52 protein-coding genes and 1 tRNA gene (1 of these 53 running past the window's edge) are annotated in these 56,837 nt (G+C 64.8%); 21 read left to right on the plus strand and 32 right to left on the minus strand.

The window, feature by feature from the left end:
- The 7 genes from nrdE to IWX77_RS09100 form a co-directional block, all read right to left on the minus strand.
- Positions 1-1,463, minus strand: partial view of a class 1b ribonucleoside-diphosphate reductase subunit alpha gene (gene nrdE, locus IWX77_RS09070; protein ID WP_297414593.1) — the 5' portion only. 667 nt of this gene lie to the left of the window's left edge; 1,463 of the gene's 2,130 nt are visible here — the first part of the coding sequence; it begins with the start codon at positions 1,461-1,463; its stop codon lies beyond the left edge, outside the window.
- Positions 1,464-1,468: 5 nt separating this feature from the next.
- A complete protein-coding gene (nrdI, locus tag IWX77_RS09075; RefSeq protein WP_196844190.1) occupies positions 1,469-1,873 on the minus strand; it encodes a class Ib ribonucleoside-diphosphate reductase assembly flavoprotein NrdI in 405 nt (134 codons plus the stop codon).
- Positions 1,874-1,937: 64 nt separating this feature from the next.
- Positions 1,938-2,171, minus strand: a complete 234-nt coding sequence (gene nrdH / locus IWX77_RS09080; protein WP_196844269.1) for a glutaredoxin-like protein NrdH — start codon at positions 2,169-2,171, stop codon at positions 1,938-1,940.
- A 477-nt stretch (positions 2,172-2,648) separates the two neighbouring features.
- A complete protein-coding gene (locus IWX77_RS09085) occupies positions 2,649-3,737 on the minus strand; it encodes a substrate-binding domain-containing protein (protein ID WP_196844191.1) in 1,089 nt (362 codons plus the stop codon).
- 82 nt (positions 3,738-3,819) lie between these two features.
- Positions 3,820-5,157, minus strand: coding sequence for a multiple monosaccharide ABC transporter permease (mmsB, locus tag IWX77_RS09090; protein ID WP_196844192.1), 1,338 nt, complete (start codon positions 5,155-5,157; stop codon positions 3,820-3,822).
- The gene (gene mmsA / locus IWX77_RS09095) at positions 5,154-6,704 is read right to left on the minus strand and encodes a multiple monosaccharide ABC transporter ATP-binding protein (protein ID WP_196844193.1); all 1,551 of its coding nucleotides are present in this window, start codon (positions 6,702-6,704) and stop codon (positions 5,154-5,156) included. Before mmsA ends, mmsB begins: the two co-directional genes overlap by 4 nt.
- Positions 6,705-6,788: 84 nt before the next feature.
- Entirely contained in the window at positions 6,789-7,835 is a 1,047-nt protein-coding gene (locus tag IWX77_RS09100; RefSeq protein ID WP_196844194.1) for a LacI family DNA-binding transcriptional regulator, read from the minus strand.
- A gap of 158 nt (positions 7,836-7,993) precedes the next feature.
- On the opposite strand from IWX77_RS09100, the gene IWX77_RS09105 reads away from it, so the two are divergent.
- Positions 7,994-8,812, plus strand: coding sequence for a shikimate 5-dehydrogenase (locus tag IWX77_RS09105; RefSeq protein WP_196844195.1), 819 nt, complete (start codon positions 7,994-7,996; stop codon positions 8,810-8,812).
- A gap of 98 nt (positions 8,813-8,910) precedes the next feature.
- Here IWX77_RS09105 and IWX77_RS09110 read toward each other — a convergent pair whose 3' ends face one another.
- Both IWX77_RS09110 and IWX77_RS09115 read right to left on the minus strand, forming a co-directional pair.
- Positions 8,911-10,062 carry a cystathionine gamma-synthase gene (locus tag IWX77_RS09110; protein WP_196844196.1) on the minus strand — a complete coding sequence of 384 codons (1,152 nt, stop codon included), beginning with the start codon at positions 10,060-10,062 and terminating at the stop codon, positions 8,911-8,913.
- Positions 10,063-10,118: 56 nt separating this feature from the next.
- The gene (locus IWX77_RS09115) at positions 10,119-11,483 is read right to left on the minus strand and encodes a cystathionine beta-synthase (RefSeq protein ID WP_196844197.1); all 1,365 of its coding nucleotides are present in this window, start codon (positions 11,481-11,483) and stop codon (positions 10,119-10,121) included.
- 275 nt (positions 11,484-11,758) lie between these two features.
- Between IWX77_RS09115 and IWX77_RS09120 the strand changes: the two genes are divergently transcribed.
- Positions 11,759-12,439, plus strand: a complete 681-nt coding sequence (locus IWX77_RS09120; RefSeq protein ID WP_196844198.1) for a DUF3105 domain-containing protein — start codon at positions 11,759-11,761, stop codon at positions 12,437-12,439.
- Positions 12,440-12,460: 21 nt separating this feature from the next.
- Positions 12,461-13,198 carry a DUF305 domain-containing protein gene (locus IWX77_RS09125; protein WP_196844199.1) on the plus strand — a complete coding sequence of 246 codons (738 nt, stop codon included), beginning with the start codon at positions 12,461-12,463 and terminating at the stop codon, positions 13,196-13,198.
- A 118-nt stretch (positions 13,199-13,316) separates the two neighbouring features.
- Here IWX77_RS09125 and IWX77_RS09130 read toward each other — a convergent pair whose 3' ends face one another.
- The 4 genes from IWX77_RS09130 to IWX77_RS09145 form a co-directional block, all read right to left on the minus strand.
- Entirely contained in the window at positions 13,317-15,254 is a 1,938-nt protein-coding gene (locus IWX77_RS09130) for an ABC transporter ATP-binding protein (protein WP_442784454.1), read from the minus strand.
- A gap of 91 nt (positions 15,255-15,345) precedes the next feature.
- The gene (locus IWX77_RS09135) at positions 15,346-16,320 is read right to left on the minus strand and encodes a carbohydrate ABC transporter permease (RefSeq protein ID WP_196844200.1); all 975 of its coding nucleotides are present in this window, start codon (positions 16,318-16,320) and stop codon (positions 15,346-15,348) included.
- Complete coding sequence (locus tag IWX77_RS09140; RefSeq protein WP_196844201.1) at positions 16,317-17,450, minus strand: carbohydrate ABC transporter permease; 1,134 nt, start codon at positions 17,448-17,450, stop codon at positions 16,317-16,319. Before IWX77_RS09140 ends, IWX77_RS09135 begins: the two co-directional genes overlap by 4 nt.
- 143 nt (positions 17,451-17,593) lie before the next feature.
- Positions 17,594-18,913 carry an ABC transporter substrate-binding protein gene (locus IWX77_RS09145; RefSeq protein WP_196844202.1) on the minus strand — a complete coding sequence of 440 codons (1,320 nt, stop codon included), beginning with the start codon at positions 18,911-18,913 and terminating at the stop codon, positions 17,594-17,596.
- A gap of 321 nt (positions 18,914-19,234) precedes the next feature.
- Between IWX77_RS09145 and IWX77_RS09150 the strand changes: the two genes are divergently transcribed.
- Complete coding sequence (locus IWX77_RS09150; protein WP_196844203.1) at positions 19,235-20,299, plus strand: LacI family DNA-binding transcriptional regulator; 1,065 nt, start codon at positions 19,235-19,237, stop codon at positions 20,297-20,299.
- A 115-nt stretch (positions 20,300-20,414) separates the two neighbouring features.
- Here the strand turns inward: IWX77_RS09150 and rplL are convergent, their stop codons facing one another.
- Together rplL and rplJ are read right to left on the minus strand one after the other, a co-directional pair.
- A complete protein-coding gene (gene rplL / locus IWX77_RS09155; protein ID WP_104083139.1) occupies positions 20,415-20,798 on the minus strand; it encodes a 50S ribosomal protein L7/L12 in 384 nt (127 codons plus the stop codon).
- A gap of 56 nt (positions 20,799-20,854) precedes the next feature.
- Complete coding sequence (gene rplJ / locus IWX77_RS09160; RefSeq protein ID WP_196844204.1) at positions 20,855-21,370, minus strand: 50S ribosomal protein L10; 516 nt, start codon at positions 21,368-21,370, stop codon at positions 20,855-20,857.
- A 337-nt stretch (positions 21,371-21,707) separates the two neighbouring features.
- On the opposite strand from rplJ, the gene IWX77_RS09165 reads away from it, so the two are divergent.
- Together IWX77_RS09165 and IWX77_RS09170 are read left to right on the plus strand one after the other, a co-directional pair.
- Positions 21,708-23,471, plus strand: coding sequence for an MDR family MFS transporter (locus IWX77_RS09165; protein ID WP_327012154.1), 1,764 nt, complete (start codon positions 21,708-21,710; stop codon positions 23,469-23,471).
- Positions 23,464-23,925, plus strand: a complete 462-nt coding sequence (locus IWX77_RS09170; protein ID WP_196844205.1) for a MarR family winged helix-turn-helix transcriptional regulator — start codon at positions 23,464-23,466, stop codon at positions 23,923-23,925. The genes IWX77_RS09165 and IWX77_RS09170 overlap by 8 nt, the downstream gene beginning before the upstream one ends.
- 9 nt (positions 23,926-23,934) lie before the next feature.
- Here the strand turns inward: IWX77_RS09170 and IWX77_RS09175 are convergent, their stop codons facing one another.
- The 3 genes from IWX77_RS09175 to IWX77_RS09185 all read right to left on the minus strand — a co-directional run bounded on the left by IWX77_RS09175 (position 23,935) and on the right by IWX77_RS09185 (position 26,495).
- Complete coding sequence (locus tag IWX77_RS09175; protein ID WP_297412673.1) at positions 23,935-25,467, minus strand: sensor histidine kinase; 1,533 nt, start codon at positions 25,465-25,467, stop codon at positions 23,935-23,937.
- Positions 25,467-26,213 (minus strand): response regulator transcription factor, encoded by a 747-nt coding sequence (locus IWX77_RS09180; RefSeq protein WP_196844206.1) that lies wholly within the window; start codon positions 26,211-26,213, stop codon positions 25,467-25,469. Before IWX77_RS09180 ends, IWX77_RS09175 begins: the two co-directional genes overlap by 1 nt.
- 72 nt (positions 26,214-26,285) lie before the next feature.
- Positions 26,286-26,495 carry a hypothetical protein gene (locus IWX77_RS09185; RefSeq protein ID WP_196844207.1) on the minus strand — a complete coding sequence of 70 codons (210 nt, stop codon included), beginning with the start codon at positions 26,493-26,495 and terminating at the stop codon, positions 26,286-26,288.
- A gap of 170 nt (positions 26,496-26,665) precedes the next feature.
- Here IWX77_RS09185 and IWX77_RS09190 point away from each other — a divergent pair, with 170 nt between their 5' ends.
- The 3 genes from IWX77_RS09190 to IWX77_RS09200 all read left to right on the plus strand — a co-directional run bounded on the left by IWX77_RS09190 (position 26,666) and on the right by IWX77_RS09200 (position 31,587).
- Positions 26,666-27,325, plus strand: coding sequence for a YqaJ viral recombinase family protein (locus IWX77_RS09190; RefSeq protein ID WP_196844208.1), 660 nt, complete (start codon positions 26,666-26,668; stop codon positions 27,323-27,325).
- A gap of 250 nt (positions 27,326-27,575) precedes the next feature.
- Positions 27,576-28,550 carry an NADP-dependent oxidoreductase gene (locus IWX77_RS09195; RefSeq protein ID WP_327012155.1) on the plus strand — a complete coding sequence of 325 codons (975 nt, stop codon included), beginning with the start codon at positions 27,576-27,578 and terminating at the stop codon, positions 28,548-28,550.
- A 1,642-nt stretch (positions 28,551-30,192) separates the two neighbouring features.
- Positions 30,193-31,587 (plus strand): cryptochrome/photolyase family protein, encoded by a 1,395-nt coding sequence (locus IWX77_RS09200; RefSeq protein WP_196844209.1) that lies wholly within the window; start codon positions 30,193-30,195, stop codon positions 31,585-31,587.
- A gap of 120 nt (positions 31,588-31,707) precedes the next feature.
- Here IWX77_RS09200 and aceB read toward each other — a convergent pair whose 3' ends face one another.
- The gene (aceB, locus tag IWX77_RS09205) at positions 31,708-33,396 is read right to left on the minus strand and encodes a malate synthase A (RefSeq protein ID WP_196844210.1); all 1,689 of its coding nucleotides are present in this window, start codon (positions 33,394-33,396) and stop codon (positions 31,708-31,710) included.
- Positions 33,397-33,659: 263 nt separating this feature from the next.
- Between aceB and IWX77_RS09210 the strand changes: the two genes are divergently transcribed.
- From IWX77_RS09210 to IWX77_RS09230, 5 genes are all read left to right on the plus strand, one after another.
- Positions 33,660-35,141, plus strand: a complete 1,482-nt coding sequence (locus IWX77_RS09210; protein WP_196844211.1) for a helix-turn-helix transcriptional regulator — start codon at positions 33,660-33,662, stop codon at positions 35,139-35,141.
- 289 nt (positions 35,142-35,430) lie between these two features.
- A complete protein-coding gene (locus tag IWX77_RS09215; RefSeq protein WP_196844212.1) occupies positions 35,431-36,351 on the plus strand; it encodes an ATP-binding cassette domain-containing protein in 921 nt (306 codons plus the stop codon).
- A gap of 34 nt (positions 36,352-36,385) precedes the next feature.
- On the plus strand, positions 36,386-37,144 hold the full coding sequence (locus tag IWX77_RS09220) for a FadR/GntR family transcriptional regulator (protein WP_196844213.1): 759 nt from the start codon (positions 36,386-36,388) through the stop codon (positions 37,142-37,144).
- A complete protein-coding gene (locus IWX77_RS09225; RefSeq protein ID WP_196844214.1) occupies positions 37,137-37,871 on the plus strand; it encodes a hypothetical protein in 735 nt (244 codons plus the stop codon). The genes IWX77_RS09220 and IWX77_RS09225 overlap by 8 nt, the downstream gene beginning before the upstream one ends.
- Before the next feature lie 270 nt (positions 37,872-38,141).
- Positions 38,142-39,644 (plus strand): APC family permease, encoded by a 1,503-nt coding sequence (locus IWX77_RS09230; protein ID WP_196844215.1) that lies wholly within the window; start codon positions 38,142-38,144, stop codon positions 39,642-39,644.
- Between the two features lie 64 nt (positions 39,645-39,708).
- Here the strand turns inward: IWX77_RS09230 and rplA are convergent, their stop codons facing one another.
- The 7 genes from rplA to IWX77_RS09265 all read right to left on the minus strand — a co-directional run bounded on the left by rplA (position 39,709) and on the right by IWX77_RS09265 (position 45,141).
- Positions 39,709-40,398 (minus strand): 50S ribosomal protein L1, encoded by a 690-nt coding sequence (gene rplA / locus IWX77_RS09235; RefSeq protein WP_196844216.1) that lies wholly within the window; start codon positions 40,396-40,398, stop codon positions 39,709-39,711.
- 104 nt (positions 40,399-40,502) lie between these two features.
- Complete coding sequence (rplK, locus tag IWX77_RS09240; protein ID WP_196844217.1) at positions 40,503-40,934, minus strand: 50S ribosomal protein L11; 432 nt, start codon at positions 40,932-40,934, stop codon at positions 40,503-40,505.
- Positions 40,935-41,057: 123 nt separating this feature from the next.
- Complete coding sequence (nusG, locus tag IWX77_RS09245) at positions 41,058-42,023, minus strand: transcription termination/antitermination protein NusG (protein ID WP_196844218.1); 966 nt, start codon at positions 42,021-42,023, stop codon at positions 41,058-41,060.
- Between the two features lie 101 nt (positions 42,024-42,124).
- Entirely contained in the window at positions 42,125-42,397 is a 273-nt protein-coding gene (gene secE, locus IWX77_RS09250) for a preprotein translocase subunit SecE (RefSeq protein ID WP_196844219.1), read from the minus strand.
- Between the two features lie 40 nt (positions 42,398-42,437).
- Positions 42,438-42,510, minus strand: a tRNA-Trp gene (locus tag IWX77_RS09255).
- A 337-nt stretch (positions 42,511-42,847) separates the two neighbouring features.
- Positions 42,848-44,302 (minus strand): phytoene desaturase family protein, encoded by a 1,455-nt coding sequence (locus IWX77_RS09260; RefSeq protein WP_196844220.1) that lies wholly within the window; start codon positions 44,300-44,302, stop codon positions 42,848-42,850.
- Complete coding sequence (locus IWX77_RS09265; protein ID WP_196844221.1) at positions 44,299-45,141, minus strand: UbiA family prenyltransferase; 843 nt, start codon at positions 45,139-45,141, stop codon at positions 44,299-44,301. Before IWX77_RS09265 ends, IWX77_RS09260 begins: the two co-directional genes overlap by 4 nt.
- A 155-nt stretch (positions 45,142-45,296) precedes the next feature.
- Here IWX77_RS09265 and IWX77_RS09270 point away from each other — a divergent pair, with 155 nt between their 5' ends.
- The 3 genes from IWX77_RS09270 to IWX77_RS09280 all read left to right on the plus strand — a co-directional run bounded on the left by IWX77_RS09270 (position 45,297) and on the right by IWX77_RS09280 (position 48,398).
- Complete coding sequence (locus tag IWX77_RS09270) at positions 45,297-46,499, plus strand: pyridoxal phosphate-dependent aminotransferase (protein ID WP_196844222.1); 1,203 nt, start codon at positions 45,297-45,299, stop codon at positions 46,497-46,499.
- A 175-nt stretch (positions 46,500-46,674) separates the two neighbouring features.
- Positions 46,675-47,589 carry an ABC transporter ATP-binding protein gene (locus tag IWX77_RS09275; protein WP_196844223.1) on the plus strand — a complete coding sequence of 305 codons (915 nt, stop codon included), beginning with the start codon at positions 46,675-46,677 and terminating at the stop codon, positions 47,587-47,589.
- Entirely contained in the window at positions 47,586-48,398 is an 813-nt protein-coding gene (locus tag IWX77_RS09280) for an ABC transporter permease (RefSeq protein ID WP_196844224.1), read from the plus strand. The genes IWX77_RS09275 and IWX77_RS09280 overlap by 4 nt, the downstream gene beginning before the upstream one ends.
- 1 nt (position 48,399) lies before the next feature.
- Here the strand turns inward: IWX77_RS09280 and IWX77_RS09285 are convergent, their stop codons facing one another.
- Entirely contained in the window at positions 48,400-49,077 is a 678-nt protein-coding gene (locus IWX77_RS09285) for a LuxR C-terminal-related transcriptional regulator (protein ID WP_196844225.1), read from the minus strand.
- Positions 49,074-50,420 (minus strand): PspC domain-containing protein, encoded by a 1,347-nt coding sequence (locus tag IWX77_RS09290; RefSeq protein ID WP_196844226.1) that lies wholly within the window; start codon positions 50,418-50,420, stop codon positions 49,074-49,076. The genes IWX77_RS09285 and IWX77_RS09290 overlap by 4 nt, the downstream gene beginning before the upstream one ends.
- 112 nt (positions 50,421-50,532) lie before the next feature.
- Between IWX77_RS09290 and IWX77_RS09295 the strand changes: the two genes are divergently transcribed.
- Together IWX77_RS09295 and IWX77_RS09300 are read left to right on the plus strand one after the other, a co-directional pair.
- A complete protein-coding gene (locus tag IWX77_RS09295) occupies positions 50,533-52,098 on the plus strand; it encodes a PspC domain-containing protein (RefSeq protein ID WP_196844227.1) in 1,566 nt (521 codons plus the stop codon).
- A gap of 8 nt (positions 52,099-52,106) precedes the next feature.
- Positions 52,107-52,523, plus strand: coding sequence for a hypothetical protein (locus tag IWX77_RS09300; protein WP_196844228.1), 417 nt, complete (start codon positions 52,107-52,109; stop codon positions 52,521-52,523).
- A 14-nt stretch (positions 52,524-52,537) separates the two neighbouring features.
- On the opposite strand, the gene IWX77_RS09305 is transcribed toward IWX77_RS09300, so the two are convergent.
- Genes IWX77_RS09305 through IWX77_RS09315 form a run of 3 tightly spaced genes read right to left on the minus strand, consistent with a single transcriptional unit; the run spans position 52,538 to position 54,630 of the window.
- Positions 52,538-53,752, minus strand: a complete 1,215-nt coding sequence (locus tag IWX77_RS09305; protein WP_196844229.1) for a UDP-N-acetylmuramate dehydrogenase — start codon at positions 53,750-53,752, stop codon at positions 52,538-52,540.
- Positions 53,753-53,764: 12 nt separating this feature from the next.
- Complete coding sequence (locus IWX77_RS09310; protein ID WP_196844230.1) at positions 53,765-54,187, minus strand: MaoC family dehydratase; 423 nt, start codon at positions 54,185-54,187, stop codon at positions 53,765-53,767.
- Positions 54,184-54,630 (minus strand): FAS1-like dehydratase domain-containing protein, encoded by a 447-nt coding sequence (locus IWX77_RS09315; protein WP_196844231.1) that lies wholly within the window; start codon positions 54,628-54,630, stop codon positions 54,184-54,186. Before IWX77_RS09315 ends, IWX77_RS09310 begins: the two co-directional genes overlap by 4 nt.
- Before the next feature lie 72 nt (positions 54,631-54,702).
- Here IWX77_RS09315 and IWX77_RS09320 point away from each other — a divergent pair, with 72 nt between their 5' ends.
- Both IWX77_RS09320 and IWX77_RS09325 read left to right on the plus strand, forming a co-directional pair.
- Complete coding sequence (locus tag IWX77_RS09320; protein ID WP_196844232.1) at positions 54,703-55,149, plus strand: GNAT family N-acetyltransferase; 447 nt, start codon at positions 54,703-54,705, stop codon at positions 55,147-55,149.
- Positions 55,150-55,292: 143 nt separating this feature from the next.
- Positions 55,293-55,865, plus strand: a complete 573-nt coding sequence (locus tag IWX77_RS09325) for a HEAT repeat domain-containing protein (RefSeq protein ID WP_196844233.1) — start codon at positions 55,293-55,295, stop codon at positions 55,863-55,865.
- Positions 55,866-55,908: 43 nt separating this feature from the next.
- Here the strand turns inward: IWX77_RS09325 and IWX77_RS09330 are convergent, their stop codons facing one another.
- Positions 55,909-56,805 carry a carbohydrate kinase family protein gene (locus tag IWX77_RS09330; protein WP_196844234.1) on the minus strand — a complete coding sequence of 299 codons (897 nt, stop codon included), beginning with the start codon at positions 56,803-56,805 and terminating at the stop codon, positions 55,909-55,911.
- Positions 56,806-56,837: the final 32 nt, after the last annotated feature.

The following is a 56,837-nucleotide window of genomic DNA, read 5'->3' on the forward strand; positions in this document are numbered from 1 at the left end:
AAGTCGATGCTCTCATCACTGCCGTAGTAGACGCGCTCACGGGCGAGGTAGCCGTGCAGGTTCATCTGGCCAAGGCCGATGGCGTGCGAGCGGTCGTTGCCGTCTTCAATGGAACGAACAGAGCTGATGTGGCTCTGCTCGGATACCGCGTTGAGGCCGCGAATGGCGGCGTCGACGGTGCGGCCAAGGTCGCCGGAATCCATGGCGAGGGCGATGTTCATCGACCCGAGGTTGCAGGAGATGTCCTTGCCGATCTCGTTGTACGAGAGGTCCTCGTTGTAGGTCGTCGGGGTGTTCACCTGAAGAATCTCGGAGCACAGGTTCGACATGTTGATGCGGCCCTTGATCGGGTTCGTCTTGTTCACCGTGTCTTCGAACATGATGTACGGGTAGCCGGACTCGAACTGAATCTCGGCGAGTGTCTGAAAGAACTCGCGCGCCTTCATCTTCGACTTCTTGATGCGGGGGTTGTCGACCATCTCGTGGTACTTCTCGGTCACCGAGATGTCGGCGAACGGCACGCCGTAGACGCGCTCCACGTCGTAGGGCGAGAAGAGGTACATCCACTCGTCGTTCTTGGCCAGCTCGAAGGTGATATCGGGAATGACAACACCAAGCGAGAGAGTCTTGATTCGAATCTTCTCGTCGGCGTTCTCCCGCTTGGTGTCGAGAAAGCGCATGATGTCGGGGTGGTGCGCGTGCAGGTAGACAGCGCCGGCGCCCTGGCGGGCACCGAGCTGGTTGGCGTAGCTGAAAGAGTCCTCGAGCAGCTTCATAACGGGAATGATGCCGCTGGACTGGTTCTCGATCTGCTTGATCGGCGCGCCGGCCTCACGAATGTTGCTGAGCAGCAGCGCCACGCCGCCGCCGCGCTTGGAGAGTTGCAGCGAGGAGTTGATGCCGCGAGAGATCGACTCCATGTTGTCTTCGATGCGCAGCAGGAAGCACGAGACGAGCTCGCCGCGCTGGGCCTTGCCGGAGTTCAAGAAGGTAGGCGTCGCGGGCTGGAAGCGGCCGGCGATGATCTCTTCCACCAGGGCAACGGCGAGCTTCTCATCACCGGATGCGAGACCCAGCGCCGTCATGACGACGCGGTCTTCGAAACGCTCCAGGTATCGCTTGCCGTCAAAGGTTTTGAGCGTGTACGAGGTGTAGTACTTGAACGCACCGAGGAAGGACTGAAAACGGAACTTCTTGGAGTAGGCCAGATCGTTCAGGCTCGTGATGAATTCGAACGAGTACTGGTCGAGCACGGCCTGCTCGTAGTACTCCTTCTCGACCAGGTAGTCGAGGCGCTCGCGCAACGAATGAAAGAACACCGTGTTCTGGTTGACGTGCTGCAGAAAGAACTCGCGCGCCGCCTCGCGGTCCTTGTCGAACTGGATCTCCCCGTTCGAGCCATACAGGTTGAGCATCGCGTTGAGCGAGTGGTAATCCATGCCCGACGGTGCGTCAATGGGCATGATCTTCACGGCTGTCGTTTCCAAAATTCTTCCAATCCGTCGTGAACGATGCGCACATCATCCGGTGTTCCAAATACTTCGAAGCGGTAAAGGTGTGGCACCTTGCACTTGGCGGCGATGATGTCGCCGGCCAAGCAATAGGCCGTACCGAAATTCATGTTGCCGGCGCCGATGACGCCGCGAATCAAGGACCGGTTGGTCTCGTTGTTCAAAAATTTGATGACCTGCTTGGGTACCGCCCCGCCCGTACTGCCGCCGCCATAGGTAGGCACACAGAGCACGAACGGCTCCTTGGCGACGAGCGGTTCCTCGCGCGTATAAAGAGGTATACGCGAGGCAGGTCGGCCGAGCTTTTCAACGAACCGACGCGTGTTGCCCGAGACACTCGAGAAATACACCATGTCAGTCATCTACTGTGGCGATTCTGATCGGGCAAAACGTCTGGGCGATTGGGCATGCTGGGTGATTTTGCACCTACGCGAGGCGAGCGGCGAGTGCATTGATCTTGTCGGGACGAAAGCCCGACCAGTGCTCTTCGTCGGTGATCACGACGGGCGCCTGCAGGTAGCCCAAAGCCTTGACGGCCTCCAGAGCGTTTTCATCGATCGAGAGATCGAGCACCTCATACTCGATGCCCTTGTTGTCGAGGGCACGGTAGGTGGCCGCGCACTGCACGCAGGAGGGCTTCGTGTAAACGGTGATTGCCATGGTCATGGCCTCTCTTCTTGGCAGTTCAAGTCTAAATCTGTTCGACATGCTTCGCAAGTATGTTCGATATAACTTTTCGATCAGAGACGAGGATTCATCACAGATCGTGGTAGAAAATGAGCAAGTGTGCCGTCTGGCCGTAGCGCCTGACTAGAGTCTTAATACTACATCTAGTGATCCCTAAGCTCAATAGCCACTACATGCAGTAATTACAATTATGTAGTTATCCACCGACATTCCACATGTTGCACACAGTCCGGCACAGCAAAACCGCCCAGATTCCGCGGAACCGCACCCGGTTATCCACAGGCATAGTTCGCGACATTATTTCGTCTGTGGAATCTCAGTCGGCGTGTCGCGTGGTGGCCGGTCACTGAGCATCCTTCCACAACGCCAGACACGCACAAACGGGCCGGCCCCCACTGAAGTGGAGACCGGCCCGTCCAGCAGTGCTGGCTGCCAGCGGCTGCTGCTTTGCTACTTGGTCAGCGGCGACAGCTTCGGGTCGTTGGCGTACGCTTCGGCCGCATTGTCCTTGGTCACGATGACCGGCGGGAGCAGGAACGCTGGAACGATCTTGTTGCCGTTGTTGTAGGTGTCATCGTTGGTCTCGGGAGTACCGCCGGTCTGCAAAGTCTTGACCATGTCGATGGCCTGCTTCACGAGAACGCGGGTGTCCTTGTTAATGGTGGAGTACTGCTCGCCAGCCATGATCGATTTGACCGACTCCACTTCGGAGTCCTGACCGGTCACGACGGGGATGGGCTTGCCTGCGGCCTTCACCGAGGTGATGATCGCGCGGGCCAGGGTGTCGTTCGGCGACAGCACGCCGTCGATTTCCTGGCTTCCATAGGTGCTGGTGAGGAGCGAGTCCATGCGGCTCTGCGCGTTCTCCGGCTTCCAGTCCGCGGTTGCGGTCTGCTTGATGTCGGTCTGACCCGAGGCGACGACGAGGGTTCCGTCGTCGATCTTCGGCTGCAGCACGCTCATGGCGCCGTTGAAGAACACCGGCGCATTGGCGTCAGCGGAGTTACCGGAGAACAGTTCAATGTTGTACGGTCCCTCGGGCTTTTTGGCCGCGAGACCGTCAAGCAGCGCCTGGCCCTGCAGTTCACCCACCTTGAAGTTGTCGTAGGCCACGTAGTAATCAACGTTATCGGTGTTGAGAATGAGGCGGTCGTAGGCAATGACGATGGCACCGGCGTCACGAGCGTCCTTCACCTGGGTGCCGAGCTGGCCACCGTCCTGTGCACCGATGACGATGACCTTGGCACCGTTTGTGACCATGGCCGAGATCTGGTCCTGCTGGTCCTTCACCGTGGTCGAGGCTCCGGCGTACTGTACGTCACCCTTGAACCCGGCTGCCTTGAGTCCGTCTTCAAACAGACCACCGGCAAGTACCCAGTTCTCGCTCGTCTTGGAAGGGAGGGCAACGCCGATGACGGAGTCCGCCGGGAATCCAGCTGCGGCGCTGCCGCCGGCCGCCTCTGGCGCCCGGCTGGAGCAACCGGAGAGCGCCATGAGCGCCACCGCGGCGACCGCTGTGACCGTGAGAATTTTTCGCATGTGAATCACTTTCTGTTCGTTGGGTTGAAAGAGGTGGAGCAGGAAAATCGTCAGACCGATGGCGTTCGAGGAACGCTTTCGTTCAGTTGGTGGGGCGGTCTGCGGGCCGCGCCGAGGCCGGCGTACCGGAATCGGGGAGCACTGCGGGCGGCGGCGTGGGCGGGTCCGAAACCTTGCGGTTGCGGGTGAGCAAGCCGATAATTGACGGCCGGCCCTGGCTCTTGTTCCAGACGTCGACACCGACGGCGACCAGGAGTACGAGCCCCTTGATGATCTGCACCAGGTCGCTCCCCACGCCGAGCAGCTGCAGGCCATTGTTCAGCACGGCCATGACCAAACCACCGACAATGGAGCCGATCACCGTGCCGATGCCGCCCGACACCGCGGCGCCACCGATGAAGACCGCGGCGATCGCGTCAAGCTCCCAGCTGAGGCCGTCTTGTGGGCCGGATGCCCCGGCGCGAGCCACAAAGATCATGCCGGCCAGCGAGGCCAGGATCGACATGTTCATCATGACGAGAAAGTTCACCCGCCGCGAGTTGACGCCCGAGAGCTCGGCGGCGAGCTTGTTGCCGCCGACAGCGTAAACGTGGCGTCCGAGGATGGTGTTACGAGTGACGAAGCTGTAGAACAGCACGAGTACGCCGAGGATGATGCCCGAAACCGGGAAGCTCGTACCGACGCGGCCCCCGGCGAACAGGAAGGTTGCGTAGATGACGACGGCATCGAGGACGCCGATCTTGAGCACGCTGGCCCAGAGCGGGGTCATCTCGGAGTGCATCGTCTTCTGCACCCGCCGCGCTCGCCACTCCCGAACAGCGATAGCGATAGCGATCGCAAAGCCAAGAAGCAGGGTGAGGTTGTTGTACCCGGTTACTGGTCCCACCTCCGGCAGATAGCCGGCACCGATCACGGTGAAGCCTTCCGGCACTGGCACCGTGTTGGCGTTGCCGAAGAACTGGTTGCCACCGCGAAAGATCAGCATGCCGGCCAGGGTCACGATAAAGGCGGGCACCCCAATGTAGGCCACCCAGAACCCCTGCCAGGCTCCGATCACGGCACCGACCAGCAGGCCGAACAGTACGGCCAGTGGCCAGGGAAAATTCCACTCAGTCATCGAGGTCGCCACGACGATGCCGGAGAACGCCGCGACGGAGCCGACCGACAGATCGATGTGTCCGGCGATGATCACCATGACCATGCCGATAGCGAGAATGAGGATGTAGGAGTACTGGCTGACCAGGTTGATCAGGTTGCCCGGGGAGAGGGTGAGGCCATCGGTCAGAATCTCGAACAGAACGATGATGGCGATCAGGCTGAACAGGATTCCGAACTGGCGCAGGTTGTTCTTGCCGCTGCCGAAGATCGACCTTCGTCCTTCGACCTTTTTCGTGTCGATCGGGGCCGTGTTGCTGCTCATATGCTGCGCACCTTCTTCTTGGCAGAGGTCATGCTTTTCATCAGGGATTCCGGGTCGGCATCCACACCGTCAATGCAGTCGGTGATGGCGCCCTCGAAGATTGTGTAAATGCGGTCGGCCAGACCAAGCAGTTCCGGCAGCTCGGACGAGATCAGGATCACGCCCTTGCCTTGGGCGGCGAGCGCCTGGATGATTCCGTAAATCTCGTATTTTGCCCCGACATCGATGCCGCGGGTGGGTTCGTCCAGAATCAGGATGTCGGGGTCAGTGAACATCCACTTGGCCAGCACCACCTTTTGCTGGTTGCCGCCGGACAGCTTGCTCACACCCATGTCAACGTTGGGGGTCTTGATGCGCAGGTTCTTGCGATACTCCTCCGCGATCGAGTACTCCTTGGCATCGTTCACCACCGGGCCGGCCGAGATCTTCGAGAGTTTGGCCGAGACGATGGAGCGTTTGATGTCGTCGAGCAGGTTGAGCCCGAGTGCCTTGCGGTCCTCGCTCACGTAGGCGAGACCATGTTCGATCGCCTCGCCGACGTTGCGCAGCTCGATCTCCCTGCCGTCCTTGAAGATGCGGCCGGAGATGAAGTTGCCATAGGAGCGACCGAAGATGCTCATGGCGAGCTCGGTGCGTCCGGCGCCCATCAGCCCCGCGATGCCGACGATCTCACCGGTACGTACGGTCAGGTTCGACCCCTTCACGACCATCCGCTCGGACACCTGCGGGTGTTGCACGGTCCAATCGCGCACCTCGAAGAACACCTCGCCGATCTTCGGTGTGCGGTCGGGAAACCGGCTCTCCAGGCTGCGTCCGACCATGCCGCGAATGATGCGGTCTTCGTTGACCCCGTCCGCAGCGATATCGAGGGTCTCAATCGCCCGGCCGTCACGAATGATGGTGATCGAGTCGGCGATCTGCTCGATCTCGTTGAGCTTGTGCGAGATCATGATGGAGCTGATGCCCTTACCCTTGAGCCCCCGAATGAGATCGAGCAGATGCTGGGAATCGGCTTCGTTGAGGGCGGCGGTCGGCTCGTCGAGTATCAGCACCTTCACCGATTTGTTCAGCGCCTTGGCGATTTCGACCAGTTGTTGCTTGCCGACGCCGATGTTCTTGATCAGGGTGTCAGGGTCGTCGCGGAGGCCGACCCGCGCGAGCAGTTCGTAGGCGGTGCGTTTGGCTCCGACCCAGTCGATGGCGCCCCACCGGGTGGGTTCATTGCCGAGAAAGATGTTCTCGGTGATGGAGAGTTCGGGAATGAGGGCGAGTTCCTGGTGGATGATGGCGATTCCGGCGGCTTCGCTCGAGCGGATGTCCTTGAACCGCATCTCGGTGCCCTGAAAGATGATGTCGCCCGAGTAGGAGCCGTACGGGTAGACGCCGGAGAGCACCTTCATGAGCGTGGACTTGCCGGCACCGTTCTCACCGCAGATCGCATGGATCTCTCCGGCCATGACGGTGAGCGACACGTTGGACAGCGCTTTTACGCCGGGAAACTCCTTGGTGATGGAACGCATCTCCAAGATCACGTGCTCAAGCGTCATCGGTTCACTCCTCCGTCAGCCACTATTGTGACCGTTCACATCGAACTCAATGTTCGCCTGTGCGACCAGCCGTGTCAAGGCCCGTTAATAACGCTTAAGTAACGGCAGCCGAGACACCGGCACGGGGCCGGTGGACCCTCGTACGACCAGGCGCGGCGCGACCGGACCGACGGCCACCTCAACGGGCATGCCCATCGCGGCGAGCAGCGCAGCAAAGGCACGCTGACCGATCGCCTCGAAGTCCTGGTGCACCGTCGTCAGGGGCGGCCAGCTGTGGCTGGCCACCGGCACATCGTCGAATCCGACCACGCTCACGTCGCCCGGAACGCTGAGCCCAGCGTCGTGCAGCGCATGCAGCAGTCCCAGGGCCATCTCGTCATTGGCCGCGAACACCGCAGAGAAGTCCCGCGATCGCAATAGCTCCTGACCCGCGAAATAGCCGAAGTCAGCGGTCCAGTCTCCCAGGATCGGCGGGTGGGTCATGAGATCGGCATCGTCGATCTCGAGCAGAAATCCGCGCATCCGTGCTTCAGCTTCGTTCCAGTCCTGCGGCCCGGCCAGGTGCACGATCTCGCGGTGACCGAGATCGATGAGGTGGCGGGTCGCCATCTTCGCGCCCAGAATCTGGTCGGCCGCGAGCGCCCGCAGATCGTGCTTTCTCGTGGACTGCAGGCTGACATACGGAACAGCGATGTCGAGACGCTCGAGCACGTCGAAGACCCGCTCCTGGGGCGCGATGATCACGAGACCCTCAACCGCCTGGTCGAGGAGGTGCTCCAGTGCGTCCTCGATCGCGGCCGGGTCGGCCACGCTCAGGTTTGCGGTGTCGACGAAGTACCCCTGCCTCCGGGCGGCATCTTCGATGGCCGCGACGCTGCGCGCTGGGCCGTACTGCGCGCTCGACGCGGTGAGAACGCCGATCGTGCGCGACCGCCCCTTCGACAGCGCTCTGGCCGCTTGGTTCGGCCGGTATTGCAGTTCCTCCATCGCCTGGAGTATGCGCGCCTTGGTGGTCGCCCGAATGCTCGGGTGGTCGTTGAGCACTCGTGACACCGTCTGGTGGGACACTCCGGCGAGGCGCGCAACATCACGGATGCTGGGTGCGCGATCTTTAGGAAGATCTGCCGACATGACAACCTTGCTCGCATGTGCACGGTCACAATTGTGAGCGCAGCTCCATTATGCACTCCGGCCGGATTTCCCGGGAAACGAGTTTCCTGCGCCCCCCGGCTCGGCGAGCGCCGCCAGAGGCGCACGACGGGACAGGCAAAACAGACCACACTGTACGCATGCCCATTCTCAACAAAGACATGACCCTGTGCATTTCGTTGTCGGCCCGGCCCAGCAATCTGGGTACACGGTTTCACAACTATCTCTACGAGGAGTTGGGCCTGAACTTCATCTACAAGGCTTTCGCTCCGGTCAACCTGGCCGACGCCATCGCGGGCGTGCGCGGGCTAGGAATTCGCGGCTGTGCCGTGTCGATGCCCTACAAGGAAGACGTCATCGCGCTCATCGATGAAATGGATGCTTCGGCGTCGGCCATCAACTCGGTCAACACGATCGTGAACGACGGCGGCCACCTGACCGCGTACAACACCGACTATTCCGCCGTGCAGCGCCTGCTGGCCGAGCACGATGTGCCCAGCGCCCTGTCGGTGATCGTGCGCGGCAGCGGCGGCATGGCGAAGGCCGTCGCGGCGGCGCTGCACCATGCCGGGTTTATTCGGGGAACGATCGTGGCGCGCAATGAGGTGACCGGCCGGGCCGTGGCCACGCTCTACGGCTACGACTGGGCGCCGGAGGTCGGCGCCCTCACCGCCGACCTGATCGTCAACGTGACTCCGGTGGGAATGGCGGGCGGCGCTGACGCCGATCACACGTCGTTCCCGGCCACTGCGATCATCGCGGCGAGCGTCGTCTTTGACGTCGTGGCCTCCCCCGCCGAAACGCCACTCATTGTGGCGGCACGAAAGCTTGGCACGGCGGTCATCACCGGCGCCGAGGTCGTGGCGTTACAGGCCGAAGAGCAGTTCTTCCTCTACACCGGCATTCGCCCCACACCCGATCAGGTGCGCCGCGCCTCCGCCTTCTCCCGCACCCCCTGACCCGGCACTCCCCGCGTTCCGGGCCCGGAACGCGGGCCCACGATCTCACCTGCGCCCGCGTTCCTCAGGAGGGCCCCGGCCGAAGATGAGGCCCGAGTTCAGGCGCGGGGCAGCGCGCTCTCCAGATCGGCAATGAGGTCGGCGACATCTTCGATCCCGACCGACAGCCGCACGATGTTGTCGGCCACCTCCAGTTCGGTGCCGCGCACCGAGGCGTGCGTCATCTCAGAGGGGTAGTTCACGAGCGACTCCACGCCGCCGAGCGATTCAGCCAGCTGAAACAGGTGCATCGACTCCGCGAACAGGCGCGCGGCGGCGGCGCCACCGGCGAAAGCGACGGAAATCATGCCGCCGAAGCCGGACATTTGCTTTTTCGCCAGCTCGTGGCCGGGGTGGCCGGGCAGTCCCGGGTAGTAGACCTGCTCGATCGCGGGGTGGCCGTCAAGGTACTCGGCGATGGCCTGGGCGTTGGTGCAGTGGCGATCCATGCGCACCGAGAGCGTTTTGATGCCGCGCACGGTGAGCCAGGAGTCGAGCGGAGCCGACACCGGGCCGGCCGCGAACTGCAGAAACTGAGCCTTCTCGTAGAGTTCGTCGTCGTTGATGATGAGCGCGCCGCCGAGCACGTCGGAGTGGCCGCCGAGATACTTCGTGGTCGAGTGCACGACGACGTCGGCGCCAAGTGCAAGCGGATGCTGCAGCGCGGGTGACGCAAAGGTGTTATCGACGATCGCGACGATACCGTGGCGGTGCGCGATCTCGGCGAGCGCCGCAATGTCGCTGATCTTCATGAGCGGGTTGCTCGGGGTCTCGACCCAGAGAATCTTGGTTTCCGGGCGGATGGCCGCTTCGACCGCCGAGAGGTCGCTCATCTCCACCGTGGTGTTGTGCACGCCCCAGGCGGCGTGCACCTTGTTGATGAGCCGGTGGGTTCCGCCGTAGACGTCGTTGCCGAGCACGACGTGATCGCCGGGCTTGAGAATGGCGCGCAGAATGGTGTCTTCAGCGGCGAGTCCGCTCGCGAAGGACAGCCCGTGCGTGCCGCCCTCGAGCGCGGCGAGCAGGCTCTCGAGCACGGTGCGGGTGGGGTTGCCGCCACGGCTGTACTCGTAGCCGCCGCGTAGGTTGCCGATGCCGTCCTGCACGTAGGTGGAGGTCTGGTAGATCGGCGGGATGACGGCGCCGGTGGTCGCGTCGAATTCCTGACCGGCGTGGATGGCGATCGTGTCGAACTTCTGGGTGTTGACCATTGCGTGCTCCCTGCTGGTGATGTGCTCGTGAAAGAGCGCGTGAATAAAACGGAAGGTTAGATGCTCAGGTAGCTGAGCAGGTCGTGCCGGGTGACGACGCCGAGCGGCTTGCCACCGTCGGTCACCAGCAGAGCGTCGTGCTCCGCGAAGGCAGCGCGCGCGGCGGCGACCGGTTCGTTGACGCCGATCAGCGGCAGCGCCTCGCCGACGATCGAGCCGACCCGGTCGGTGAGTTTGGCGTCACCGGAGAAGACCAGGCCCATCAGGGCACGCTCATCGATCGCGCCGAGCACCTCGCCCATGACGACGGGCGGCTTGGCGCTCAGCACGAGCAGCTGCGAGACGCCCTGGCTCGTCATGGTTTCGATCGCTGCGTGCACGGTGTCGCCCGGGTGCACATAGACCAGTGCCGGCAGGCGCCCGGTCTTCGATTCGAGCAAATTGGCCACCGTGTGCCCGGCCGGGGCATTGCTGAACCCGAAGCTGCGCATCCACCCATCGTTGAAGATTTTGCCGAGGTAGCCGCGGCCGCCGTCGGGCAGGAGCACGACGATCGTATCGTCGGGTCCGAGCTTTTCGGCCGCGCGCAGAGCCGCCACGACGGCCATTCCGCTGGAGCCCCCGACAAGGATTCCCTCTTCCAGGGCGAGCCGGCGGGTCATGGCAAAGGAGTCGGCGTCGGAGACGGCAATGACCTCGTGCACGACCGTGGGGTCGTAGGCACCCGGCCAGAAGTCCTCGCCGACACCCTCGACCAGGTAGGGGCGGCCGGTGCCGCCGGAGTACACCGAACCTTCCGGGTCGGCGCCGATGATGCGCACGGCGTCGTTCGAGACCTCGCGCAGGTAGCGGCCCGTGCCGCTGATGGTGCCGCCGGTCCCGACGCCGGCGACGAAGTGGGTGATCGTTCCGTCGGTGTCGCGCCAGATTTCGGGGCCGGTCGTCTCGTAGTGGCTGAGTGGGCCATTCGGGTTGAAGTACTGATTGGGCTTGTAGGCGCCCGGGATATCGCGGGCCAGCCGGTCCGAGACGCTGTAGTAGGACTCGGGATCCTCCGGCGCAACGGATGTCGGCGTCACGACGATCTCGGCGCCGTACGCGGTCAGTACGTTGCGTTTGTCCTCGCCGACCTTGTCGGGCAGCACGAACACGCACTTGTAGCCACGCTGCTGGGCCACCAGTGCCAGGCCAACGCCGGTGTTGCCCGACGTGGGCTCAACGATCGTGCCACCGGGCTTTAGGAGCCCGTCACGCTCGGCGGCGTCGATGATACGCACCGCGATGCGGTCCTTCGCCGAGCCGCCCGGGTTGAGATATTCGAGCTTCACGAGCACCGTCGCGGTCAGCCCTGCGGAGACCTTGTGGAGTTTGACCAGTGGGGTGTCACCGATGAGGTCAAGAATGGTGTCTGCGATTTTCATGGGAAATTCCTTCTGTCGAGCCGCGCATCATGGGCAGGAGCGGCCTCGGGTTGCACACTGGGCGGGTTGCAGACCGGCCCGTCGGCGGCCGGTCACGAACGTGGAGGGTCGACTAGCGACAGCAGCAACACGACGAATGAACGGGCACGAGCTCAGTCTATCGGGCGGCGAGAGCTGGCGACCAGCCTGAGAAATAACTGTGAGACCGGCATCAGGGGAAGCAACAGGGACGACTGATACCTTCGAATAGAAGTAGCTCCCACAGAGAGGCCCTCGTGACCCCCCAGCCCGGTTCCCCCGTGAACAAAGCGTCGATCAAGGACGAACGTGCTGCCAAGCGCGCGAAGAAGCTGGAGGAATACCACCGCCAGCAAAAGCGCGGCAAGCGTAACCGCCTGATCGGCATCATCGGCGGCGCAGTGGCCGTCGTCGCTATCGTCGCCCTCGTCGTGGCAGCGTTCGTGCTCGCCCCGAAGGCCGCCAACTATGCGGGCGGCGGCGCTGGCGATGCGTCAAAGATCGACGGGGTGGAGACATTCACCAACACGACCGGCCACGTCGAGACGGCCGTCACGTATGAGCAGACACCGCCCGCCGGCGGCGAGCACAACCCGGCCTGGCTCAACTGCGGCGTCTATGATCAGGCTGTTCCGAACGAGAACGCCGTGCACTCGCTCGAGCACGGCGCCATTTGGGTCACCTACGACCCGTCGATCTCCGACGCCCAGCTGAAAACGCTCAAGGCGAAGCTGCCCTCGACCTACGTCATCCTCTCGCCCTTTGAGGGCATTCCCGCACCGATCGTGCTGAGCGGCTGGAACTCACAGTTGAAGGTCAATAGCGCTGACGACCCCCGCATCACCGAGTTCTTCACCGAATTCTGGAAGAGCACCAACGTACCCGAAAACAATTCCCCCTGCTCGGGTGCGCTCGACGCGCCCGGCAAAGTCTCCTAACGCGCACGACCGCCCGATACCGTGACGTCTGACACCGCACAGCCTGCGACCACAGCGCATTCTCGATCAGCGGATGCTCGCCCACCGCGCCAGCGCCGCTCGGTTCTTCGTGCCGTCGCTGCCACTGTTGTGGTCACCGCGCTCGCCGTCGGTGCCGTGGCTTTCTCGGCCGGACGGCTGAGCACGATCGCCGAAGCCGCGCCCAACACGACGAGTGTCGAGGCGGGTTTCTCCCGGGACATGCAGGAGCATCACAATCAGGGCGTCGAACTCGCCATGATCGTGCGCGACCGTACCCAGGACGCGCCGGTGCGGCTGCTTGCCTACGACATTGCGACGACGCAGGCCAACCAGAGCGGGCAGATGTCGGGGTGGCTCGCTGTGTGGGGCCTTCCGCAGTTCTCCCCTGAACCCTCCATGACCTGGATGACCCGCCCGACTCTGGCAGGAGAGTCGCACGATGCCTCCCACGCCACCGGAACCGACGGGGAACCCGCGTCCGCCCATGTCGCCGGGGATCCGATGCCCGGCCTGGCGACCGCCCCGCAGATTGCGGCCCTCACTGCGGCATCCGGTGCGGAAGCGGAGCGGCAGTTTCTCGCCATCATGATCGCGCACCACCAGGGTGCGATCGAGATGGCCGAGGTGGTGCTCGACCGCAGCACCAATGAGACCGTGCGGATCTTCGCTACCGCCGTCGTGTTGAGCCAGAAGTCTGAGATCGACCTGATGACCGGGATGCTCGCCGACCGTTCGTAACCCGCCCCGGTCCGGGCTCTCTGCGCCGGGCCCACCTTCCAAACGCGTGCCCAACTTCTATCGTGGGCCCACTGTTTGGGCCCGGGCCCGGACAGTTCGGCTCGCCCGGACAACGGAGCTAAGAGGTGGGCAGGCGCGCGGGAGAGTCTGCGGCGGGGGAGGTGGCGGTGATTTGGCGGGCGTAGAGGCTCGCGTAGACCGCACCCCGCGCGAGCAGTTCGGCGTGGGTGCCGCGCTCGACGATGCGGCCGGCATCGACGACGAAGATCACGTCGGCGTCGACAATCGTGGACAGGCGGTGGGCGATCGCGATGGTGGTACGACCGTGGCTGGCGGTGTCGAGGGCGCCCTGCACCACGCTCTCCGAAATCGAGTCAAGCGCACTCGTGGCCTCATCGAGTATCAGCACCGGCGGATCCTTCAAGAGCACCCGCGCGATGGCGATGCGCTGTTTCTCGCCGCCGGAGAGCCGGTAGCCGCGTTCCCCGACCATCGTGTCGTACTTGTCGGGGAACGAGTCGATCGTGTCGTGAATGTTCGCGGCGCGCGCCGCCGTAACCAGCTCGGCATCCGTCGCCTCCGGTTTGGCGTAGCGCAGGTTCTCGGCGATCGTTGCGTGGAACAGGTAGGTTTCCTGGCTCACGATGCCGATGTGCGACACGAGCGATTCCTGCTGCAGGTCGCGCACGTCGAGACCGGAGAACAGCAGCCGCCCGGCCGAGGCCTCGTAGAAGCGCGGAATCAGGTACGACACGGTGGTTTTTCCGGCGCCCGAGGGGCCGACGAAGGCGGCGAACTGGCCCGGCTCGATCGTCAACGACACATCGTCGAGGGTCGGACGGGCGTCGGCGTCGGCATCCGGGTAGTTGAAACGCACGTGATCGAACTCGATCCGGCCGCGCGCGGCGCTGGCCGCCGGCACCAGGGTAGCGTCGGGTTTGTCGCTGATCGCCGGCTTCAGGTCGAGGTATTCGAAGATGCGGGCGAACAGTGCGCTCGAGGTCTGCAGGTCAAGGGCGACCCGCATGAGACCGAGCAACGGAAAGATCAGTCGCGCCTGCACGGTCGTGAAGGCCACGATCGTGCCGGGCGTGACATCCGTGGTGCCGTTGAACATGAGCGCCCCGGCAACGAGATACACAATGGCGGGAATCGCCGACAGGAACACGCTCACCGTGGCGAAGAACCACTGACCGCTCATCTGCTGGCTCACCTGCAGCCGCACCTGGTTGCGGTTCTCCTCGGCATAGCGGTCGATCTCGTTCTGCTGCCGGGTGAAACTCTTCGACAGCAGAATGCCCGACACGCTCAGGGTTTCCTGCGTGATCGCGGTCATGTCCGACAGTGATTCCTGTGTCTTGCCGGCGATGCGCGCTCGCACCTGACCGACGCGGCGCTGGGCCGACACCAGAACCGGCATCAGCACGACGGCCACGATGGTCAGTTGCCAGTTCAGCAGCAGCATGGCCACGAAGGCGGCGATCACCGTGACGGTGTTGCCCAGGATGCTGGATATCGTGTTGGTCAGCACCGTCGCGACGCCGCCGACGTCGTTTTGCAGCCGCGACTGAATCACGCCGGTCTTGGTCTTGGTGAAGAAGCTCAGCTCCATCGCCTGCAGGTGAGTGAACAGGCGCACGCGCAGCGCCCCCATGACCTTATTGCCGACGCTCGCGGTGAGCCAGGTCTGCCAGACACCGAGCAGAGCGTTGACCAGGAAGACGCCGAGCATGAGCGCCACAAGAACCCCGAGCACCGAAAGGTTGGGGATGCCGCCGGGTGGAAACAGTCCGTCGTCGAAGGCACGTTGGGTGAGCAGTGGCGGCACGACCGAGAGGGCAGCGCTGATCAGAACGAGCACGACGGTGATGACGAGGGTCGTGCGGTGCGGGGCGAACAGGTCGCCGACGCGATTGAGTAGGTGCGGGATGCGCGGGGCGAGCGCGTTCTCTGCTCGCTGCGCCGCAGCATCCGCTCCGCTGACTCGCTTGCGCGGGCGCTCCACGCCCGCCTGTTGCCGCGGACCGTGGCCCGGGGCACCGTGCATTCCACTCATGCATTCACTCTAAACGTCACTACAGACCAACCAGAACGGATGCCCGTGGCCGCGCCGACCACGGGCACCCATTTTCTTGCCGAACGGGCCCTTAGCCCTTCGTCGAACCGGCGAGTAGGCCGCGCACGAAGAAGCGTTGCAGGGAAAAGAACACGATCAGCGGCACCAGGATCGACAGGAACGCACCGGCCGTGAGCAGATGCCAGTCCTGCCCGCGGGCACCGGATAGTTCGGCGAGCAGTTTGGTCATCGGGGCGACCGCGCCGTCGGCGAAGATCAGCGCCACCAGTAGGTCGTTCCAGACCCAGAGAAACTGGAAGATGGCGATCGACGCGATGGCCGGCATCGTCAGCGGCAACACGATGCGAAAGAAGATCTGCCCGTGACCGGCGCCATCGACCCGAGCGGCTTCGATGACCTCGCTCGGTATCTCCGAAACGAAGTTGTGCAGCAGGTAGATGGCAAGGGGAAGAGCAAACATGGTGTGCGCGATCCAGACTTGCGAATAGCCGCTGCCCGGGTTGAGTGCCGCGACGACCGGGTAACCAAAAACGGTGCCGCCGGAGAAGAATTGCAACAGCGGCACGAGTGCCATCTGAATCGGCACGATCTGCAGGGCGAATACTCCGATGAACATCACGTTCTTGCCACGGAAGTCAATCCAGGCAAACGCGTAGGCCGCGAGGCTGGCGATCATCAATGGGATGAGCGTGGCCGGCAGGGTGATCGCGACCGAGTTGATGAACGCCCCGGCCAGGTCGAGCTGACTATTGCCGGCGGCGAGCGCCTCGGTGTAGTTATCGAAGGTGAACCCGGTGTTGGTGAAGATGGTCCACCAGCCGGTGGTGCGCACCTCCTGGGCGGGCCGGAACGACGACACCAGCAGGCCCAGGGTGGGAATCGACCACACCACCGCGATGATGAGCGCCCCAATGGTCGCCCCGCGGCTGGTCAGGCGTTTCTTGGTCCTGCGGGCGACCGTGGACTCCATGCGTCGTTCACCACGGCGAACCTGCCGCTTGGTCTGGGTGTCCAGCGGAAGTTCTACCGGCATGACCGCGCTCATCGGATTTCCCTCTGCTTCTTAATCTGGCGGGCGTTATAGACAACGATCGGGAGCACGAGCAGGAACAGCACCAGTGCGAAGGCGGCGGAGCGGCCCTGCTCGAAATTCTTGAACTGGGTGTACATCTCGTTGGCCACGACGCTGGTCTCGTTCGACCCGGCCGTCGTGGTGCGCACAATGTCGAAGACCTTGAGCGAGACAATAGAAATTGTCGTCAGAACGACGACGAGGGCGCTGCGGATACCGGGAACGGTCACGTTCACGAACTGCTGCCAGGCGTTGGTGCCGTCGAGTTCGGCAGCCTCCATCTGCTCAGTCGGTACGCCCTTGATCGCGGCAGACAGCACCACCATGGCGAACCCGGTCTGCACCCAGATCAGAATCACGATCAGGAACAGGGTGTTGAAGGGAGACACCGACAGAAAGTCGACCGGCTGTCCGCCGAACATGACCACGAGCTGGTTCAGCAGGCCAATCTGCTCCTGGTCGGCCGGACGCGCCGTGTAGACGAAACGCCAGATGATGGATGCTCCCACCAGCGAGATGGCCATCGGCATGAAGACCAGAATCTTGAAGTATTTCTCACCGCGGCTCTTGTCGATAAAGACCGCGTAGGCGAGGCCGGCGATGGTCGAGATGGTGGGAACGATGAGTACCCAGACGATCGTGTTCAGCACGATGCGCACATTGTTGGGCTGGGTGAAAATCCAGACAAAGTTGTCGAAGCCGACGAACCGGTCGCCTCGAGCGCTCATGAAGGCCTGCACTGTGGTCTGGATCGTCGGAATGACGAGGCCGATAGCCAGCAGGATCACGGCGGGGGCAAGGAAACCGACAAGCTGGAATAAGTACCCAGCACCCTTTCGCGACCGGTAGTCGAGGTAGAAGAAGCCGAGGCCCAGTACACCGGCGCCGATGATAGCCCACGTATAGGAGTTGCCGGCGACGAGGATCAGGAGGGGCGCCAACACACAGACGGAGAGGCGGATGATCGTGTAGATCCGGCCGGAGCGGGGAGCAATCTCAACGAAGAACAAGATTGCGCCGACAACCACAACGAAAGCCAGGATGATGATGGGAACTTGTGCCAGCGCGGGCAGTTGCGCCAACCAGGAGAAGAACGCGGACATCTGAATCCTTTCGAGTACGACAGTGTGACCCGAAGGTCGCGCGCGAACCATAAAAAACGTGTCGATAACGCTCACCTCGAGTGCGAGGTGTGCCGCCCGTGTCTAGAGGCGGGCGGCACACCGGTCATGCCTGTGGTGCTGATCTAGCTTGACGGCCAGCCTGCTTCGATGCTGGTCAGCACCTCGGAGGTGGGAGTTCCGTTGATCCAGCTGACGATGCCCTTGAAGAACGTTCCGGAACCTACCGCACCCGGCATCAGGTCGGAGGCGTCAAAGCGGAACGTGGTGTCGGGATCCTGCAAAATCCTGATCGATTCCGCGAGGATCGGGCTGTCGACGAGGTCGGGGTCGACACCCGAGTTGGCGCTGATACCGCCACCGATCGACACGAGACTGTTGGCCCACTCCGGGGTGGAGAGGTATTCCTGCACGGCCTGGGTGTCCGCGTCATCGGCGAAGGCACCCACGATCTCGCCACCACCGACAACGGCCTGGCCACCGGCTTCGATCGACGGCGTCATGAACGCCCAGATGTCCGAGTCCGGGCCGACCTTGCCGCCGGCGTCGCCGAGGAACCCGTCGAAGAAGGATGCCTGGTGGGTCAGAGCGCAGGTACCGGCGACGATGGGCGCAGCCACGTCACCGAACGGGACGCTGTTGATCGATTTGACGTCACCGAAGCCGGCGTTCACGTAGTCCGGGTTGAGCAGGATCTCACCGACCGAGTCAAAGGCTTCGGCGATGGCAGGATCGGTGAACGGAACCTCATTGGCCACCCACTGGTCGTAGACGTCCGGGCCGGCCTGACGCAGCACGAGGTCTTCGACCCAGTCCGTTCCCGGCCACCCGGTGGCATCCCCGGAACCGAATCCGGCACACCACGGCGCCGCACCGGTCTTCTCCTGAATGGTCTTGGTCACGGTGAGGAGTTCGTCCCAGGTCGTGGGTACCTCGACGCCCCATTCCTTGAACTTGGCGGGCGAGAACCAGATGAAGCCCTTGAGGTTGGCTTTGAACGGAGCGCCGTAGAAGACGTCGTCCACGGTTCCGTACGCCTTCCAGTCCTCCGACCAGTATTCGTCAACGTTCGCTTCAACGGCCGCCGGGGCCGGCTTGATAAACTTGCGGCTGGCCAGGTCGGCCAACAGGCCAGGCTGGGGAAAGATGCCGATGTCGGGGGGATTGCCACCCTGAGCACGAATGGAGATCTGAGACTCGAACTCCTTCGACGATTCGTACTGAATGTCGATGTTGTTTTCTTTCTCCCAGTCAGCCCAGGACTTTTCGAGCTGTTCCGCTTCGAAGTCTGCGATGGTGCTGTAGACGGTGACGACGCCGTCGCCCTCCGCTCCGGCGTCATTCGTGGTTGACCCGGGGCCGCCGGAGCAACCGGCCAGGGCCAGACCAGCAATCGCCGCCATCGCGATGGGTGCTGTAATTCGACGGTGCAGGGAAGTCCGCATCTTGTATCTCCTCATTGAGTGTTGCCGGATCGAGTCGTGCCGGATTGAGTCGTGCCGGATTGATCAGGACGGTTGAGCGCTGGACACTGCCTGCGTTCGGCTGGAATTCGGGAACCGGTTCCAGACCATAAATTACGTCACCCTTTTGGGGATAGCAAGTGCGCAAACATAACGAAATGGCAAAGATATCGACAGCGTTGCCGCCGGATACCAAATTTTAGTGAAGAACTGGACGGAAAATCAAGGGCATCACTGGAACCGATTCCATACGGGGCGAGAGCACGCTAATGTGAACGCATAGACCCCAAGGACGGAGGCCGTATGAGTGCTATCGGCGATGTCGCGCGTCTTGCCGGCGTGGCAAAGGCCACCGCCAGTCGGGCGCTCAGCGGCCGGGGCTACGTCTCGGCCGAGACTCGCGAAAAGGTCGTCGCGGCTGCACGCGAAATTGGCTACGTCGCTTCACCCAATGCGGCGAGTCTGGTGACCGGACGCACCCAAAGTGTTGGCGTGATCATCCCCTTCATCAGCCGGTGGTTCTTCGGCGAGGTGCTCGAAAGCCTGGAACGGGCACTGCTCGCGCAGGGTTACGACATGACCCTCTACAACTTGCCGCCGGAGTCCCCCGAACGCGACCGGGTCTTCGACTTCTTTTTGGCGCGCAAGCGATTCGACGGCATCATCTCTGTCGGCGTCGCCCTGAGCGAACAGGAAGTCGACCACCTGCACCGGCTCGGCCGCCCGCTGGTCGGCATCGGCGGGCCGATCCGGGGCGTTCCGACGATCGAGATCGATGACGTAGCCGCGGCCCGGCTGGCGACCGAGCACCTGCTCAGCCTGGGGCACCACGACATCGTGCACGTGGGCGGCAGCCAGGCGGACGAAATGGATTTTCAGGTGCACAGCAATCGCCTGCGGGGGTTTCACAATGCGATGCTGGCCGTCGGCGTCCCGGTGAGTGGACGCTTCTACGCCTGCGAATTCACGATGCCCGGCGGTTATGCCCGCGGCCTGGCCGTGCTCGGAGACCCGCGGCGTCGACCCACGGCCATCTTCGCCGCGAGCGATGAGATTGCCTTCGGGCTGATTCTGGCCGCGAGAGAATTGGGGATCAGTGTTCCCACAGAGCTCAGCGTGATTGGCATCGACGGTCATCCGCACGCCGAGATGTTTCGTCTCACCACCCTGGCGCAGCACCCGCGGGCGCAGGGAGAACGCGCCGTGCGCACCCTCCTCGCCGAACTTGCAGCCCGTGGCGAAACGAGTTTCCGCGCGAGCACGCGTTCCGAGGTGGGTGGCCCGGAGAGCCGAGCGGGTTCGCTGGTCCTGCCGACCACCCTGATCATTCGGTCGTCCACGAGCGCCCCGCGGGGTCGCTCGTCTTAACCAGTCAACAAGAAAAGGGGCGCCGATTCCCTGCGGAAACGACGCCCCTTGCGCACACGGTCGGCTCAGGAGCCGACCGGCTACGCCTCAATCAGAGCCCCTCGCGGGGCTCAGACTACTTGAGGGTAACGGTGGCGCCGGCCTCTTCGAGGGAAGCCTTGGCCTTGTCGGCAGCGTCCTTGGCAACGCCCTCGAGGACGGCCTTCGGCGCGCCATCGACAACGGCCTTGGCCTCGCCGAGGCCCAGGCTGGTGAGCTCGCGCACGACCTTGATGACCTGGATCTTCTTGTCGCCAACGGCGTCAAGGATGACGTCGAACGCGGTCTGCTCTTCAACCTCTTCAACAGCGGCGGCGGGGCCAGCGGCTCCGGCAGCGGCCACGGGAGCGGCAGCGGTGACCTCGAAGGTCTCCTCGAACGCCTTGACGAACTCGGAGAGCTCGATGAGGGTCAGGCCCTTGAACTGCTCGAGCAGGTCTTCAGTGGAAAGCTTTGCCATGATGTACTCCTTCTAGTTTCTTAAAAATTCGTAAACCGCGGGGACCAGGCAGGTGCCTAGTTCGCGGACTCCTGCTTCTCACGCAGCGCGTCGATGGTGCGAACAGCCTTCGACAGCGGTGCCTGGAAGAGATAAGCGGCTCCGAACAGCGATGCCTTGAAGGCGCCGGCCAGCTTGGCCAGCAGCACCTCGCGGGACTCGAGGTCGGCAAGTTTGCCAACCTCCGCTGCGGTGAGCGGGTTACCGTCAAAGTAACCGCCCTTTACCACCAGGAGAGGGTTTGCCTTGGTAAAGGCACGCAGGGTCTTCGCGACGGCGACGGGGTCTCCGTGCACGAAGGCGATAGCGGACGGACCGACAAGTTCCTCGTCGAACGAGGTGATGCCGGCCTTGTTGGCCGCAATCTTGGTGAGCGTGTTCTTTACCACGGCGTACGTGGCGTCCTCACTGATGGACTTGCGCAGGCTCTTGAGCTGCGCAACAGTGAGACCGCGGTACTCGGTGAGCAGAACGGCGGTCGAGCTTTCGAATTTCTCCGCAAGCTCGGCGACCGTTGCTTCCTTGTTCGCCATGGTGCTCCTCATTAATAATCATGTGCCGGGTAGCCCGGGGCGCAGACATGAAAAAAGCTCCAGCGCAGGGCGCCGGAGCTTGGGGAACAATCCAAAAAGACTGTAACTGAACTTCGAACACCTGCGCGGGCCGTTCACGTGAATGAACCTTCGTCTGCACGTGTGTCTTTCGACATGGCGCAGCAACCGGCGGTCTGTGGCTGAGAGTAACTGTACGGCAGGTTTCAGACGCGTGCAAATCGCAGGGCGGCGGCATCAGCTCATCGGCAGCTCAAGGTGGTTGACATTCATCAACTACTCGATTATCGTTGATAGCTGTCAATCACTGAGGAGTCGCATGAGCCGCGCCAGCCGCACAGTTCGAGAACCGGTCACCGCGGGCTCGATGACGCATCGGCACGTACTCGAAGCCCTGTCGGGCCTGCTGCTGGGCATGTTCGTGTCGATTCTGGCCAACACCGTCGTGAGCACGTCGCTACCGCTCATTCTCAGTGATCTCAAGGGCTCGCAGTCCGCCTACACCTGGGTTGTCACGGCGACGCTGCTGGCCACGACGGTCAGCACGCCGATCTGGGGCAAGTTCGCCGACCTGTTCAATCGCAAGCTGCTCATTCAGCTGGCCCTCGCCGTGTTCGTAATCGGCAGTGCACTCGCCGGCTTGTCGCAGGATGCGGGCACGCTCATCGCGTTCCGGGTGCTGCAGGGCCTCGGCGCCGGCGGTCTCGTGGCCCTGAGCCAGATCATCATGGCCGACATCATCAGCCCCCGGGAGCGCGGCCGGTACGCCGGCCTGTTTGGCGCGGTCATGGCCCTCGGCACCATCGGCGGCCCGCTGCTCGGCGGCGTCGTGACGGACACCTTCGGCTGGCGCTGGAATTTCTTCATCGCCCTCCCCGTGGCGATCGTCGCGATCGTGCTGCTGCAGCGCACTCTGCACCTGCCGCTCCGGGTGAAGCGGGTCGTGAGCATTGATTACCTCGGCGCCGCGCTCATCACGAGTGGCGTCTCGCTGCTGCTGATCTGGGTGACCCTGGCCGGTTCGCAGTTCGAGTGGCTGTCGCTGACCTCGTTCGCCATGGTGATCGGCGCCGTCGTTGTGCTCATCGCGGCGGTCATCGTCGAGTTTCGTGCCCCGGAGCCGATCATTCCACTCAGCCTGTTTCGCAACCGCACCTTCAGCCTCGCGACCGTCGCGAGCCTCGCGGTCGGCGTCTCGTTGTTCGGCACCTCGGTCTTTCTCAGCCAGTACATGCAACTCGCCCGTGGCGCCACGCCCACCCAGTCAGGCCTGCTCACGATCCCGATGATGGGCGGCTTGCTGATCTCGTCAACTCTGTTCGGCACCGTGATCAGTCGGCGCGGAACCTGGAAGTCGATCATGGTGTCCGGTTCGGTGCTCATGCTCGTCGGCACGACCCTGCTCGGCACCCTCGATGTACACACGAGCCTCGTCTTCGTTGGCGTGTACATGTTCATTCTCGGCGCCGGCGTGGGCATGGTCATGCAGAACCTCGTTCTGGTCGTGCAGAACACCATTGAGGTGAGGCACCTCGGCGTGGCCACGAGCTCGGTGACCTTCTTCCGCAGCCTGGGTGGTGCGATCGGCGTCTCGGTGATGGGGTCGATACTCGGAAGTGTCGTCGCGACGCAGATCACGAACAGCGTCGGCCACCTCAGCCCGACCCATCAAGCGGATGCCGGCCGGCTGCTCGGCGACGGCGTCATTCCGCAGGTCACTCTTCTGCCCGACGTGCTGCGCATCATCGTGGAAACGGCCTACGGTTCCGGAGTCGGCACGATCTTTCTGATCAGCGCACCGCTGGCCCTCGTGACCCTGCTCACAGTGTCGCTCCTGCCGAATCATCCGCTCGGCACGGAGACCGGCATCGATCGGGCCCGCTTTGCGGCCGTCGAGTCGGAATCATCGTCGGAGTCGGCATTTCAACGGGAGGTCGAAGACGTGGAGGATATTCTGATCGACGTGAGCGCGGCATCCGCTGGCCCGCAGCCGGTGGGACTGGCCCAGAAAACGCAGTCAATTCGCAGAGTCCGACCCTCCAGCCAACAAGCCCCATCGACCCGGACCGAGCGCAATGAGTGAGACCGCCCCGCCGCCCCTGGTGGATGAAGACAGCCCCGAGCTCACCCGCGTCGAGGCCCAGATGGCCATGCTCGCGGCTAAAATTCGGGCCAGCACCCGATCGACCGCGGCCGGGATCGACCCCACGCTCGAGCCGTTCGGACTCGCGCTGCTCCGCGTGCTGGCGCGACGAGGCGAATCGCATGCGAGCGTTGTCGCCGATGTCCTCGCGGTGGATCGCAGCATGATCAGCCGCCAGGCCAAGCTGCTCTGCGCGCTCGGACTCGTGGAGACCCGGGTCGATCCGAGCGACGGGCGCGCTCGGTTTCTCGCCCTGACGCCGCTCGCCCAAGAGAAGCTCGCCGAGGTTCGCCGCAATCGCACGGCCCTCGTACACCGGCGGCTCGGCCGGTGGACGGCCGCCGAACTCGACCAGTTCGCCACCCTGCTGGAACGACTCAACGAGCCCGACTAGCCAGTGCGTCTACGGCGCGGCGAGCGGCAGCGCCACGCGAAAGTGCGTGCGACCGGGTTCACTGTCGACCGTGACCTCGCCGTGGTGCGCGGCGACGACCGCGGCCACGATCGCGAGGCCGAGGCCCGTGCTGCCGGTTCCGCGAAAACGCGAGCTGTCGCCCCGCGCGAACCGTTCGAACAGGGTGCTCCGGAGGTCTGCGGGAATGCCCGGACCGTTGTCGGTGACCGTCACGACGGCCCGGTCGCCGACGGCGGAAAGGTGAACGACCACGGTGCTGCCGGCATCCGTGTGCACCCGCGCGTTGGCGAGCAGGTTCGTAAGGACCTGGCGAAGGCGCGGTTCGTCGCCGATTGCCTCGATCGGTTCGTCGGGCAGTTCGAGGTTCCAGACATGATCACGTCCGGCCGCATGAGCGTCGCTGACGGCGTCGACGAGCAACATGGTGAGGTCGACGGGTTCCATTTCGAGTTCGCGGCCCTCGTCGAGGCGGGCGAGCAGCAGCAGGTCTTCAACCAGGCCGGTCATGCGCACCGACTCGGATTCGATGCGGCCGAGGGCGTGCATCGCGTCGGGCGGCAGCCCTTGGCCGCTGCGCCGGGTGAGTTCGGAATAGCCACGAATGGAGGCGAGCGGGGTGCGCAATTCGTGGCTCGCGTCGGCGACGAACTGGCGCACCTTGCGCTCGCTGGCTTGCCGGGACTCCAGGGCGAGGTCGACGTGGTCGAGCATGCGGTTCAGCGCGGCGCCGACCCGGCCCACCTCGGTGCGCGGATCGGTATCGTCGGCCGGAACCCGATCGTCGAGCGAGACCTCGCCGCGGTCGAGTGGCAGTTGCGCGACGCGGGTGGCGGTCGCGGTCACGCGTTGCAGCGGGCGCAGGGCGAGCCGCACCACCCAGGCCGCGATGATGGCGACCACGATAAGCCCGGCGAGCGAGACGAAGGTGATGATCAGGGCGAGCTGGGCGGCTGTGGCCGCGACGCCCGACAGTGGCAGCCCGACCAGGTAGAGGGTACCGGTGCGGGAGGTTTCGGCCTGCACCCGGTACTCGCCGAGCTCACCGCCAAGGTCCACCGTGACCGCAGCCGACTGGTTGACGTGATCGGCGAGCTGCTGCATCTGCTGGGCCGAGAGTTCTTCGATCGCCCCGCTCTGGTCGTCGGTGTAGCCGGTCGTGATGCTTGACCCGTCATAGACGAGGGCGAGCAGCCCCGGCGGCTGGGCGGGGCCGCTGAGGATGCTGTCGGCCGTCGCAGCACCAAAGTAGGTACTGCCGGGGCTGTCGCCGGGGCGGTCGCCATCGTTGTCGCCGCCGCCGCCGCCCAGCACGGCACCGGATCGGTCGACGGCCGAGGCGAGTTGCTCGTCGAGGCGGTCAACCAGGGAGGCGCTCAAAATGACCACGCTCACCACGCCGATCGTGACGCTCACGAGGGCGAGCAGCCCGACGACGGTGAGCACGAGACGCCGCTGCAGGGTCCACGGCGAGCGCGGACGGCCGCGGCGGCGCCGCATCCGATGCGGTGAACGTCCTGCCATCAGGCAGTTTTCAGCATGTACCCGGCGCCGCGCACCGTGTGGATCATCGGCTCCCGGCCGGCATCGATCTTCTTGCGCAGGTACGAGATGTAGATCTCGACGACACTCGACTTGCCGCCGAAGTCGTAGCTCCAGACCCGGTCGAGAATCTGGGCCTTGCTGAGCACCCGGCGCGGGTTGCGCATGAGAAAGCGCAGCAGTTCGAACTCGGTCGCGGTCAGTTCGATGGCTGCGCCGTCGCGAAAGACCTCGTAGCTGTCTTCGTCGAGGGTGAGATCGCCGACGGTGATGCGCGGGTCGGTCGAGTCGGCCACGGCGAGGGTGGAGCGGCGAATGAGGCCGCGCAGCCGGGCGACGACCTCTTCGAGGCTGAACGGTTTGGTGACGTAGTCGTCGCCGCCGGCGGTGAGCCCCGCGATGCGGTCTTCGAGCGAGTCCTTGGCGGTGAGAAAGAGCACGGGAGTCTCGTAGCCGTCGGCGCGCACCCGCTGCAGCACCTGGAGGCCGTTGATGTCGGGCAACATAATATCGAGCACGATGGCGTCGGGCCGGAATTCGCGGGCGATGGTGAGCGCCTGACGGCCCTCGCCGGCGGTGCGCACCTCCCAGCCTTCGTAGCGCAGGGCCATGGAGAGCAGATCGGTGAGGGTGGGTTCGTCGTCGACGACCAACACCCGGATTGCGCTGCCATCGGCTTTGGTCAGTCGCGGGCCGTGGCCGGTTTGGGTGCTCGCACGTGTGCTCATTCTGGTGAGTATCCGGTAGTTGTCTATGAACGCGCTATGAGAATGCCCTCGGGCTGCTGTGGCCGGCCAGCGTCAGGCGACCAGCGCGGCCAGGAGCGCCGGCGCCGGCACGAGCGCGTGACTGCCGGGCAGGAACACTGGCTGGCAGCCGTCGAGTTCGACCGTGATCGGGGTGTCGGGGTGCGTGGTGGTCACATCCGTTCGAAGCGGAGCGCCGAGCTGAGCGGCGTTCCCGTAGTGGAGGTTGGGTGCCTGGCAGTCGACGTCGGCGACGAGCTGCACGAGCGGAGTGTGCGAGACGCGACATGACTTTCCCCATGGATGGCCGTTCTCTCAGGCTGGCGAACCCAGGTCTCTTCGCGATAACGATTCCCAGCGTCATTGGGCCGCGCACGCCTGCAGCACGCGTGGCGGTGGCCCGCCGACCGGTCGTGCGGGCACACAATAGAGAGATGCCGAATTCCACGCTGTCCCTCTTCGACTTGGACCAGCACTCGGCGTACCCCGCGGCATCCGTTCTCCCGCCGGCACAGGCACCGCATACGCTGCGCGTCGTCGCCGATTCGACCGATCAGGTGGCGTGGCATCGGGCCCGCAAACAGGGCATCACTGCAACGGATGTCGCCAAGCTCGCGACCGCCAAATCGGTCGCCAACGCCGCGCACGACAAGATGCACGGCACGAGCTTCACCGGCAACAGTTTCACCGACCACGGACGCGCGCGAGAACCGGTCATCGCGGCCTGGGTTCTTCAAAACTATGGCATCGAGCCGAGCACCAACCTGTACCGTTCGGCAACGCACGACCGGCACTTAGCGACACCCGACGGTGTGGGCGTCGCCGCCAATGGCGAGCTGCATCTGGCCGAGATCAAGACCACAAGCAAGGCGTGGCGCAGCATCCCACGCAACTACCTGCGACAGGTCTGGTGGCAGCAGTACGTGCTCGGCGCCGACCGGACCCTGTTGGTCTGGGAGCAGCACCTCGATTTCGTGCCGGTCGACCCGGTTCCCCAGTTTCGGTGGATCGAGCGCGACGAAGATCAGATCGCCATCCTGATCGGTTTCGCAAACGATCTGATCGACCTGCTCAATCGCAAAAACCAGCGTTAGGTATCCGCTACCCGCTCCTTCGGCTTCGGCTTCGGCTTCGGCTTCGGCTTCGGCTTCGGCTTCGGCGATAGTCTCGTGGCTAATTCCGGAGATTCCCGGGCGCAGAGGGGCACCGGTCGCTCAAATCCGCCCCGCCGTCACGAGGCTGCAGCCAAATTTGCTGAATTCGCCATCAGGAAACACCGAGAAACACCGCGCGACGCCACGAATCAGCGTCTGGCTGGGATCAGGGACGCGACAGAATGGGGTCATGACTCTCGAACTGCCGAGCACCATGCGCGCCCTCGTCATCAACCGCACCGGGGCACCCGATGAGCTGCACATTGAGCAGGTTCCGTTGCCCCTGCAGCTGTTCGACGAACTTATTGTGCGGGTCGTGGCTGCAGGCATCAACCCGATCGACGCCAAGACGCGCGCGGGCAGGGGCGTCTCGGCCGCCATCGAGAGCTACCCGGCCATTCTGGGCAATGATTTCAGCGGTGTGGTCGTGCGCGCACCCTACGAGGCCTTCCCCCTGCAGCCGGGCGACGATGTCTACGGCATGGCCCGCGTTCCCCGCACCGGCGGCAGCTACGCGCAGTACGTGACAGTGTCGAGCCTGAGCGTCGCGCGCAAACCGAACAAGCTCAGCCACTACGAAGCGGCCGCCCTGCCGGTTGCCGCACTCACCGCGTGGGGAATGGTCGACCTGGCCCAGGTCACACCGGGCCACCGGATGCTCATCCACGCCGGCAGCGGCGGCGTCGGTCATCTCGCGGTACAGTTCGCCCACGCACGCGGGGCGCACGTCACCGCAACGGGATCGCCGGCAAACCTTGATTTTCTGCGCGAACTGGGCGCCGACGAGGTCATCGACTACACCACGCAGCGCTTCGAAGACGTCCTGACGGGCCTCGACTCCGTGATGGACCTGATCGGGAACGTGCACGACAACACCGGCAGCCGGTCGCTCCGAGTGCTGTGCCCGGGCGGGCTGCTCGTCAACGTGCCGACCGGAAGCTGGCCGACCCTGCAGGAGGAAGCCGCGGCCGTGGGCATCCGGGCGACCGGTTTCAAGGTTGCGCCTGATGCGCGTGCCCTCGACCAGATCACGACACTTGTCAATTCGGGCGCGGTCCGCGTGCACGTCGACCAGATCTTCGAACTCGACGAGGGCGCCGCCGCCCATCGTCTGCTCGAAGAAGGCCACACCCGAGGCAAGATCGTGCTGGGCGTCGCTGGCTAGCCCCGTGGACCCAGCGACCGGCCCGGTGCCACGGTGCCCGGCCTAACCTGCGCGTCCGAACCGCAACAGCGAGCCCGCTCACGAACAGGCAAGTGGCGTAAGCGAACAACGCAGTCGGCGCGATCGGAATGATCCAAGCCTTGTTCGCTCCGTTCACGAAGTTGTTGAGATAGCCGAGGTAGGTCACCAAGGACTCGGGCTTGCCCTGAATCTGTGCGGGCAGAACCAGATCGGCGTCGGGCCTGGTGTTGTTGTCCCCTCGGAATTGAAACGACCGAGTGCCATCAGGTTCGACAAGACAGCGACGATGCGGTGAGTGATCACTCCGGGCTGGCCCGGGTGTTTGGCCGGTGGCGACGTCTCCGATCACGAGAACATCGGGGTTCACCGGCCCCACCACACTCAGTGTTCCCGGCAGTCGGCGCGGCTTCATCGATCTTGTCAACACGGTCAGTGGAATGGCTCCGGTGACCTCGGGGACGCCAATCACGATGGCGGCCAGCGCGAGAACCAGCGGGTGAACCAGCGGGAGAACCAGCGAGAGGATGGCAGCGCTCACCGCGAGTCCGATGTAGTGCAACAGACACTTTTTTGACCGTCGGCACCTCCGGCGTGGCCGGGTCAGCGCCAAGCGACGCCGTCATGACCGTCGGTGCAGGCGAGAGCGCCGGGTCGACACGAGCCACAGTCGACACGAGCCACAGTCGACACGAGCCACAGTCCACCGCCAACCAGCAGCCCCGCCCACAGCAGAGCCAGGCCGGCGTTCTCGGCGCTGGTGTGCGGCAGAGACGATCGCGTCGTCTCGGGTGCTGAAAACGAGGACTTCCTGCGGGGCGGCCCCGGCCGGGGCCGCCCAAGGACACTACGAGCACCGCACCCACGACGAAGGCGGGCGCCCCCTGGCGCGTGGCCGTTTTCCAGCCAATCACGGTCAGGAAAGCGCCGTCAGTGAAGCGCCGCCAGTAAAGCGCCGTCAGTGTGAATTGTTGCAGCGCTGCCGTCGAGTTGCAGGTTTGCAGACCGAGCGATTTACCAGCGGTGCCTTGGGGTACGAAGATACCCACGCCGCCGGTCACGGCAGCGGCCGAATTCCACAGCGCAAATGTTCCGGCGTCGCCCGGAAGAAGCGTGAGGCCTGCAGTACCAGCGATTGCACCAGCGATTGCACCAGCGATTGCACCAACAATGAGCTTGTTCATGAAAAGTCCCTATCGAGACAGCGGTCTTTGGATGTCGTCCATCGCAGGCCGTATTTCGGCTGGCAGATCTGTGTGGGTCGGGCTGCGCTCTGAAATAAGAACTTCGCAGGGGCTGCATCTCCATCCGCATTACGAATGCCGGCTGGTACAGACAGATTTGTCTGTCCCAGCAAGCCCCCCAGAAAAGGGCACGGCTGCATTTCGGCCGAATTGCCAGACTTGACACTCATGTGCATGTTTTGCGACGGAATCCGCAGATACACCGGGTATGAATAGAGCAAGTAGCCTGTTCTGACATTCGCAAACAAAATCACCCTGACAACTAGACCGACCTTTCTACTTCAGAATTGGTCTATTTGAATGCGTGCACCAGACTGGACCGAAACGAGGGGAAATCGTATGAGCGCCAGATCACCGCACCTCAAAGCGGATGCACCACGATGAGCAACCCGCCCGGCCACCAGCCCGCCGTCGTCTGGTTTCGTGACGACCTGCGTCTCGGCGACCATCCCGCCCTGCACGCGGCGCTCGAGCTGAACCGGCCGATCGTCGCGGTGTACGTGCTCGACGAGGAATCTGCCGGTATCCGCCCCCTCGGAGCTGCGGCACGGTGGTGGCTCGACCAGAGCCTGCGGTCGCTCGCCACCTCGCTTGAGTTGCTCGGGTCTCGGCTGGTACTGCGACGCGGCCCCGCCGACCGGGTCATCGACGAGCTGGTCCATGAGACGGATGCCGCCGCCGTCGTCTGGAATCGCCGGTACGGCGCCGCTGAGCGTGCCGTCGACACGCGCATCAAGTCCGCAATGCAGGCTCGCGGAATCGACGCACACAGCTTCGCCGGGTCGCTCCTGTTTGAACCGTGGACCATCCAAACCGGGCAGGGCGGCCCGTACTCGGTGTTCACACCGTTCTGGCGATCCTGCCTGGCGGCCGCCCCGCCCCGGCCACCCGTGCCCGCGCCCACCGCCATCGCGCCCTGGGACGGCGTTGTCAATTCTGACGAGCTCGACACCTGGGCGCTCTCCCCGACCGCGCCGGACCGGGCCGCCGGTCTGCGTGAGAACTGGACCCCCGGCGAAATCGCTGCGCAGGCAGCGCTCGACCGTTTTCTCGCCACGTCATTGTCCGACTACGCCTCCCGGCGCGACGAACCGGCCCGGAATGTCACGTCACGGCTGTCTCCGCACCTGCGCTGGGGCGAGATCAGTCCGTACCAGGTCTGGCACGCCACTCAGAAGGTGCAACGCGGGGCGTCCGGATCGGCCGCGGCCAGCGGCATCCGCTTTCTCACCGAACTCGGCTGGCGTGAGTTCGCCTACCACGTGCTCTTTCACGCGCCCGATCTGGCCACCGCGAACCTGCGCCCGGCCTTCGACGCGTTCCCCTGGCCTGAGCTCGACCCGCAGGCCCTCAAGGCCTGGCAACACGGGCGCACCGGCTTCGCACTCGTCGACGCTGGAATGCGTGAGCTGTGGCGCACCGGCAGCATGCACAATCGGGTGCGCATGGTCGCCGCATCGTTTCTGATCAAGAACCTGCTGATCGACTGGCGTGAGGGTGAACGTTGGTTCTGGGACACGCTCGTCGACGCCGACCCGGCCAGCAACCCCTTCGGCTGGCAGTGGGTCGCGGGCAGCGGGGCGGATGCTGCGCCCTACTTTCGCGTGTTCAATCCCGAGCTGCAGGCTGCCAAGTTCGACCCCCAGGAGCAGTACATTCGCGAGAACGTACCCGAGTACGGCACGGATGCCTACCCCGCGCGACTCGTGGACCTGGGCGAGACTCGCCGCGCCGCCCTGGCCGCCTACGAACGAGTCAAAAACACGACCGTTTGACACTAAACATCCGACGCTGAACACCCGACACGAAAGAACGGGCAAACAGTTGGATCGCCCCTGTGATGACGCCGGGGCGGAAACAACCGTGTGCCCGCTCTCGCGGAACTAGCAGACCATTTAGAAGAAGCGGGCGTACGCGCCGACAGTGAGGAAGGTCGGGAACTCTGGCTCGAGAGCCGAGGTGCGCAGTACCGTGAGGGCGTCGTCGAAGCGGTCGGTGGGCGTGCGTTCGAGGCCGTCGACGACCTCGTCGAGCACCTCTTCGACCCAGTCGGAGTCAATCCGGCGTCCCTCCGCGGTGACCGAGTTCTCGTGGATCCACTGCCAGAGCTGCGAACGGGAGATCTCCGCGGTGGCGGCGTCCTCCATCAGGTTGTCGATCGCCGCCGCGCCCACGCCGCGCAGCCAGGACTCGATGTAGCGCAGGGAGATGAGCACGTTGCCGCGTACGCCGGCCTCGGTGATCTGACCGCCGACGGAAGCGACGTCGAGCAATTCGGCGGCGGTCACACTCACCTCGGGACGGGTGCGCTCGAGTTGATTCGGCCGATCGCCGAGCACCTTGTCGAACTCGGCCTGCGCGGTCGGGATCAGGTCGGGGTGCGCGACCCAGGAACCGTCGAAGCCGTCGGTGGCCTCACGCCTTTTGTCGGCCGCAACCTGGGCGAGCGCCTGCTCGGTGACCGCCGGGTCGCGGCGGTTGGGGATGAAGGCGCTCATGCCGCCGATGGCGAAGGCTCCGCGACGGTGACAGGTGGCGACGAGCAGTTCCGTGTAGGCACGCATGAACGGCACCGTCATGGTGATCTGCTTGCGGTCGGGAAAAACGAAACGGCTGCCGCGGGCACGGAACGTCTTGATGATGCTGAAGATGTAGTCCCAGCGTCCCGCGTTGAGGCCGGCGCAGTGGTCGCGCAGTTCGTAGAGAATTTCTTCCATCTCAAAGCCGGCCTGGATCGTCTCGATCAGTACCGTGGCACGGATCGTGCCGTATTCGATGCCCAGACGCTCTTCGGCGTAGGTAAAGATGTCGTTCCACAGCCGTGACTCTTTATGGCTCTCGAGCTTGGCCAGGTAGAAGTACGGGCCGGTGCCGTTTTCGATGAGCTTCTGCGCGTTGTGGAAGAAGTACAGGCCGAAGTCGATCAGGCTGCCCGAAGACTTCATGCGGCGGTTGGCGCGGTCGATGAACGTGATGTGCTTTTCGACGAGGTGCCAGCCGCGCGGACGCACCACGATGGTCGGCGTCGACTCGTTCGTGATCTCGTACTTCTTGCCCTCGGGGCTCGTGAAGCTGAGCTGGCCGCGCACCTGGTCGAACAGGGTCAGCTGGCCCTCGATCACGTTGGTCCAGGTCGGGCTCGTGGCGTCTTCCTGGTCGGCGAGCCACACCTTGGCGCTCGAGTTGAGCGCGTTGATGGCCATCTTGCGGTCGGTCGGACCGGTGATCTCCACCCGGCGATCCTCCAGGCCCGGTCCGGCTCCCGCAACACTCCACGTGGGATCGAGACGGATGCTCTCGGTAACGCTGAGAAATTTGGGGTCGCGACCGTTAGCGGCATCCACTCGTGTCTGCAGCCGGGCAGCGAGCAGGTCGTGCCGGGTGCCGGCGAAACGCTCGTGCAGTTCGGCGAGAAATTCGAGGGCGTCGGGCGTGAGGATCTCGTCGTAGCGATCGCCGAGCGGTCCGGTGACCTCGAGGTGCGGGCGAATGGTGGCGAAGCTTCCGGTGGTCGCTTTCACGGTTTCGGTGTTGGTCGGCACGGAGGCGACCGGCTGATCGATGGTCGGATTCGGGGTATTCATGGTCTGGCTCCTTGCGAAAGTTGATGGTACCGACAGGGGGTGACCCGCACGGAGCGGTTCGCCCGATCTCAGGCGGAGGGGGTAGAGCTGATCTCATTCGGTCTGCCGACGAGCGCGAGGGTGGATACGATCGTCATTCGACAGTCGGTGCTTGCCTGTGCTTCTACTCTGCCCGGTCCGTGCCGGCAAAACCACAATCCGGAAGCAGAATAAATCCCATTCTTCTGATTGTGGAAACTTTTCAAACGTGTGACACTGAGCCTATGGTTCCCGCTGAAGCCCTTGCCGCACTGTCCACCCTCGCTGCCGATGAGCCCGAGCTCGACGCACTCACTCTGGGGCGTCGCATCCGGGAGCTGCGCACCGCGCGGCGCATGACCCTCGATGCCCTCGCCGCTGCAATCGACCGCGCGCCCTCGCAGGTATCGATGATGGAGAACGGCAAACGCGAACCACGCCTGTCGATGCTGCGCACGATCGCGCTCGCGCTCGGCACCACCGTCGAGGAACTGATGAGAACGGATGCTCCCTCCGAGCGGGCCGCCCTGGAAATCTCGGTTGAACGTGCCCAGCGCGGACCGGTGTTTCAGGCCCTCGGCCTTCCCCGCATCCGGGTGAGCAAGGGCCAGAGCGACGAAACCCTGCAGACCATCCTGAGCCTGCACAACGAAATCGACCGACTCAACCGGGAACGCGCGGCCACCCCGGAAGAGGCCCGCCGGGCAAATTCTGCCCTGCGCCAGATCATGCGCCAACAAGACAACTACTTTCCCGAGTTGGAGGCGCAGGCCCTCGAACTGCTCACCGCGGTCGGGCACTCCGGTGGCCCGGTGTCACAACAGCTCGTCGCCGACATGGCCACCCACCTGGGTTTCTCGCTGCACTACGTGAACGACTTGCCGCACTCCACCCGATCGGTCACCGACAAACGCAACGGGCGCATCTACCTGCCGACCGAGCGATCGGCGTCGCGGGATTCCCGCTCGCCGATCGTGCAAGCATTCGCAAGCCACCTCTGCGCGCACGAGGAGCCCAAAAATTACGCCGAATTTCTGCGCCAGCGCGTGGAAACCAATTATCTGACCGCAGCAATTCTGTTGCCGGAACGTGACGCAGTGCGCATGCTGACCGAGGCGAAGACCCTGCGACGCATCTCGATGGAGGACCTCCGCGACGCGTTCGCGGTCTCGTACGAGACGGCCGCGCACCGCTTCACCAACCTCGCCACGGCCCGGCTGGACATCCCCGTGCACTTCATGAAGGTGCACGAGTCCGGCACGATCATCAAGGCGTATGAAAACGACAATGTGCGTTTTCCCAGCGACGCGCTCGGCGCGGTGGAGGGCACCACGGTCTGCCGCAGCTGGACGGCCCGCACCGTATTCGACGTCGAGGACCGTTTCAGCGCCTGGTACCAGTACACCGACATGCCAGCCGGAAGTTTCTGGTGCACTTCCCGCATCGAGAAGGCCAAGGAGGGCGAGTATTCGGTGAGCGTGGGTGTGCCGTTCGCGCACGTGAAATGGTTTCGGGGTAGGGAGACCGCGAACCGGGCCGTCTCACTCTGCCCCGACGAATCCTGTTGCCGCCGCGCGCCCGACAACCTCGCCGGTCGCTGGGCCGGACAGTCCTGGCCGGCCGCGCGCACCCCCACGAGTCTGCTCGCCGCGCTGCCCACCGGCACTTTTCCCGGCGTCGACCAGACCGAGGTGTACGAGTTTCTCGAGGCCCACTCGCCGCGCTGACCCGTCGACCGTTGCGGCTGATTTCGTGGTGCAGTTCTGTTTCAGCAACGTCCACGGAACGCGCACGAGACGTGCACGAGTCGCGTGATCATCGCATCCGCTCTCGAAAAACAAACCGGTACGTTGTAGGCAATAGTTTTCGCTAATATAAATATCACGCGAAAGTGCCGCCGGTCGGGTTGCCCTTGTGCGGTACCACGCACCAGAAACTGTCGGCCGGGCTCGTCCCACGTGTCGCCGCTCTCTCAACCTACCGAAATGCGGGCTGGCCATGTATGACGCTCGCGATGTGTTTCGTCGTATCAATCGCGCCGTGCGCGCAGGAATCCCCTCGGCAGAAGCCTCGATGACCGAGCCGCACGAGCAGATCGAGCCGTCCGCAGCCGCCACGTCGACCGCGCCCATGCCGTCACACTGGTTTCGCTCAGCGACGCTGCTCGACGTACGGGGCCTGCACGTCACGGCGGCCGCCCACGCGGACACCCCACAGCTGGTTGCTGGGATCTCCCTCTCGATCACGCGTGGTGAGGTGATCGGGCTGGTCGGCGACGGCGACTCCGGCGCGCTCGAAGTCGCGCAGTGCATCGCCGGCGTGCTTCCCGCTCCGGCGACAATTCGTTCCGGATCGATTCTCTTCGACGGCGTCGAACTCGTTGGGCTACCCCAACGCTCGGTCTCACGGTTGCGAGATGCCCAGGTCGCCTACCTGCCGAGAACCCCACTGGGCGGCCTTGACCCGGCCGTTACTGTGGGAACACAGCTGTCGGCAGCGCTGCGTTCCTCGTTGGGCATGTCGAAACCGGCGGCCTACGAGCGTTCGTTGGAGTTGCTGCGCCAAGTCGGTGTCGACAAGCCCGAACACACGTTCACCGCATACCCGCGCGACGTATCGGCGACGCTGGCGCGACGGGTGCACATTGCCATTGCCCTCGCCGGGAACGCGAACCTGATCGTGGCCGACAACCCGACGGACAACCTGAATGCGTCGGACGGCTCCGACATTCTCGATCTGCTGCGCCAGTTGCAGCGCGAGCGCGAGCTGACGATGATCATCGTGACCGGCTCAGTCAGCGTGGCGGCGCTGATCTGCCATCGGGTCGCCGTTGTGCGAGCCGGTGCGATTGTGGAATATGCTTCGGTCACTGACCTCTTCGGCTCACCCCGGCATCCGTACACCCTCGAGCTCCTGTACGCGGCAGAGAATGAATGAACGGCTGGGCAGCCCGGCCTTGTAGATTGGGCGCATGGAGGCGAACAACCGACCGGGCGCCCGCGACGCGATATTCGCGCAGCTCGTCGACGCCGGCCGCACCGAGCAGGTAACTGCCCGCCTCACCGATGCGATCATTCTCGGCGTCCTCGCCCCTGACGAACGCCTGCCAAGCGAATCCGACCTGGCCCGCCGCTTCGGCGTGGCCCTGGTCACGGTGCGCGAGGGACTGGCTGTGCTGCGCGATGCTGGCCTGGTCGAAACCCGGCGCGGGCGCGGCGGCGGCAGTTTCGTGATGAAAGCGGATGCCCCGCACAGCACCCTCGTGCAGGCCCGGCTCCACGGTCTCGCCCAGGTCGACCTCTCCGACATGGCCGTCTACTTCGCCACCATCGTGGAAGGGTGCGCCCAACGCGCCGCGGTGCGCGCCTCCCCACCCGACTCCGACCGCCTCGATCGGTGGCTGCGCGATGCTGAGTTTACGACGATCGCCGGCGCCCGCACCAGCGCGGGCGGCTTCTATCTGGAGCTGGCCGTGCTCAGCCAGTCCGCCCGACTCGTGCGGGAGCTCATTCGGCTGCAAGCCGAGTTCGGCCCACTGCTGCTGCTCGGAATGACCGATGCCCGCGCCCGGCTGTCGCTCGTGGAGAGTAACCGGGCCATCGTCGGGGCTGTGCGTGCAAACGACGCGGCATCGGCGCGGCAGCTCTCAACCGAGCAGGTGCGCAACCTTGCCGAATGGCTGATGAATGCGAAAGCCAGAATCGAACGAGGCGGAGCCTGGGATGACTGAGACCATGACCGATTGCGCTGCTGCGGTGGGCGCGTTCTTCGCGGGCGCCTTCGCCGAGCTCGATGGTTGGCGCGACGACCTAGCCGGCGGCGACCCCACCGTGCGGCCGGCCGACCTCGATGCCCGTGTCGAAGGGTTGGCACGTCCAGCCCTGACCGACTCGAGCCCGCTGTTCGTCGGCGCCGGATTCATCGCCGCACCCGGCTATGTGCGCGGCCGGGACATCCACTTCGCCTGGTGGCTGGGCCCGCAGGGCGGCAACCCGTTGCTCGGCAGCAGCAGCTCCGCCACACGCCTCGACCTCGCCACCCGCGCCTATGCCGACTACGTGCGCAATTTTCGCACCCTGGAGTGGGACCAGGTGCCGCAGTCCACCAACCAGACGCACGTCACCGGGCCCTACGTGGACCACCTCTGCACCTGCGAGTATATTTTCACCCTGACCATGCCGGTGCGCATCGGGGAGGACGCGCCGATGGTGGGTGTGGTGGGAGCCGATGTCGCGGTCAAGCGCCTGGAACAGGTGCTGCTACCGCTGTTGCTCGCCGCCGACGGGCCGATGCTGCTGCTCAACGACGTCGGCCGGATCGTGGTGTCGACCGACCCGACGCGCCCCGTGGGAGACATGCTGGCCGGGCCGGGGCATCCGCTCACCGGCTACAACCGGGCCGCCTGCCCGGGGGTCGATCTGGTGATCGCGAGCCCCGCCCACCCGTCCCAAACATAAAGACTGCATTCCGGATGGTTGACGGTATCAACGCGGTAGGGCCTCCCCTCTTGCCTCAGGCGGCCTTTGGGACCTGGGGGCAGACCACTTCTGTTGCTGGGGTACGCTGACGATTTCGATCAGGCCCGACGCCGCTAATTCAACCGGGACAAGCTTTGGGAAGTAATCATCCGGTTCTATAGCTTTGGGTGCCGGCATCCGCTACGTTGGGCTCACACATTGACGTGTACCGCCGGGTGGGAGGCGTTTCTTTCGGATTGAAAGGGCATCATGTCCGTTGAGGCTTCCAACAAGAAGGGTATCGGTGACGGCGACCACCTGAAGGTGCTCGGCTACGACGACTCGTTCCACCGGTCCATGTCGCTGTGGGCCACCTTTGCCCTCGGGTTCACCTACCTGTCGCCGCTCGTCGGTGTGTACTCGCTGTTCGCCCTCGCCATGAGCACGGGTGGGCCACCGTCACTGTTCTGGCTGTTCATTGTGGGCACCGGGCAATTGCTGGTGGCGCTCGTGTTCGGTGAGGTCGTGTCGCAGTACCCGATAGCGGGCGGTATCTACCCGTGGACGCGGCGCCTGTGGGGCAAGCGGTACGCGTGGATGGCGGCCTGGGTCTACATCTGGGCGATGCTCGTCACCATTACCGCCGTCGCCGAGTTCGGCACCGTGTTTCTAGCCAGCCTGATCAACGCCCCGGCCACCAAGGAAGTCGCCCTGGGCCTCTCGATTGCGTTTCTCGTGGTCGCGTTCGCCCTCAACTTCTCGGGCACCAGGACGCTCGCACGGGTGGCCAGAATCGGGCTCGCCGCCGAGCTCATCGGTGTGGTGGCGGTGGGACTGTACCTGCTCATCTTTCAGCGCCACCAGGAGTTCAGCGTGTTCTTCAACACGATGGGCGTTCAGGGCAACGGCAGCTACGCCACTGCTTTCCTGGGGGCGGCATTGACCGGGCTGTTCCTGTTTTACGGCTTCGAAGCCTGCGGCGATGTGGCCGAAGAAGTGGAGAACCCCGCCCGCGGCATACCCCGCGCCATGATTCTGACGATCTTTGTGGGCGGAATCTCGGCCCTGCTCTCGTTCGGCGGATACGTGATGGCCGCACCGAACCTGCAGGACATCGTCGACGGAGTCGACACGGACCCGATCCCAGCCATTCTGGACGCCGCGCTCGGCCCGGTCGGCGCCAAGATCTTTCTCGTCGTCGCCCTCACCGCCTTCTTGTCGTGCGTGCTCAGCTTGCAGGCCGCGGCCAGTCGCTTGCTGTTCTCGTTCGCTCGCGACGGCATGGTTCCGGGACACACGTGGCTGGCCACGGTGTCGCCGCGCACCGCCGTGCCGACCAACGCACTCATCGTGTCCTGCTCGATTCCCGTGCTGCTCTGTCTAATCATCTACGTGGGCAGCGACCAGGTGCTAACCCAGATCACCTCGTTCGCCGTCATCGGAATCTATGTGGCGTTCCAGTCCGTGGTGCTGGCCGCCCTGCGCCAGCGCATCAAGGGCTGGAAACCCGCCGGCCCGTTCAGCCTCGGCCGTGCCGGCTTCGTGGTCAACGTGCTCGCCCTGGCCTATGGCATCTTCGCCATGGTACTGCTCGCCGTGCCAGGCTCCAGCGGAGAATTCTTCAGCGACTACATCGTACTGATCGGCCTCTTCGTCGTCATGGGTAGCGGACTGCTCTACCTGGTCATTGCGAGGCCCGACCGCAAGTCGCTGGCTCCCGAGGGTGACGCGATCGAGGTCGCCGCCCTACTCCGAGCACACCCCGACCGTTAGCCCATCACCCTCAAAAGAAGCAGGGCCCGTCCGAAGACGAGCCCTGCTTCTTTTGAGCGGATGCCTAGATGCTGTTCACATCGAGCGGGATGCCAGGACCGAAGGTGGTCGAGACGACGCCCTTCGTGATGTAACGGCCCTTGGACGAGCTCGGCTTGAGGCGAACGATCTCTTCGAGTGCTGCGGAGATGTTCTCGCCCAGCTGCTCGACGGAGAAGGAAGCCTTGCCAACGACGAAGTGCACGTTGGAGTGCTTGTCGACGCGGAACTCGATCTTTCCACCCTTGATGTCGGACACAGCCTTGGCAACGTCAGGCGTCACGGTTCCGGTCTTCGGGTTGGGCATGAGGCCACGCGGGCCGAGGACCTTCCCGAGACGACCGACCTTACCCATGAGCTCGGGGGTGGAGACAGCGGAGTCGAACGAGGTGTAACCAGCGGCGACCTTCTCGATGAGCTCGTCGCCACCAACCTCGTCGGCGCCGGCTGCGATAGCGGCTTCGGCGGCGGGGCCGGTCGCGAAGACGATGACGCGGGCGGTCCGGCCGGTGCCGTGCGGGAGGATGACGGTTCCACGAACCATCTGGTCGGCCTTGCGGGGGTCGACTCCGAGGCGGAGGGCGACCTCAACCGTGGAGTTGAACTTCGCGGAGCCGGTCTCCTTGGCCAGGGCCACGGCCTCGGCGGGGGTGAAGACGTTGTCTTCGCCGATTTTCGCGGCGGAGGCGCGGTACGCCTTTGACTTGGTTGCCATGTTAGATCTCCTGTGTGTACTTCAGAGTGTGGTGCGAACCTGGCAGGCTCTTCCACCAATTGCTAAGGGTGCGCGGCGCCGTGTGGCGCCGAAGCGGGGTGTGCTCAGGCGCTGACCGTGATGCCCATGGAGCGGGCGGTTCCAGCGATGATCTTCGCAGCCGCGTCGACGTCGTTGGCGTTGAGGTCAACCATCTTCGTTTCGGCGATCTCGCGAACCTGGGCCTGGGTGAGGTTGGCGACCTTGACGGTGTGCGGGGTTCCGCTGCCCTTGGCGACGCCGGCAGCCTTCTTGATGAGCTCCGCTGCGGGTGGGGTCTTCAGGATGAACGTGAACGAACGGTCGTCGTAGACGGTGATCTCGACGGGGATGACGTTGCCGCGCTGGGCTTCGGTCGCTGCATTGTAGGCCTTGCAGAATTCCATGATGTTTACGCCGTGCTGACCCAGTGCCGGCCCGATGGGCGGTGCGGGGTTGGCTGCGCCGGCCTTGATCTGAAGCTTGATCAGACCTGTAACCTTCTTCTTCGGTGCCATTGTGTTGTCCTTCGTATTGATGTGCGAGCAGCCCGGAGGCCGCTCTCCCGGTGGCCCGGATGGGCCCCGGTGGTTTGGGTAGAACCAGTGTGGATGACCCTTGCGGGGCCTTTATTCTACTGGTCAGAGCTTGGTGACCTGGTCGAAGCTGAGCTCGACCGGGGTCTCACGCTCGAACAGGGACACGAGCACGATGAGCTTGCCGCTCTCCGGCTTGATCTCGCTGATCGAGCCGGGCAGGCCCGCAAACGAGCCTTCCTTGATCGTGATGGTCTCGCCGATTTCGTAGTCGACCTCGGCAGCGATGACGCGCTGTGCCGACTTTCCGGGAGCGCCGCCAGCCTTGGTCGGGGCTTCGACGATCTCAACGAGTCCCTTGAGCATGCCGAAGGCCTCTTCGAAACGCAGTGGCGTCGGGTTGTGGGCGTTGCCGACGAAGCCGGTCACGCCGGGGGTGTGGCGAACAACCGACCAGCTGTCTTCGTCGAGGTCCATGCGCACGAGCACGTAGCCGGGAATGCGCACGCGGGTGACCATCTTGCGCTGGCCGTTCTTGATCTCGACGACATCTTCCATGGGAACTTCGCACTGGTAGATGAAGTCTTCCATCGCCATCGACTGCTTGCGGTTCTCAATGTTCGACTTCACGCGCCGCTCGAAGCCGGCGTAGGAGTGAATGACATACCACTTGCCCGGCAGAAAGCGCAGTTCCTTGCGGAAGGTTTCATAGGGGTCGACCTCGACGTCGGCATCCGCTTCAGCAGCAGCGGTCTCGTCGGTACCGAGCTCGTCTTCATCTTCAACGGCTTCGACGGAGGCGTCGGCCTCTTCGGCCGAATCGATGTCGAGGGCATCATCGACAACAGCGTCAGCTTCGGGATCGGAGGACTCGGCGAGGGCGTCGAGTGCGGCGTCGAGGTTGACCTCAACATCGTCGTTCTCGTCGATGACGTGCAGGGCGGCCTGCTCGGCGGCCTCTACGGAGTCTTCGGCGGCGGCGAGGGTGTTGCCTTCCTGCGCCTCGTCTTCCTCGGAGGACTGCTCGGCGGCAGTGGCCCAGTCGACATCGTCGTGCTTCGTCTCAGTCACTAAATCTCAATCCCTAATTTGTCTACGTGTGCAAGTTGTCTGGGCGTGCTTCCATGCCGGTGATGCAGGCGTTCCGCCAAAGCGGATGCCGGTACTGCGCTCTAACCTGGCGTTCCGAACACATAAAGGACGGCGAGGCCGAAGACCCAGTCGAATGCCGACACGATGGCCATCATGATGATCACGAACACGAGCACGACGCCGGTATAGCTCAGTAGCTCTTTACGAGTCGGGGTGACGACCTTGCGCAGTTCGGCAAAAACCTGCTTGATAAACAGGGACAACCGAGCGAAAGGACCGCGATTGGATTCGCGGGCCATTCGTGCGTTCGCGACGACTTCCTCACTAGGTTCGTCGACAACTTTTCGGGCCACCTGTCACACCTCTCATGATCGGCAGACTTCTACCGATGTGCAGGGCGGACAGGACTCGAACCTGCAACCTGCGGTTTTGGAGACCGCTGCTCTACCAATTGAGCCACCACCCTATGGAAGCAAACCCACCATGCCGATACCACTTTCAACCAAGAGAGAACACTGATAAAAAGGCGCAAAAAAACATCGCAGATTTAACTACCGTGAATAAGTCTAGGTCACGGACCGGCCACTGTAAAGCTGAGACGAGTCAGCCCTCTGAATGAGCCCCGTACCTCTCTGCCTGACTGACACAAGCAGAGTGGCACAAGCAGAGTGGCACAAGCAGAGTGGCACAGAACGCTCTAGCGCATACCTCCGAGATGCGTGGGTCTTCATCGATTGGTCGCGTGCCAACCGCTCTGCCAGGTCGGGCTTTCCCCGCTTGCACGCCCGAGCCAGCTCCCACGATCAGCGACCGTCGAGACGGCCGATCAGCTTGTGCATAGCGGTCATGGCGCCGCCGAGCACGGCCGGGATACCGCCGCCGGGGTGCACCGACGCGCCCACCTGCCACAGCCACGGGCGTGCCCAACTGGTGTACCCGGGGCGGTGGAACGGACCGCTCTGCCAGAGCGGGTTGGTGGCGCCGTACAGGGCTCCACCGGTCGAACCCCAGCCGCCGAAGTAGTGCGGGTCGAGCACGACGTGGTCCCGGAACAGCTCGCTGATCGGCCGGTCCAGGCCCACGACGGCGCTGATCCGGGCGACCTCACGCGCCACCCACGGGCTGTCGAGATCGTAGTGGCGGCCGTCGGCGGGCGCGGTCAGGAGCACCGCCACTGTGGCCCGGTCATTGGGATAGACCTCGTGCGGCCGGTAGTAGTTCAAGAAAGCCATCGTTTGTTCCGGCACAACCCCGCCAGCGAGGCTGCGGTGCAGGGCCGCCGGGTCGTCGGGCAGCACGACGGAGTGCGTGGCCGTGCCCTCCGGCAGCAACGTTTCGAGGGCCGCATAGATGGCCACCCCCGAGCAGGAGCGCGCCCGCGGCCGTGCCGGCGACGCGCCGCGCAGTCCATCGAGCACAGCGCTGTCAAGCCCGCTCACGATCACGTCGGCCAGGTACGTCGCCGACGGCGTGGTCACGAGCCCTTTCGACACGGATGTGACGGGCTCGCCCGTCTTCACATCCGCGCCGGCGTGCAGCGCCAACCGGTGCAACGCGAGCGGCAACTCGTTCACGCCGCCGCCCGGAACCCACACGCCGTCCCTGGCCATAATGGCCGGCATGCTCGCGTACAGGGCGAGGGTATGCCGGGGAGAGACCCCCGCGTTGAGGGTGTGGATGGCGATGACCTCACGCAGGCCGTCCGGCATCCAGCTCAGGCCGTCTAGAAAGCTGCGCGTGGTCAGGCGGGTGCCGTAGAGGCGAAACACGTTGCGTACGGCCGGCAGCGACGCCGGGTCGGCCGGGTCGGCGGTGAGCATGCTCGTGAGTTGGGGACCGAGGCCGCCGTGTTCCCGCTCGAAACGGATCCAGGCCGCGTGCCAGGGATGCCCGGCCGGCACCGGCAGGGTGGTTTCCTCTCCCCGGTAGAAGTACCGGCCCACTTCGGGCAGTCTCTGCAGCGTCACCCCAGCCACCGCGGCGGCCTCAGGGGGAGCTTGCCTGCGGGCACCGAGTGCGTCGTAGCGGGCCAGCAGTTCCTCCCAGACCCGGGGAAAAGTGACCAGCGCCGGCCCGGTGTCCACGCGCTGTCCGTCGATCTCGAGGCGCCTGCTCTTGCCGCCGATCCAGTCGGAGCCTTCCAGCACGGTCACCGAATGGCCGGCGCGAGCCAGCAGCGCGGCGGCAGTGAGCCCGCCGATACCCGCGCCGAGCACGACGATGCGCTGCGGGGTCGTGTTCGTGCGCGTTCGGGTCATGGATAGGCTCCTAGTAAAATGGCTGCCACAATTTGGGCCCCGGCAACGGAACCTGCAACATAGGGGAACACGATCGAGTATCGGTACAGGCGGCGGGCCGTCGCCGGCGTGGGGCTGCGTCCCAGCGACACCACCAGCCAGCCAGCGATGAGCGCATTCACCAAGGCGACCGGCCAGCTGATCAGCGCGAAAGCCACGGTGGACAGAACCCACCACACGCCGCTCCAAACCGTGGCGCCGCGCGCGCCGAGATGAACGGCGGTGGTCTGGATTCCGGCGGCGCGGTCCTCGTCGATGTCCTGCACAGCGTCGTAGGTGTGCTTGGCCACACTCCACGCCATCAGCCCGACAGCCGCCGCCCAGACCGGCGACTCGCCGAGGGCGAGGGGTACGAAGACCAGCGGGAAGGCGTAGGCGGCGTTACTGAGCGAGTCGAGGTAGCGCCGGGCCTTGAAGCGCAGCGGGGGTGCCGAGTAGAAGATGAAGATCACCGTGTACGCGGCGATCCAGGCGAGCGCCACCGGCGGCAGCGTGAGCAGAAAATACGCGACGAACGGTGCGTTGGTCAGCACAACCCCAAGCACGATACCGCGGGTTTCCGAGCCGAGGATGCGGGCCCCCTCGAGGCCGCCCTTGCGGGCGTTCTGGGCGTCCGTTTCCTGGTCGAAGATATCGTTCACGCCGTAGATCAGTAGGTTGAACGGCAGGGTCGCCCAAAGCATCAAGGGAATGACGTCCCAGCGCCACAAATCCCCGATCAGCCACATGCCGATGACGGTGGTTCCGATGGTGTTGACCCAGAGCACCGGGCGGGAGATATGAACCAGGCGGGTGAACACCCTCTCACTCTATCCCTGCGAAAGACCCGTTTTTCGCGGGTGTCGCGTCGCTCAGCCGGGGGCGACCGAATCTACGCCAGACGGGCTGACACGAGCGCCGGCTCAGCCTGGGGCGCCCCTAGCCCGAGCGCTGGTCGGGTAGCTAAGCTCAACGTGTGGCTCACGAACTCAAGCGAATTTCTACTCGGATCGGCTCTATTGCTGAATCGGCAACCCTCAAGGTTGACGGCAAGGCCAAGGCGCTGCAGGCAGCGGGGCGGGCGGTGATCAGCTTCGCGGCGGGGGAACCCGACTTTCAGACGCCCGAGCACATTGTGGAGGCGGCGCTGGCCGCCGTGCGTGATCCGAAGAACTATCGGTACACCCCGGCAGCTGGTCTGCCCGAGCTGCGCGAGGCCATCGCGGCCAAGACGCTGCGCGACAGCGGGCTCGCGATCTCGCCGAGCCAGGTCGTCGTCACCAACGGTGGCAAGCAGGCCGTCTACCAGGCCTTCGCGACCCTGCTCGATCCCGGCGACGAGGTCATCGTGCCGACCCCGTATTGGACCACCTACCCCGAGGCGATCCGTCTCGCCGGCGGCGTGCAGGTCGATGTCTTCGCCGGCAGCGACCAGGGTTACCTCGTGACCGTCGAGCAGCTTGAAGCTGCACGCACCCCGCGCAGCAAGGTGCTGCTATTCGTCTCACCGTCCAACCCCACCGGCGCCGTCTACTCGCCGGAACAGACTCGGGCGATCGGCCAGTGGGCCGAAGACAATGGCCTCTGGGTCATCTCCGACGAGATTTACCAGAACCTCACCTATGACGGCGTTCGCGCGGTGTCTATCGTCGAAGTCGTGCCCGCGCTCGCCGACCGCACCATCCTGGTGAACGGCGTTGCGAAGACATATGCCATGACCGGCTGGCGTCTCGGCTGGATGGTCGGCCCCGGCGACGCCATCAAGGCGGCAGCAAACCTGCAGTCGCATCTCTCGTCCAACGTGTCGAATATCTCGCAACGCGCCGGAATCGCCGCGCTGAACGGCCCGCAGGATGCCGCTGAGGCCATGCGGGTGGCTTTCGACCGCCGCCGCAGGCTGATCGTTGCGGAGTTGAACAAGATCCCCGGCGTCGTGACACCGACTCCACAGGGTGCCTTCTACGTCTATCCCGATGTGACGGGTCTACTCGGCCGTGAGTGGGGCGGGGCCACCCCGACAACCTCTCTCGAACTGGCCGACCTGATGCTCGACCAGGCCGAAGTGGCCGCCGTTCCCGGCGAGGCCTTCGGCCCGAGCGGGTTCCTGCGCCTGTCGTACGCCCTCGGCGACGACGCCCTGCTTGAGGGCGTAAAGCGCCTCCAGCGCCTGTTCGCCTAGCCGCCTTTCGCTGAGAGTCTCCGTTCTACCCGGAGTCCCCGTTCACATGGCGACTCTGAGTAGAAAAGGGGCAAGTCGGCTTGAGTCGGGTTGCGGAGCATCCATCGACCGGTGGATGCATAAATCAGCCGGCTGCCCGGTGGTGCGGGCGGCCCCGCGGTGGGATTCTGGTGACATGACATTCTTAGACCCGGTGGTGCAGGTGCGCGACCTGCGCAAGTCCTATGGGACCCTGGCGGCCGTCAACGGTGTGAGCTTCTCCATCGCGGCCGGTGAGACCTTCGTCCTGCTCGGCCCGAACGGGGCAGGTAAGAGCACCACGATTGAGATTCTTGAGGGATATCGCGATCGCAGTTCGGGCGAGGTGAGCGTGCTCGGCGTCGACCCGCGACACGGCGGTCTCGATTGGAAGGCGCGACTCGGCATGGTGTTGCAGACCAGCGGCGAGCAGGGCAATGTGACGGTGACCGAACAGCTCACGCACTTCGCGGGTTTCTATCCGAACCCCCGCAATGTCGACGAGGTCATCGACGCCGCCGGGCTGCGCGAGAAGGCCAAGACCCGCATCAGCAAGCTCTCCGGTGGGCAGCGACGCCGAGTGGATGTCGCGCTCGGCATCATCGGGCGGCCCGAGCTGCTCTTTCTCGACGAACCGACCACCGGCTTCGACCCGGAGGCCCGGCATCAGTTCTGGAACCTCATCCGCGGGCTGAAAGCCGAGGGCACGACCATTCTGCTTACGACGCACTACCTCGACGAGGCCGCGCAACTTGGCGATCGGGCCGGGGTCATCGCTGGCGGCCGACTCATCGACATCGGCGCGATCGATGAGATCGGCGGCACCGAGGCGCGCGTTCCGCTCGTGCGCTGGCGGGATGCCGTCGGCCTGGTTCACGAGCGCCGCACGAGCGAGCCGGGTGCGGTGGTGGCCGAGCTCATCGCGCAGACCGGCGGAGAGCCGGTCGACCTTGAGGTCATCCGGCCGAGCCTCGAAGATGTCTACCTGGGCCTGGTGCGTGGTGACAAACTGCCGACGCAGCCGAAAGCCCCAAGCTCGGTTTCGAACGGAACGGGAGATATTCTCACATGAGCATATTCTTCAGCGGGGCCAGCCGGGTCGGGTACGAGACCCGGATCTACTTTCGTTCCCCCGACACCGTGTTTTTCACGTTCTTGTTTCCCTTCATCATGCTCGGCATCTTCACGGCCGCCTTCAGCGTGGGTGGCAACCTGGGCACGAATCCCGACGGCACCGGTGGCGTGAGCGTCGGTGCCTACTACCTGCCCGGAATGCTCGCCGCCGGCATGCTGCTGTCGGGCGTGCAGAACCTGGCGGTGGACATCGCCGGCGAGAAGAGCGACGGCACCCTTAAACGTCTCGGCGGCACCCCGTTATCACCGTTCAGCTACTTCATGGGCAAGATCGGGCAAGTCTTCGTGACCGCCATACTGCAGGCCGGACTGCTGCTGCTCGTCGCTCGATTCGCGCTCGGCATCGACCTGCCCACGTCCGGTGAGAAGTGGTTGCTGTTCGCCTGGGTGTTTCTGCTCGGCGTCATCACCTCGGCTTTTCTGGGCATCGCGCTTTCTGCCGTGCCCCGATCGGGCAAGAGCGCGACCGCCGTTGTGGCCCCGATCGTGCTCGTGCTGCAGTTCATCTCGGGGGTCTACCTGCAGTTCAGCACCCTGCCGGACTGGATGCAGAACCTGGCCGGCCTGTTTCCGCTCAAGTGGATGGCGCAGGGCATGCGCAGCGTTTTTCTGCCCGATAGTTTTGCTGCCGCCGAGCAGAACGGCGTCTGGAATCTCGCTTGGGTTGCCGGGGCGCTCGCTCTCTGGCTCGTCGTCGGGCTCATACTCAGCCGCGTGACGTTCCGCTGGATCCGCAGAGACAGCTGACCTAGAGCAGTTTGCGTTCGAGGGCCCAGGCGGTCAGTTCGTGTCGGCTCGAGAGCTGCAGTTTGCGCAACACGTTCGACACGTGTGTCTCCACGGTTTTCGTTGCAATGAACAGGGTCGTTGCGACCTCTTTATAGCTGTAGCCGCGGGCGATCAGTCGCATCACCTCGGTCTCACGGGCCGAGAGCCGGTCGAGTTCCTCATCGGTTTGGGCGGTCTCACCGGCCACGGCGCCGAACGCGTCGAGCACGAATCCGGCCAGCCGGGGTGAGAACACCGCGTCACCGCCAGCCACCCGGCGGGCAGCATCAGAGACCTCGGCCCCCGACGCGCTCTTGGTGATGTACCCGCGGGCACCGGCTCGAATGACGCTGACCACGTCATCCGCTGCATCAGAAACGCTGAGTGCGAGAAAGAGGGTGTGCGGGGCGTGCGTCGCTGCCTCGCGAATGACCTCGGCGCCGCCGCCGCCGCGGCCTCCGGGTAGGTGAACATCGAGAAGCACGACGCGCGGCTGCAGCCGGGTCACGAGGTCAATCGCCTCGTCGACGGTCGCCGCTTCGCCGAGCACCGAGAGGCTGGCGTCGAGCTCGGCGCGCAGGCCGGAGCGAAAGATCGAGTGGTCGTCGACGATGAGGACCGCGAGCGGCTCGGGCGTCGGTTCCGCGCTGGGGGTCATGGCAGGGACGTTTCTTGGGGATGGGGGTCTCCAAGCGGTGCTGGAGACTCGTTCGGAATCGGTGGAAGGGTGAGCAGAATCTCGGTGCCGGTGCCGCCGGGCCCCGAGCGCACAACCGCCGTGCCGCCAGCCCGGCGCATCCGCCCGATGATGGATTCACGAACACCGAGTCGATCCTCGGGCACGGTATCGCGGGCGAAACCCGGGCCGCGGTCGGTCACACTGAGTTCGAGGCCGCGCCGACCGATTTCGAGGTAGACCGAGACCGGGCCGCCGGCATGACGGGCGGCGTTGAGCATCGCTTCGCGGGCTGCCGCAACGAGGGGTCTGGGGGCCTCGCCCGGCAGAACGCCGGCGCTGACGACCTCGAAGTGCACCGTGAAGTCCGCTTCGATTGCGCTTGCGATGCGGCGCAGTTCGGTGGCGAGGTCGGTCGTACCACCGCTTGAACCGGTGAACAGCCACTCGCGTAGCTCGCGTTCCTGCGCGCGGGCGAGGCGAGCGGCCTCGCTGTGCGGGCCGGCCTTCTGCTGAATGAGGGCGAGGGTCTGTAACACCGAATCGTGCAGGTGCGCGGCGATCTCGGCCCGTTCGGCCTCACGCTCCCGAGCGGCCCGCTCGTCGGCGAGGTCGCTCCAGAGTCGCAGCACCCACGGTGCGATGACGACGATGACGGCGAGCAGAACGGATGCGGCGGCCAGAATGACAGTCCACACGTTCGGGCTGTCCCCGGTCACGAAAAACAGCAGAATGCCCACCGCCACCAACACGAGCGCGCCAAGCGTGCGCACCGCCAGGGCAGAGGATTGCTGGGCGGCGCCGCTGCGCACGTCGGCAAACTGCCGCCAGGCCAGCGCGGTGCCGGCGAGCACGACGATCCCGGGCACGACGACGGCGAGCGGAATGTTGGCCCCGAGACGGCTGGCCACCAGGGCGATGCCAGCCGCAAGCAGGGCGAGTCCGAGCAGGATCTCGGTGACCGGCGCGGCGCGGGCGAGCTGGGCATCCGCTGCCGGGGCGCGCAAAGCGAGGTCGGGTATACCGGGCGCGTCCGGCTTCATCCGGGCGCTGCCGGACGAAACGTCGGTGGCGCGACTGGCGGCGGGAGAAACCGCGCGGGCCAGACTGGATTTGGGGAGCGGTTCCGCCGCCGTCGGCGCGACGGTACTCGGTGTCGTTGCCCACAACCAGGCGTAGAGCAGCACGCCGGCGCCTCCGCACAGCGACAGCAGCATGGTGGCCACGCGCACGGTTGTCACCGGCAGGCCGGTGTGGTCGGCGAACCCGGCGCAGACTCCGCCGAGCAGGCGAAGCCGGGGCCGGGTTATCCGTTCGGTTCTCACTCGTTCATCAAAGCACGCCGGGGGTACGCCCGGTCGCGTGCGGCGAGAGTTCAGGGTTCAGTCAGGGTCATCCCCCATGGCTGCTGGTCGGCCGCGCTGCCAGACTCGAAGCATGAACGACACCCCCCTCCCACCGCATCCCGGTAGCACCCAGCCTGGCAGCACCCTGCCTGGCACGACCTACTCGGACACCGAGCCGAAGCCCGACCAGATCACCCGATTCTTCGACTGGATCCGGGCTTCCGGTCTGAACCGCGATGGCGACCGCTGGTTTGCTGGCGTCTGCGGAGGCATCGCAGCTCGCACCGGGCTCGACCCGCTGATCGTGCGCGGCATTGCGGTCGTCCTTGCCATTCTCGGCGGCCCCGTAATCTTCGCCTACGCCGTGGGCTGGGCGCTCCTGCCGCGCGGCGCCGGTCGCATCTACGTCGAGGATGCCCTGCGTGGTCGATTTCAACCGGCCATGATCGCCATCGGCGCTCTGCTTTTCTTCACGATCGTGCCGATCTTTCAAGACGGCTGGTGGCGCGGCCCCGTCGTGGGCCTGCCCAACTGGCTAAGCACACTGTTTGGGATCGGCTGGAGCCTGGCCCTCCTGGCTGGCATCGGCTGGCTGGTCGTCTATCTGGTTCGGCGCCGGAGCGGCAACCGCACCGGGGCAGCCGGCGCGAACGGGTCAGCCCGCTCGACCGGCTCACCGTCGGGCCGCTCCGGCTCGTACCCCATGCCCGGCTATGGTTCGACGCCACCGCGCACCGCTGTGGGCCCCGCGTCGGCCTTCGTGCCCGAAGAACGTGCTCCCGCCACGAACACGGCATCAGCAACCGAATCCCGGGCCGAGTCACCGGCGGCCGGCGCCGAGACTCCGAGTGGCAGTGGCACCCACTACCCCAGCCCCTACAGCGCAGCAACGTATGTCTCGGGCCGAGAAAAGCCGGCGGACCAGAACAATATCTGGCAGGAACAGCACCTCGCACGCCAGGCTGCGCGGCGCGCTCTCGTGCGCGCTCGCCGCCCCGGTACGGGATTCACCTCCATCGTGCTCGGTCTGGCGCTCGCAACCGGCGCCGTGGCGGCCATGGTCAATTCCCGTGGTGTCTGGTCGAACGAAGTCGTTCTGCTCGGCCTCGCCTTCGCCCTTGGCGTTCTCGCGGTCGGCATCGTCATCGCCGGAATTCGCGGCCGCACCGACGGCGCCATGGGAGGCTTCGCCCTTCTCGCCGCCGTCGTCATCGCGGCCGTGGCTGTGTTCCCCCCCGGCACCCAATTCTCCGCCTTTGGCACGAATGTCTGGGCGCTCAGCGCGAACACCGCGGATGCCACCGAGACGCCCGGTTACGCCATGATCGCCGGCCAGACGATCCTTGACCTGCGTGACTTCGACAACCCGGGCCTTCGCAACGACCGCACGATTGATGTCTGGCTCGGAGCCGGCGAAACCAAGCTGATTTTGCCAGCGGATGCCCCGGTGCGCGTCGAAACGCACGCCGTGGTTGGTGGGGTGGACTACTCGGGACGCAGCAGCTCGAGCGAGAACGGCGAGCGAAACGGCCTATTCACCGCCGACAGGCGCACCTTCAACGCAGGCAGCGTCAACTCCACGAGGGATGAGAACGGGCCCGTGCTGCGCATCTGGACGCTGGCCGGCCTCGTCACCCTCACCGATTCGAACGACTAGGACACCCCATGACCACTCCCGACCCGCGCGAGACAGCCACGAACGACACCTCGAACGTCGCAGACCAGGCCGCTGACGCTGCCAACGCCACTGCAGCGACCGAGAAGCTCGCCTTCCCCTTCGAGGGGACCCCGGCGAAAGGGACCCCGGACATCGTGACCCCCAGTCCCGCATACCCCTTGCCCGCACAGCCCGACGACGGGTTGCGCGGGGCCCAGCCCGCGGCATCCGCTGCCCGACTGCACCCACGGTTCAGCACGATTCTCTGGGGGGTGCTGTTGCTGGCCTTCGCCACCTGCGTGGTCGTGTTCAGTCTCGTGCCGATCCGGCCGGACCCCACGCTGTGGCTGCTCGGAGGGGTCATCGCGGTCGGTCTCGGCCTCGTCGTGGCCGGCATCGCGGCCGCCGCTCGCCGCTCCGACTAGCCCGGCGCACCGAGTTACAGCGTGAGCCCCACGAGCACCGGCTCGGCCTGTAGATTCACACCGAACTCGGCCCGCACCCGGCCGAGCACATAACGGGCGAGTTCGGCCACCTCGGCCGCGGTCGCCCCGCCCGTGTTCGTCAACGCGAGGGTGTGTTTACTCGACACGGCCGCCTTCGATCCCGGCAGGCGAAAACCCCGACGGACACCGGCGTGTTCGATGAGCCAGGCGGCACTGAGCTTGACCAGGCGCACGGGTTCCTCACCGGGAATCGGACCGACGCCCATATATTCCTCAAGTGGAATTACTCGATCGGCCGGCTCGGGCTCCAGCGGCCAGCGCGGCGCATCCGTTGGCAGCGAGCGCGCAAACCCCTCGGTGACGATCGGGTTGGTGAAGAACGATCCGGCACTGAAGGTGTCGGGGTCGCTCGGGTCAAGCACCATGCCCTTGCCGGCCCGCAGGCCGAGAACGGTCGCGCGCACGATCTGCAGCGGCACCCGGTCGCCCAGCTGAACACCGAGCGCTCCGGCGAGTTGGGAATACTTCAACGGTTGGCCGAGAGTGCTTCCCAAAACGGATGCCTCGGCCGCGGTGTCATGCAACTCCAGCTCGATCGCCAGCACGACGCCACGCAGCCCTTGCTTGAGCGCCGAGGTTCGGTAGCCGAGGTCGAGGTCGGCGCGCTCAAGCCGTTCGACCTCACCGGTTTCGTAGGAGAGAAAGTCGACCGCGACGAGGCTGTCAGAGAGTTCCTGGCCGTAGGCGCCAATGTTCTGCACGGGGGCAGCGCCGCACGATCCGGGAATGCCTGACAGCGCCTCGATTCCGGCCCACCCGCGATCCACGGCGTAGGCGACGAGATCGTCCCAGGGTTCGCCTGCCTGTACGCGCAGGCGTACCCGGGCGCCGCGGTGCTCGGTGCCCGATTCGGGGCCGGCAGCGACGGGATCGTCGTCTGCGGGATCGTCGGCGGCGGCATCCGCTTTGCTGCCATCTGCGAGCACCTCGATGCCGCGGGTCACCACGTGGATGACGATGCCGTCGAAACCTGCGTCGGCTACGACGGTGTTGGATCCACCGCCGAGCAGCAGCCAGTTCTCGTCCATACCCCAGACCGAGAGGGTCTCGTTGATGAGGTTCTGCTCGGTGACCGGCGCCACCCGGGCGGCTGGTGGCCCACCGAGACGAAAGGTGGTGAGGGTGCTCAGGGCAACGGGTTCAATCATGTTTCAACCGCCTCAGGCCAGGTTGACGCGCGCCTGCGCCTTGCCGAGAACGGTCGCGCCGTTGAAGTTCACAACGAGGTCGATGCGCGCCACATTAGCTTCGAAATCGAGGGCGCCGACCTTGGCGACCACGTTGACAAGGGCACCTTCCGTGGCGTCGACGAAGACCGGGCGGGTGAACCGCACCTGATAGTCGACCACCCGGGCCGGGTCGCCGGCCCAGTCAACGACGGGCTGCACGGCCAGGCCCATGGTGAGCATTCCGTGGGCGAGTACGCCCGAAAGTCCCACCGACTGCGCGACGTCATCGCGGTAGTGAATGGGGTTGAAATCACCGGATGCCCCGGCGTAGTGCACGAGTGAATCGCGCGTCACTCGGAAACTCGCCTCGGCGACGACACTGCCGACCGTGAGATCAGTCAAAACGTGGGTCATTCGTCTCCCCTGACGACGAGGGTGGAGATGGCGGTCACGACGTGGGCGCCGGTCGCGTCGACGATCGTGGACTCGGCGGTCACCATCGAGTGGCCACCGAGGGTCTTGATGCTCGTCACCGCGAGGGTAGCCGTGAGTTCGTCGCCGGCGACGATTGGGCGCAGATAGCAAAAGCGCTGGTCGCCGTGCACGACACGGGTGAAGTCGATGCCGCCATCCGGTTCGGCCAGAAGCTGGGCCAGGGTGGCCTCCTGCACGACCACGGCAAACGTGGGCGGGGCGACGACGTCGGCGTGGCCAGCCGCGCGGGCCGCTTCGGGATCGTGGTTGATCGGGTTGGTCGCGAACACGGCGCGGGAGAATTCGCGCACCTTTTCACGTCCGACAAGGTACGGTGCGACCGACGGAAAGACCCGTCCCTGCAACTCTGGGTTCACTGACACCCATTGAGTCTACTCAGAGAGCTCCCGGTGGCGGGTCAGAACCACACCAGAACAAGGCGCACACTATAAAGCGTGAAATGTGTATCCGTGCGCCTCGGTGACCCCGAGGTGGCCCCTCTCCTGCTTGACCTGCACCGTGAATACGAAACCCGATACGGCGACGGCGATTCCGTGCACGACGTCGACGGGGCCGAGTTCGATCCGCCCAGCGGCGGCTTTCTCGTGCTCGTCGACGGTGACACGACGGTCGCCGGTGGCGGCCTGCGCCAGTTCAACGCCACCACCGCCGAGGTCAAGCGCATGTGGACCAACCCCGATTACCGCCGCCAGGGCCACGCCCGCACGATTCTGCAAGAGCTGGAATCCCTCGCCCGCACCCTCGGCTACGAGCGGATGCGACTCGAAACCGGCTACGCCCAGCCCGAGGCCCTCGCCCTCTACCGCAGCCTCGGCTTCACCGACATCGGCAACTACGGCATCTACGAGCACGCCTCCGGCTTCGAACTCACCCTCACCTGACCGAGCCCCGCCGCTCAACGGACGCGGGCCCGGCTCGCCCACTCTGTCGTTCCGTCTACGGCGCCGCATTACTCTCACGAGATCGTCGCTCCGGAACGGATTCGATGGCCCGCGTCGCGCCGGGGAGGTAGCGTTAGAGGGCTATGCAAAACAAATTGATCCCGCACCCCGAACTTCCGATCGACCTGCCGACCGACGAGCGCATTCGCGCCGCCGTTGCGCACTACGGCGAGAGTGTTGTCATCGATAACGCCGTCGCGCTGTTGCGCGCCAAGAATGCCGGAAAAGACTTTCTGCTGTACGCGGGCGGCCGCCACGCCCTCGGCATCCTCGAGGGTGCCCCCGCGCTGTACTGGCCCGAGCTGTGGGGCGCCCGCGCACTGCTGCATGTCTGGGGCGAATCGGCCGCTCCATACATCGTCGTCGGGCTGAACAACCAGGCCTGGCGGGTACGCGAGATGTGCGCCAAGGTCGTGCTGCTGCGCGGGCTGCAGGTCGTGCCCAAGCTCGTGCGCCTCACCACCGATGAGAACCCCCGTGTGCGCTCCGCTGCCCTGCACGCCCTTGCCGACCAGGGCACCGCCGACAACATCGCGACGATCGAGGTGCGCCTGCGCGACGCCGACAAGGAGGTGCGCCGCGCCGCCCAGCAGGCCCGCGACGCGATCCGCGGCCGCCTCAAGCTGACGAAACCGGCCACCGAGCCTGAAGCCTGAACCAGTCGGCTAGCCGCCGGCATCCGTTTGCGAAGAGCCTGATCTACGGTCGCCGGAGCAGCGCTCCCTCATGCCTGCAGGTGGCGGCGGCGGTCAGCATGGCGTCGGCCAGCAGCGCCTGCCAGGCGGCCAAATCCTGCGGCACCCCGTCGGTCACGATGGTGCAAACGGATGCCGCAAGCGTCGCGTCCCCGGCACCCATCGTGTCGATGACCGGGCCATCGAGCTTCGCGATCGGCGCACTGACCTGCTTATTATTCGCGAACGAAACCGAGGCGCCGAGGCGTCCGGCGGTCGCCAGCACGGTGTGCGCGCCCGCATCGACGAGCCGTTCCCGCAGCTCGTCGAGCGTGCTCTCGTAGAGAAGGTCGGCGTCTTCGTCGCCGACCTTCACGAGCAGGCTGCGCGCGGCGAGCGCCTCAAAGTTGCGCACAAACCGCGGCCCGTCATGCAGCATGCCGGCCCGCGGGTTGGGGTCGATCACGAGGCGATGCTCGGGGTCGCTCACGCAGGCCGCGAACGCTTCGGTCTGCGCGGTGTCGTCGAACGGAAAGCAGCTCACGACGACGAGCGCGGCGCCCTTGAGTGCGGCGCACTCGGCCACCCCGAACTCGATGCGACGCGCCTTGGCGGCATCATTGAAGAAGTAGCGGGGTTCGCCGTCGGTGCGGTCAGACACCGCCCGCGACGAGCCGAGCGGCCCCGGTGTCGCGATCAGCTGCACGTCGTACTGGTCGAGGAACGCTCGAAGCACGGTGCCATCGGCGTCGTCGCCGACCATCGCGATCAGGGTCGTCGGCACGCCGAGCACGGCCAGTCCGACCGCCACGTTGAGCGCGGCGCCGCCGGCAAATTCCCGGCTCGACTCCGAGTCGCGCAACACGTCGATGAGGGCGTCGCCCACAACGACGACACGAGCGGGGGCGCTTTGTTCAGGCATGGGGTCCATTCTCTCCGGAGCCGCGAGCAATG

Source organism: Cryobacterium sp. CAN_C2 (genome assembly GCF_015751745.1).
Classification (GTDB): domain Bacteria; phylum Actinomycetota; class Actinomycetes; order Actinomycetales; family Microbacteriaceae; genus Cryobacterium.

Excerpts from the sequence above, each read along its gene's own strand:
- nrdI (WP_196844190.1), bottom strand. The coding sequence starts at position 1,873 with ATGACTGACATGGTGTATTTCTCGAGTGTCTCGGGCAACACGCGTCGG.
- nrdH (WP_196844269.1), bottom strand. The coding sequence starts at position 2,171 with ATGGCAATCACCGTTTACACGAAGCCCTCCTGCGTGCAGTGCGCGGCC.
- IWX77_RS09085 (WP_196844191.1), bottom strand. The coding sequence starts at position 3,737 with ATGCGAAAAATTCTCACGGTCACAGCGGTCGCCGCGGTGGCGCTCATG.
- mmsB (WP_196844192.1), bottom strand. The coding sequence starts at position 5,157 with ATGAGCAGCAACACGGCCCCGATCGACACGAAAAAGGTCGAAGGACGA.
- mmsA (WP_196844193.1), bottom strand. The coding sequence starts at position 6,704 with ATGACGCTTGAGCACGTGATCTTGGAGATGCGTTCCATCACCAAGGAG.
- IWX77_RS09100 (WP_196844194.1), bottom strand. The coding sequence starts at position 7,835 with ATGTCGGCAGATCTTCCTAAAGATCGCGCACCCAGCATCCGTGATGTT.
- IWX77_RS09105 (WP_196844195.1), top strand. The coding sequence starts at position 7,994 with ATGCCCATTCTCAACAAAGACATGACCCTGTGCATTTCGTTGTCGGCC.
- IWX77_RS09110 (WP_196844196.1), bottom strand. The coding sequence starts at position 10,062 with ATGGTCAACACCCAGAAGTTCGACACGATCGCCATCCACGCCGGTCAG.
- IWX77_RS09115 (WP_196844197.1), bottom strand. The coding sequence starts at position 11,483 with ATGAAAATCGCAGACACCATTCTTGACCTCATCGGTGACACCCCACTG.
- IWX77_RS09130 (WP_442784454.1), bottom strand. The coding sequence starts at position 15,254 with ATGAGTGGAATGCACGGTGCCCCGGGCCACGGTCCGCGGCAACAGGCG.
- IWX77_RS09135 (WP_196844200.1), bottom strand. The coding sequence starts at position 16,320 with ATGAGCGCGGTCATGCCGGTAGAACTTCCGCTGGACACCCAGACCAAG.
- IWX77_RS09140 (WP_196844201.1), bottom strand. The coding sequence starts at position 17,450 with ATGTCCGCGTTCTTCTCCTGGTTGGCGCAACTGCCCGCGCTGGCACAA.
- IWX77_RS09145 (WP_196844202.1), bottom strand. The coding sequence starts at position 18,913 with ATGCGGACTTCCCTGCACCGTCGAATTACAGCACCCATCGCGATGGCG.
- IWX77_RS09150 (WP_196844203.1), top strand. The coding sequence starts at position 19,235 with ATGAGTGCTATCGGCGATGTCGCGCGTCTTGCCGGCGTGGCAAAGGCC.
- rplL (WP_104083139.1), bottom strand. The coding sequence starts at position 20,798 with ATGGCAAAGCTTTCCACTGAAGACCTGCTCGAGCAGTTCAAGGGCCTG.
- rplJ (WP_196844204.1), bottom strand. The coding sequence starts at position 21,370 with ATGGCGAACAAGGAAGCAACGGTCGCCGAGCTTGCGGAGAAATTCGAA.
- IWX77_RS09165 (WP_327012154.1), top strand. The coding sequence starts at position 21,708 with ATGAGCCGCGCCAGCCGCACAGTTCGAGAACCGGTCACCGCGGGCTCG.
- IWX77_RS09170 (WP_196844205.1), top strand. The coding sequence starts at position 23,464 with ATGAGTGAGACCGCCCCGCCGCCCCTGGTGGATGAAGACAGCCCCGAG.
- IWX77_RS09175 (WP_297412673.1), bottom strand. The coding sequence starts at position 25,467 with ATGGCAGGACGTTCACCGCATCGGATGCGGCGCCGCCGCGGCCGTCCG.
- IWX77_RS09180 (WP_196844206.1), bottom strand. The coding sequence starts at position 26,213 with ATGAGCACACGTGCGAGCACCCAAACCGGCCACGGCCCGCGACTGACC.
- IWX77_RS09190 (WP_196844208.1), top strand. The coding sequence starts at position 26,666 with ATGCCGAATTCCACGCTGTCCCTCTTCGACTTGGACCAGCACTCGGCG.
- IWX77_RS09195 (WP_327012155.1), top strand. The coding sequence starts at position 27,576 with ATGACTCTCGAACTGCCGAGCACCATGCGCGCCCTCGTCATCAACCGC.
- IWX77_RS09200 (WP_196844209.1), top strand. The coding sequence starts at position 30,193 with ATGAGCAACCCGCCCGGCCACCAGCCCGCCGTCGTCTGGTTTCGTGAC.
- aceB (WP_196844210.1), bottom strand. The coding sequence starts at position 33,396 with ATGAATACCCCGAATCCGACCATCGATCAGCCGGTCGCCTCCGTGCCG.
- IWX77_RS09210 (WP_196844211.1), top strand. The coding sequence starts at position 33,660 with ATGGTTCCCGCTGAAGCCCTTGCCGCACTGTCCACCCTCGCTGCCGAT.
- IWX77_RS09220 (WP_196844213.1), top strand. The coding sequence starts at position 36,386 with ATGGAGGCGAACAACCGACCGGGCGCCCGCGACGCGATATTCGCGCAG.
- IWX77_RS09225 (WP_196844214.1), top strand. The coding sequence starts at position 37,137 with ATGACTGAGACCATGACCGATTGCGCTGCTGCGGTGGGCGCGTTCTTC.
- IWX77_RS09230 (WP_196844215.1), top strand. The coding sequence starts at position 38,142 with ATGTCCGTTGAGGCTTCCAACAAGAAGGGTATCGGTGACGGCGACCAC.
- rplA (WP_196844216.1), bottom strand. The coding sequence starts at position 40,398 with ATGGCAACCAAGTCAAAGGCGTACCGCGCCTCCGCCGCGAAAATCGGC.
- rplK (WP_196844217.1), bottom strand. The coding sequence starts at position 40,934 with ATGGCACCGAAGAAGAAGGTTACAGGTCTGATCAAGCTTCAGATCAAG.
- IWX77_RS09260 (WP_196844220.1), bottom strand. The coding sequence starts at position 44,302 with ATGACCCGAACGCGCACGAACACGACCCCGCAGCGCATCGTCGTGCTC.
- IWX77_RS09275 (WP_196844223.1), top strand. The coding sequence starts at position 46,675 with ATGACATTCTTAGACCCGGTGGTGCAGGTGCGCGACCTGCGCAAGTCC.
- IWX77_RS09280 (WP_196844224.1), top strand. The coding sequence starts at position 47,586 with ATGAGCATATTCTTCAGCGGGGCCAGCCGGGTCGGGTACGAGACCCGG.
- IWX77_RS09285 (WP_196844225.1), bottom strand. The coding sequence starts at position 49,077 with ATGACCCCCAGCGCGGAACCGACGCCCGAGCCGCTCGCGGTCCTCATC.
- IWX77_RS09295 (WP_196844227.1), top strand. The coding sequence starts at position 50,533 with ATGAACGACACCCCCCTCCCACCGCATCCCGGTAGCACCCAGCCTGGC.
- IWX77_RS09300 (WP_196844228.1), top strand. The coding sequence starts at position 52,107 with ATGACCACTCCCGACCCGCGCGAGACAGCCACGAACGACACCTCGAAC.
- IWX77_RS09305 (WP_196844229.1), bottom strand. The coding sequence starts at position 53,752 with ATGATTGAACCCGTTGCCCTGAGCACCCTCACCACCTTTCGTCTCGGT.
- IWX77_RS09310 (WP_196844230.1), bottom strand. The coding sequence starts at position 54,187 with ATGACCCACGTTTTGACTGATCTCACGGTCGGCAGTGTCGTCGCCGAG.
- IWX77_RS09325 (WP_196844233.1), top strand. The coding sequence starts at position 55,293 with ATGCAAAACAAATTGATCCCGCACCCCGAACTTCCGATCGACCTGCCG.
- IWX77_RS09330 (WP_196844234.1), bottom strand. The coding sequence starts at position 56,805 with ATGCCTGAACAAAGCGCCCCCGCTCGTGTCGTCGTTGTGGGCGACGCC.